This window comes from Limnohabitans sp. DM1, assembly GCF_001269385.1.
Lineage (GTDB): Bacteria > Pseudomonadota > Gammaproteobacteria > Burkholderiales > Burkholderiaceae_C > Limnohabitans_A.
On the sequence record NZ_CXOO01000011.1, the window covers coordinates 115,344 to 171,327 of the forward strand.

The window sequence follows — 55,984 nt, forward strand, 5'->3', positions numbered from 1 at the left end:
CTTGGCCAAACGGCCGTGGCCGATTTCGCGGCGCTTGGTGCTGCCCATGCGGCCCACTTCGCCAGTGGCAAAGGGAGGCATGTTGTAGTGGAACATGAAGCGGTCTTCGAACTCGCCGGCCAGCGCGTCGATGCGCTGCGCGTCGCGCTCGGTGCCCAAAGTGGTGATGACCAAAGCCTGGGTTTCGCCGCGTGTGAACAGGGCCGAGCCGTGGGTGCGGGGCAGCACGCTGTTGCGGATTTCGATGGGGCGCACGGTGCGTGTGTCGCGGCCGTCGATGCGGGGCTCACCGGCCAGGATCTGGCTGCGCACAATGCGCGCTTCGATTTCGAACATCAGGCCGTCGAGCTTGACGCTGTCAAAGGCCACGCCCTCTTCGGCCAAAGCCACTTTGACCGAAGCGTAAGCCTCGCGGCAAGCGTGTGTGCGGGCTTGCTTGTTGCGGATCTGGTAGGCGGCACGCAGCTTTTCTTCGGCCAAAGAGGCCAGCTTGCTTTCGAAAGCCGTGTCACGGGCAGGCGCTTGCCAGTCCCACACAGGCTTGCCGGCTTCGCGCACCAGCTCGTGGATCGCGTTGATGGCAATCGCCGACTGCTCGTGGCCATACACCACGCCGCCCAACATGATTTCTTCGGACAGTTGCTGGGCTTCGGATTCGACCATCAGCACAGCGGCTTCGGTACCGGCCACCACCAGATCCATCACGCTGTTTTTGCGCTGGGTCTGACCGGGGTTCAGGACATACTCGCCATTGATGTAACCCACGCGGGCCGCACCGATGGGGCCGTTGAACGGAATGCCCGAGATGGACAAGGCGGCAGACACGGCGATCATCGCAGCGATGTCGGCATCGACTTCAGGGTTCAAGGACACGGTGTGGATGACCACGTGCACGTCGTTGTAGAAACCTTCGGGGAACAGCGGACGGATTGGGCGGTCGATCAGACGGCTGGTCAGGGTCTCGTGCTCGCTGGGCTTGGCTTCACGCTTGAAGAAGCTGCCAGGAATCTTGCCTGCGGCGTAAGTCTTCTCGATGTAATCGACCGTTAGCGGAAAGAAGTCTTGACCGGCCTTGGCGATCTTGGAGCCCACTACGGTGGCCAGCACCACGGTGCCTTCCATGTCGAGCAGCACTGCGCCGCCAGCTTGGCGAGCAACTTCGCCGGTTTCCATCTTGACCGTGTGCTGGCCCCACTGGAATGTCTTGGTAACTTTGTTGAAAATGGACATGTTCAGAACTCCTGAAAACAAAAGTGCATGAGGCTGCACTGTGGGCCCGGAAGTTGACGCTCTGAACTCGATGCCATTCCACAAAACCTTGCAAAACTTTGCTGTAAAGCCTTGTGGAATGACACAGCGCGAGATCGCCCTGACAAATTCCGACTGAAAAAAGAATAAAGCGCCTGAGCTAGTGAACTAACTCAGGCGCTTTTCATCTGGACAGACGATTACTTACGCAGGCCAAGCTTGGCGATCAGCGCAACGTAACGGTCAGCATCACGGGACTTGAGGTAGTCCAGCAGTTTGCGGCGACGGCTCACCATGCGCAGCAGACCGCGGCGACCGTGATGGTCTTTGGCGTGTGTTTTGAAGTGAGGTGTCAGCTCGTTGATACGGGCTGTCAGCAAAGCCACTTGGACTTCTGGGGACCCAGTGTCGTTGGCTGCACGTGCGTTGGCCTTAACGACCTCTGCCTTGATTGAGGATGCAATCATGGGTTTTCCTTGTTTTTCGCCTGGATTCAAGAATGAATTTCAGCGGGTTAATGACTTGCGCCACCTGCCGGAAAAGCGGATGGCGTGCGTTTTGCAAATCGCAAAACAGTCGGATTATAGCCCGGAACCCACCCTATCGGGGCTGAAGCCACCCACCGACAAGGGAGAGGTATTTGTAGGTCGGCGGCTTCAGCCCCGACAAGTGCCAACGCCAGAACCACCCATGTCGGAGCTAAAGCTACCGACCTACAGGGGAGAGGCATCTGTAGGTCGGCGGCTTCAACCCCGACATGAAGCCTGCGCCAAAGCCTGCAAGGTCCGAACTACCGAACTATGAGGACAAAGGCCAACACACATGGGTGACAGTCAAAGGGTTTTCACCATCGGGGCTTGGCTTGCCAGCCCCTAAAGTGGCACAAAAGGAGCCTTTTTATGAAATTCCCGTTCGTTCACACCGTGTTCAGCACCCTGATCATCGGCCTCAGTGTCTTGCAAAGCACGGTGGCCATGGCTCAGACCTACCCCATCAAACCCATTCGCTTAGTCGTCACCTTCCCCGCAGGTGGCGCACCCGACATCCTGGCCCGACTCTTCAGCGAAAAAGCCCAACTCGGCCAACCCGTCGTCATTGACAACAAACCCGGCGCGGGCGGCAACATCGGTGCTGACATCGTGGCCAAATCCCCCCGGCGACGGCTACACCGTGGTCATGGGCACTGTGGGCACGCACTCCATCAACGGTGCGCTTTACGACAAGATGCCCTACGACATGGTGAAGAACTTCTCCCCCATTTCGCTGATCGCCTCGGCCCCCAACTTGCTGGTGGTCAACAACGACCTGCCCGTCAAAAGCGTGCCCGAGCTGATCTCCTACATGAAGGCCAACCCCAACAAACTGTCGTTTGGCTCACCGGGAACAGGCACCTCGGTGCATGTCTCGGGCGAATTGTTCAAATCCATGACCGGCACCAGCATGACGCATGTGCCCTACAAAGGCCGCCAGTTCGCCATCCCCGACCTGATGGGCGGCAGCATCCAACTCATGTTTGACAACATGCCATCGGCCCTGCCCATGGCACGCGAGGGCAAGATCCGCGCGCTGGCCCAAACCACGGCCAAACGCTCTCCCGCCGCCCCCGATGTGCCCACCATGGCCGAATTTGTGCCCGGTTTCGAGGCCACCACCTGGTTTGCCATGTTTGCACCGGCCAACGTGCCCAAACCCGTCATCGACAAGCTCAACGCCGAGGTTGTGCGCGTCTTCCGCCTGCCCGAAGTACAAGACCGCCTGAAAACCCTGGGCCTGGACCCGGTGTTGTCCACCCCCGAAGAACTGGCCCGATACCAAGCGGTTGAAATCACCAAATGGGCCAAAGTGGTCAAGGAATCGGGGGCCAAGGCCGAGTGAGCTGCGACATCAAAACGCTGTTTCTTGAGCAAAAAGCCCGATTCGTTTCGTATTCGGTCTTTTTTCTGGACCACTGCCGCCCATGTCTTCTGGCAAGGCAGCAAGTCTGTGCAACATCCATTCGCCATTTTCAGCCCAACAAACACGGCACGGCACGACATGACGACGGCCCTTTACATCAGGCCCTCAAGCCCAAAAACACCGTCATCCGTTGCAACTCTTCATCCAGGGCCACCCCAAAGGCTTTTTCGCGGGGTGCTGAGGCCACAAAGCCCACATTGGGTGTCAGCACATCGCCCTTGACACTCAGATTGGCCCAAGCAATCACCTGATCGCGCCACAACAAAGGCAGGGCATAGTGGCCACGCACGCGCTTGGCCGCTGGGGTGTAGGCCTCAAAGCGGTAAGGCCAGCCCCACAGCAGTTCAAAGCGACGCCTGTCCCATACCACCGGGTCAAACGGCGCCAGCAAACGCACTTGCTCATCCACCGCATAGCGCCCAGAAGCCGGGTTTTCGCCATCGGGCCAGAGCCATGTCACACCCTCAAGCACCGCAGTGCACAACCTGGCCCGCGCCCGCTGCAAGATCGCCTGGCGCTGACCACGACATTGCGGCACCCCACCACCCAGCAGCAACCCCACCAGCTGCCCCAGACTGGCCGCAGGCAGTGGCGCGTACTTGGCGACGATCACATCCACCAGCGCATCCACTGCCGCATCGGGGCTCAGTGCTGTGGGCTGGTGCTCGCGCACGGCATAAAGGCGCTGCCCGCCTTCGCGCCGCGCCACGCGCAAGAGGCCCCGGTAATGCATGCCGTCCAGCAGCTGGGTGCTGGCCCTGCTGCGGCCACCGAACCAATTGCTCACCGTGCCGTGATCAAAATGCGCATCCACCTCGGCAGGCCGCACCACGCCCCGCTCGCGCACAAAAGCCAAAACCTCGGCGGCCTGCTGCATGCGGTGGGCAGGCCACACAGAGCGGGCCGTGCGCGGGTGCATCAGGTGGTGAACATCGCGCGGAACAAAGCCATAGTTGACGAAGAAATCCTCTTCGACATCGAGCTGCGGGTAGCTCGCCAGCAGATCCCCTGCCCGATACCCGGCCACGCGGTGGCGCAATGTCAAATCCTGCGCAAACGCGGGCGCCCGCAAGGGATCGGCCTGCACAAAGCCCAGGCGTTGCAGCGCCTTGGGCAAGGTCGTGGGCGCAAACAGACTGCGGGCGACCGCATGGCGGCGCAAATGGTCCAGACTCATTGAAGATGCATACATGGGTGGATGATGCCGCACAAGCCATGGCCTGCCACTTGCTTTTCAAACATCAACGGCCTTCATCGCTGCAGACCCTGCGCAAGCGAGACTTGACCAGTGGTGCAAAGCCCTAAAATTGGCGCCGTTCTGCGCTCGCTGTTCGAGTCCACCCTCCACTGAAGCTTCACCATGTCCGAATCTGTGGGCCACAGCGCCACCCCACACTTGCCCCCCACCAGCGCATTGCTGGAGTTTGCCAACCACCAATGGCGCGTTCGCAGGCCCAAGCCCTTTGTGCTGGTCATTGAAGGCGAAGTCGGCCAAGAGACCGCAGCCCCCAGTGACTACCTGCACGACAAACTTCTGCTGCCCGAATGGCGCGAAGCCTTTTACCAATTGGTCGATGCCACCGGCTTGGTCGTCTGCCTGAATTCGCACACCCAACACCCCACCTACCGCGATGTGCGCGGGCGCTCCAGCAAAGGGCGCCTGAGCCAAGGCGAGTACTACCACCACGACGGCTGCACCGGGCCTGTGAAGCCGCGCTTTGTGGAAATTCGCTGCCCCATTCAGCCGCAAACTCGCGGCGTGGCCACGGCCGTGGCACCGCACCGCGATGTCGTCAAAGCCATGGTGCAAGTGCTGCCCGCCGAACTGGTCGCCACGTCGGCGCTGGCCACACAAGACATGCACCCCGAGGCCTTGGACCAGATGGACGCCGCCGCGCTCGACCACTTGCAAGGCCTCATCACGCGCACCGTGCGCAAAAAGCTCAACGCCGAAGGCGCACGCAGCTACTTTCGTCAGGTGGACGCCGCGGCCAACGCCTACTTTGAACCCTGGGCCTTGGGCGAAAGCCGCTTCATCGCCAACGCCAACAGCGGAGTGACCATGCAACACCGCCGCGCCTACCAAGCCCCCCACACCGGTGGCGTGGCCAATGGCCACTTGGTCAAGCGCTGGACGAATGAAGAGCTGCTGCTACCTGGCCAAGTGGTGGACCAAGCTTTGATTGCGGCGCTGTGCAGCGAAGAAGGTGATGAAACCGAAGGCGTTGAGGGGTGCTACCTCGGGGCGCATTGACTTGGCATTAAGCCACTTTCGAAGCTGAACCAGCCGCCTCTGTGCCCAGGGCCGTTCAGCCCTGAACCAGACGTGTGACGCTCAGCCGTACTTCAGCGCGGTCGCCTTGCCCCAAAACACGCGGTACATGAACACCGTGTAGCCGATGATCACCGGCAGCGTGATCGCCACGCCGAAAAAAATCACATTCAGCGACGCGGTGCTGATGGCAGCTTCCCACACCGTCATGCGGCCGATCACGATGTCGGGGAAGATGCTGTAGGCCAAGCCGAAAAAGGCCAGCACAAAAATCAGCACGGTATTGGCGAATACCAGCCAACCGTAACCCGCGTTGACCAAGTTCGGGCGCGTGAGCACCCAGCGCATGGCAAAAAAAGCCAAGGCGCACATGAGGGGCACGGGCAGCAAGGCAAACACCTGGGGCACACCGAACCATTTCTCCAGCACGCCCTCTTTGACCAGTGGCGTGGCCGCCGAGATAGCCAGCAAGGCAGCCGCCATGGGCCACAGCACAAGCCGCGCCCAGCGCACGGCCTTTTGCTGCAGATCGCCTTCGGTTTTCATGATCAACCAGCCCGAACCCAGCAGCACATAAGCGGCGGGCAAGGTGACGGCGATGCCCAAGCTAAATGCCCAGCCCAGCGGCCCACTGGCAAAACCGGTGATGTAGCTGCCCAGCATCCAGCCCTGCGACGCACTGGCCATGAGCGAGCCTGCGAAAAACGCGCGGTTCCAGAACGGCTTGTACTTCAGCGGTGCTTTCGCTCGGAAGTCAAATGCCACGCCTCGCAAGATCAAGCCAATCAGCATCATCGCCACGGGCAGGTACAAGGCCTGCAGCACCAGACCATGGGCCATCGGAAAAGCGATCAACAACACACCCACGCCCAGCACCAGCCAGGTCTCGTTGGCGTCCCAAAACGGTCCGATGCTGGCGATCATGGTGTCCTTTTCAGCGTCGGTCGCTTGCAAGAGCAACAAACCAACGCCCAGGTCGTAACCATCCAAAATCACGTAAGCCAGCAGGGACAGACCCATCACAGCCAGGAAAAACAATGGCAGAAATTCAGCCCAGGTCATGGTCGCCTTTCAGTATCAGATTCACAAAGACAAGCTTCATCACACCCCCGCTTTGCCCAACAGGGCACCCGTGGGCACATCCTGTCTGTGTTCTTTGGGGTTCTCGGCCATGTACTTCAACACGCCGACATAAGTCACCAACAGCAGGCCGTAGACCACCAGGTAGGCCGTCAAGGTGAGCGCAATGTAGGGCGGCGGCAAGGTGGTGGCGGCTTCGCTGGTACGCATCAAGCCATGCACCAGGAAGGGCTGGCGACCGATCTCGGTCACGTACCAACCCGCCAGCGTGGCAACCCAGCCGGAGAACGCCATGCCCGAGAGCACCCACAACAGGGGCTTGGGCAGTGTCACTTCTGGCTGCCTGCGCTGAAGCCACAAGCGCCAGGCGGTAAAGCCCGCCACCAGCAGCATCAACGAACCCACACCCACCATCACGCGAAAGGCATAAAACACGGGCGCCACCGGTGGATGCACCCCTTCAAATTCGTTGATGCCCTTGACTTCGCCGTCCAGCTCGTGGGTCAGGATCAAGCTGGCCACTTTGGGGATCTTCACCGCGTAGTGGGTGGTGCGAGCTTCTTGATCAGGAATGCCAAACAGCGTCAGCGGTGCGCCACGCTCGGTTTCCCAAATGCCCTCCATGGCAGCGACCTTGGCCGGTTGGTGCTCCAGGGTGTTCAGGCCATGCATGTCCCCCACCAGGAACTGCAGAGGCATCACGCAAGCAGCGGTGAAAACGGCTGCACGCATGGCTTTGTGGGTGCCGCGCGTGGCGCTGCCTTTGATCAGTTGCCAAGCGCACAGCCCAGCGATCAGGAACGAAGCTGTCAGTGCCGAAGCGAGCAACTTGTGCGAGAAACGGTAGGGAAACGAAGGGTTAAAAACCACCGCCAACCAATCGGTGGGGATGAACTGGCCGTTGACGATTTCGAAACCCGCCGGGGTGTGCATCCAGGAGTTCAGGCTCAAGATCCAGAAGGCCGACATGGTGGTGCCAAACGCCACCAAAAAAGTGGCGATCAGGTGCACCCGCTCGCTCACCCGGCCACGGCCAAACAGCATGATGCCCAGAAAGCTGGCCTCCAGAAAAAACGCTGTCAGCACCTCATAGCCCAGCAGCGGCCCTGAAATATTGCCCGTGCGTTCCATGAAGCCTGGCCAATTGGTGCCGAACTGAAAGCTCATCACAATGCCCGAGACCACACCCAGCGCAAAGGTGAGCGCGAACACCTTGGTCCAAAAATAGTAAGCCTCTTCCCACGCCTGGTCTTGGGTGCGGGCGAAACGCCAACGGAAGAACAGCAAGAACCAACACAGCGCGATGGTGATGGTGGGGAACAGGATGTGGAAGCTGATGTTCGCAGCAAACTGGATGCGCGAGAGGATGAGTGCGTCGATGTCCATGGTGGCTTTCTTTGGGTGTCAAGCGCTGTCGCGTGTCTGGCTGATGACCGGTGCTTTGTTACCGCGACCGGTCAGGCGGTCTTTGAATTCGAGCACTTTGGTCACCGTGGTGCCCATGCTCATGAGCTGCATGGCGGTCTCGGGCGCGAGCTTTTGCACGTCGTCAAACCAGGTCATGAGGCGGTCGATCAGGTCGTGCATTTCGCGCATGCGCTGCTGAGCATGTCGCTCTGCGTCGGTGCTGGGCGTCTCCAACAAGGCGGATCTCAGCATGCTCAAGGTGGGTTCGATTTCACGGCGGCGACGCTCCTCGGCCAGCACCCGAAAGATTTCCCACACATCTGCCGGCGCCTCAAAGTATTCGCGCCGGTCACCCGTTTGGTGACGCAAACGGACCAGCCGCCAGGCCTGCAACTCTTTGAGGCCCATGCTCACGTTGGAGCGCGAGAACGCCAGCGCCTCGGCAATCTCATCGGCGTTCAAGGCCTGCGGCGACACATAGAGCAGCGCGTAAATCTGACCCACGGTGCGGTTGATGCCCCACTTGCTGCCCATTTCACCGAAATGGGCGATGAACTCGCGGTTGAGGGCGGGAATTTGGTCTGAAATGGTCATACCGCAATTCTAGCCTCGCCTTTTGAATTTTCAGTAATGACTGAAATATCAGGAAACATCATAGGGTTATCCCTTGTGCATCGAACGAAGCCCGCGAGATGCGCAAGCGTAACCAAAGGCGCTGAAGATCGACGCCATCGAAACACGCTGGCCTTGCAATCGGCTGTTTGATCACCAATTAGCCACTCGGTAGCAATTTTTCTTACCGATCTTCAACCTTGATTCAAATAATTCCTATGCTGTTTAGCCCTCTTCAAATCGGCTCCGTTGCCCTCGCCAACCGCATGCTCATGGCACCGCTGACCCGAGCGCGTGCCAGTGCAGGGCATCTGCCCAATCCGCTCATGGCCGAGTACTATGCGCAGCGCGCCAGCGCCGGTCTGATCATCACCGAGTGCACCATGATTGCCGAGAACACCTCGGCCTTTGTCAACGAACCCGGTATTTACAACGCCGCACAAATCGAAGCCTGGAAAGAAACCACTGCCGCTGTTCATGCCAAGGGCGGCAAAATCTTCATGCAAATCTGGCACGCCGGCCGCGCCGCACACCCGGCCAACAATGACGGGGCTCCGATTGTTTCGTCCAGCAAACTGCCGCTCCAGGGCGATGCCCACACCGCGCAAGGCATGTTGCCCCAAGCCACACCCCACGCCTTGCTGGAAAGCGAAATTGCCACCATCGTGCAAGCCTTTGCGCAGGCCGCCAAAAACGCCATGGCTGCAGGTTTTGACGGCGTGGAAGTACACGGTGCCAACGGCTACTTGATTGATCAATTTCTGCGCGACAGCGCCAACCAACGCAGCGACAGCTACGGCGGCACATTGGAACAACGCGCACGCTTCCTGTTTGAGGTTTTGACCGCCGTGTGTGCGGCCATCGGCAGCGACCGGGTGGGCCTGCGCCTGTCGCCCCTGAACAGCTACAACGACATGAAAGACAGCGACCCGCTTGCCTGGACAGCCTACCTGGCCGAGCAACTCAACCGCTTTGATTTGGCCTACTTGCACATCATGCGGGCAGACTTTTTTGGCCTGCAAAAAGCCGATGTGATGCCCCTTGCACGCGCCCACTACAAAGGTGTGCTGATTGGCAACATGGGATACACCCCAGCCGAGGCCGAGGCGGCCACCACCGAAGGCAAGCTTGACGCCGTCGCCTTTGGCAACGGCTTCCTCGCCAACCCCGACTTCCCTGCCCGTGTGAAAGCGGGTGCGGCCATGAACGTACCCGACCAAAGCACCTTTTACACCCCCGGCGCCAAGGGCTACACCGATTACCCAACGCTGTAATCAACGCTGAAGAAAAAAAGCCCGAACTGGGAACGGTTCGGGCTTTAAGCGGATGTGGAGCGGGCTGAGGGGTGTTACCTCAGGGCGCATTGAGCGCCGTCTCAGTCGGGGATGTTCCCCGGCAACTCTGCAAACTTGGCCGCCATCGTGGGGTTGCCGCGCGTCAGCTTCTTGATCGTCAAGTCGTCGGCCTTGTCGTTGGCCAGGCGCAAATTGTTGGCTGACTTGTGCAGCGCTTCCTTGGTTTTTTCCAGGTCCTTGATGGCTTCGTCAATGCGTTTGACGGCTTCTTCAAAGCCCTCAGAGGCCAGACGCCAATTGCGGTCAAACGCCGTCTTGAATTCGTCCAGCTGGGATTCAAACTTGGTGATGTCCACGTTCTGCGAGCGCACCAGGGCCAGCTCGGACTTGTACTTCATCGCGTTCAAAGCGGCATTGCGCAGCAGCGTGATCAGGGGCACAAAGAACTGGGGCCGCACCACGTACATCTTGGGGTAGCGGTGCGACACATCGACGATGCCGCTGTTGTACAACTCGCTCTCCGGCTCCAGCAGGGACACCAGCACCGCGTACTCGCAGGCCTTTTCAGTGCGGTCTTTGTCCAGCTCTTTCAGAAAATCTTCGTTCCGCTTCTTGGTGGCCGTTTCGTCGCTTTCGTTCTTCATCTCAAACATGATGGAAACGATCTCGGCACCCGACTCGTCTGAGTCGCGAAAAATGTAGTCGCCCTTGCTGCCGTTGCGGGCGTCGTTGTCTTTCTCAAAATGCGCCCGTTGAAAAGCGGCTGCACGGATGCGGTTGAACTCGATCTCGCAGTGCTGCTCCAGGGTTTCACCCACCATCTTGGTCGACAGCCGCGCCTTCATGTCGCGCAGGCGCGCAATCTCGCCATCGCGGTCGCGCAGCTGCAAGGCGAATTGCTCCTTGATAGCTTTCTCTTCCAGCTGGTTTTTCACGGTGATGAGGCTCAGATCATTTTTGAGGCCATCGCGCTCGCGAGCGACCACACCCACGGCCTCGTTCACAGCCAATTGACGCGCTGTCTCGGTGGCCGCCAGCTTGGCTTGCAGCGCCTGAATTTCGGCGTCCTTTTTGGCGGCTTCGGCCTGCAGCGCATGGGCCAACTTGGCCTCGGCCAACTGGGCTGCCGCTTGGCTGCTGTTGCGCGCCCTCTCCTGTTCGGTCTTCAGCTCGTTGGCCAACTGATCGCGCTCTTTGCTCACCGTGCTCAAAGCCTCCGTCACCGCCAGCTTGCGCGTCACCTCGCCCGCGTCGAGCTGGGCTTTCAGCGCCTGAATCTCCGTGTCTTTGGCCGCCGCTGTTTTTTGCAGCGCATTGGTGACATTGGCCTCGGCCAAAGCAATCGCGTCGCGCTTTTCCCGCTCGGCCAGCTCCAGCCGCTCGTGCAACTGCTTTTCAAAGTCGCCGTCGCGCACCTGCTTGAGGATGTCGGCGTATCCCGCCTCGTCGATCTTGAAGGCTTTGCTGCAGTGGGGGCAGATGATTTCGTGCATGTTGGAGATGGTCTTATTGTTAGTTGAACTATGTATCTGACTGAGCATACCGGCCTGTAGTTTGAACCTGGCCCGCCCTTCGGGCACCAACCCAATGTCGATGAAGTCCTAACTGAATGCTGCAGTTAGAGTTTGCGCTTATCTAACGCGGAAAGAAGAAAATCAGCGCCTCCGCTGTAATTCGGTCAAACCCGCATCAAGAGCTGTTGCCGCCTCGACAATTCGTCGCACGGTTGCCCTATCAAACTCGTTGTCACGCTGAGCATCATGTGTCCCACTGTTGAGGTAGCCCCATTCAATCGAACTACCGTTGATCCCCAAGAGATCATCAAATGCAGCCAATACAGTGGGCATTGCCGCGTGTGGATTTGGTATGCGCCCCAAAGCGGAACGCAGCTTGGAGCACTTGTTGTTGAGCTCCCAATTTGCTCTTGGTCCTCCGAGTTTGAGTTCCAGTCTGCCATCCCCCTGCTTTCCCAGCCACGTCCACAGACGATCGGTAACGCTTTCGATGGCTGGCCTCGAATGGCGTAGAGCATCCCGTTTTTCTTCGGCAGCCAAAGCGGCTTGGGCTAGCAGGACGTAGTTTTTGGTGGGTGGATTGGTATCAACACATAGGTGGTGCCCCCCTTCATGAGGAAGGAACTTATAGACCTTGATAAGCTGAGCCCGCTGCACACCCAACTCTTGCTGGATTCGGTGCAAAAACTCCTCAGCATGCGAAGTCAGGATGACTTGCTTGTCGGTAAGCAGATTCTCTTCAAAAAAAGTTCGCCAAATACCATTTCGGTGTTCATCGTCAATGGCGTTCACTACATCATCGAAGATCACAACTGGGCAGCCTTGTTCGATGTTCTTCGCCAGCAATATGGCCAATCCCAAGCATTTAATATGGCCTTCGCTGAGAATGATCAACGCGTCATAGCGGACCCCAGGTTCTGCGGTAAATTCAATCTCGATCTTGCCGTTTTCCGCAAGCGGGAGCCATAAAGCGTGAAGCAGATCAGCTGGTGGATCGTCTCGATTAAACGCGTTGTACAGATCTCGAGCGCGTTGCCCAAGACCTTGCAGGAGTAGGGCTGGCAATCCATCCAAATAGAGCTTTAAAGTCATTAAAAATTCGTCGTAGCTATCCCTGATCACTCGGTGATGGGCAATAACATTTGCCTCTGCGGCAACTTCGGCCACTAACTCGCGATTTGCTTCTTCAAACTGCGCCACTGCCGCGTGAGCTTGCTGCAATGCTTGCTGACTCGTAGCACGGATGGTCCGACAGTGCTCAATCTCGGCACGATATCCGTTGAGTCGATCACGCTCTGTTGCAAGTTCTTGACGATGAGTCAGAATTTTTTGACTTTCGACATCGCGTTGCTCAACGATATTGACTAGCTCCAACAAGGTCTGCCATGCGCGGTGACTGTCATCCACCCAGGGCTGCAGCCACAAACCGTCGGCGGCGACTGGTAACGGCGGCAGATTCGCGAGGTTGAGTTTTTCTGGACAGACGGTAGCAATGGCGCGGATGGCCGCAGACATTGTTGCGAGCAACGTTTGCAGCGCGCTGTTCAAAGCCAATCGGTATTGTTGTTCTTGGCGCTGGATTGCCGCAAGCTCTGCGAGTTGCGCCAAACCAGCTCGCGCATTGTCAAATGGGTTGATGGAAACCTGACTCAGATCGGTTCCACAAGCAGGACATGCCGTGGCTCCTTCACTTAATTGCAGTACAGCGGTGTAAAGCTGTGTATACGAAACATCCCCGGCACGAGCGGCTAGTTGACTGGTTGCTGCTCGCAGAAGTGCGTCTATACGATACGTCTCTGCAAGTGCACTCTCGAGTTCTATTCGGGTAGTGCCGAATATCTGTGGCGATGCGGCGTCGAGTAACCCTTGAACATAAGGTAGGCGCCCCTGTGTCTGTGTATTTCCAAATAGCCAATCTGAAACCTCGTCAAATGATTTGCCCGGCCATATGCGTTGCGCCAGCGCGGACTCGTCGCGGTCCAGTTGCGCGAGTTTCTCAGCAGACGAGCTGATAAGTTGCTCTGAAGCCGCCAACTGAGTCCGGCGTGCTGCGAGTGTCAGGCTCTTGATCCCCGAAAGGTTGAGGTTCTCGTCAAGGGTTGGGTTGAAGCCTCGAACGAACTCGTTGAACTGATCCACCCCAAACAATGTGGCAATTAGTTGACGCTGGTCCCCGGGAGTCCTTGCTGCGATCCGAGCGAAGTCATCAAGACGATTTTTCTCGATGAAGCAGAATCGATACGCATCTTCATTGGCTGCAACTACAGCCGGTGATGCATCGCCTGTGCGTGATGTCAAGATTGGCATCGTATGACTGCGAAGGCGAGCGTTGTTGCAGTACACGCGATGGTCTATTCGTTTGACCTTTGCTTCGCTGATAGAGCCCAGCATCGCTGCTTCCAGTGCTTCGCAAAAACTACTCTTTCCTGTGCCATTGGCCCCGTAGACGAGTGTTGTGTCTCGGCTGAGATCAAAGGTCTCTTGGCGCATGAAACCGCGAAACGGGCCCACTGTAAGGCTATGCAAACGCCCCATTTGTCGCTCGTTCCCACCTGGCAACACGCTCTGCTGAATCTCCGCTGTGGTTGCAAGCAGATGGTTTATTGCGATTGGAGCCAGTCGCACAGAACGCGCACGTCGTGCTGTGCCGACTTCCGCGAGATGATCAAGATTAGCAAATACTAAATTTGCCATGCGCTTCACATTGTCCGAAATAGAAGATCCGGATAGTGATGTAAGAAACCGCTGATATTCAGAGCGAACTGATGCCATGAAAATCCTTATGAAATATCTCTATGCCCTGTGCCACAAAGGCCAGTTAAGCCTTCACTGTCTTCAACGATTCCCACCCTGCCCCTGCACCAGCAGATCAAACACAATCCGCGCAAAGTTAGCAGCTTTGTTTGGGTCGGCCAGTAGCTGCATCATCTGGTTTTGGTGGGCGTCGCTGCTGTCCATGATGGCGTCGTCAATGGCCTTCGAGAAGTCACCCAGCAAGGCCTGCTCGGGCGAGTTGTTCTCGATCTGCTTCATCACCTTGATGTTCTCGCCCACCTTGTCGCGGATCGTGTAGGCGTAGTTCACCATGTCTTTGTCGGTGAGCTGGTCGGTCACAAACACCTCGTTCAGGCGGTTGATGATCTGCGACAGAAACTCTTCTTGTCTGTCCTGCGGCTTGGCCGTACCCAGGCCTTCGCCGGGCACCAGCTTATGGTTCTCGCTATTTTCTTGAAGTACCAAATCCTGCTGTCGTATCTTGGCCACGCGGTAGTGGCTGAGCAGCACGTTGCCCAGGTCGATGTCGTCTTCATCCAGCAAGGTTTCGCGCAACATGGGCCGCAGGTTGCGGGCGTACAGGCTGAGCTTTTCAAGATCGGTGTCGTCGTAATCCACGATCTGCGACATGAACTCGTAAAAGCGCACAAAGGTGCCTAGGTCTTTCTTGAAGATTTCGAGCGCGTCTTTTTCCTTCTGGCATTCCTTCAGGCTTTTCTCGGCGTTCGCAATCAGCACCGCATCGCCCGTTTTCTGCGTGCGCTCAAACATCTCTTTGGCGATCTTGAAAGCCTCCACCGCCGATTTGTAGCGCAGCTGCCAGCGTTGCACCGCTGGCTTGCAGATGTTGGCAATCGCCGCATTGCTCTTGTTCTTCACATAAAACGCGGTGCAGAACTGCTCCACTTCCTGCCAAGTAAAAATGCCGGCGGCACGCAGCTTGTCTTGCAGCGCGAAGATCAGGTTCGGGTCGGACACATCCAGCAGCTCAGCGGTCTGGAAATACGGCTGAAACGCTTCCAGAATTTCGTCCGGCTCATTGAAGAAGTCCAGCACAAAGGTGCCCGTCTCGGCCTTGTTGGGGTAGGTGCGGTTCAGGCGCGACAGCGTTTGCACACACTCCACCCCGGCTAGCTTCTTGTCCACATACATGGCGCACAGCTTGGGCTGGTCAAACCCGGTCTGAAACTTGTTGGCGACGATCATCACCTGGTAGTCGTCCGAATCAAAAGCCTTGCGCATATCGCGGCCCTTGAGGTTCGGGTTCATATTGCTTTCGGTGAACTTCTCGCCGATCAGGCCCGCTCCACTCGGATCTTTGTCGGTGAACTCCACCTCCCCCGAAAACGCCACCATGGCGCGAATCTTGTGGTAGCCCTTGTCCGCGATGTACTTGTCAAAACACTGCTTGTAGCGCACCGCCTCCTTGCGCGAGCTGGTGACCACCATGGCCTTGGCCTGCCCACCCAGCAAGCCCATCACGTTGTCCTTGAAGTGCTCCACGATCACCATCACCTTCTGGGCAATGTTGTGGTCGTGCAGGCGCACCCATTGGTTCAGCTTCACCTTGGCCCGCTTGCTTTCCACTTCTGAGTCAGCGTCTTGCACCTTCAGGGCCAGCTTGTAGGCCACCTTGTAGTTGGTGTAGTTCTTCAGCACATCGAGGATGAAGCCCTCCTCAATCGCCTGGCGCATGCTGTACACATGAAACGCCTCTGGCTTGTTGGTGCTGGACGCCACCTCGTCCGGGCGCGGCAAGCGGCCAAACAGTTCCAGCGTCTTGGGCTTGGGTGTGGCGGTAAAGGCAAAGTAGCTCAAGTTGCCCGATGCACGGCGTGCAGCCACCGTGGCGGCGATGATGTCGTCGCTGTCCAGCTCCTCGGTGTCGTCCCCAGCTTCCTTCATCAGCACCTCTTTGAGCTGCCGCGCCGTCGATCCGCTTTGTGAGGAATGCGCCTCGTCGGCAATGATGGCGTAGCTGCGGTCTTTGAGGCTCACGCTGTTTTCAATCGCCTTCAACACATGGGGAAAGGTCTGGATGGTGACGATGATGATGGGCTGGGCCGACTCCAAGGCTTCAGCCAGTTTCTCTGACTTAGAGCCATCGCCTTCCTTGTTGTTGATGCGCCCCACCACGCCATCGGTGTGTTCAAACTGGTAGATCGTGTCTTGCAATTGCGCGTCCAGCACCGTGCGGTCAGTCACCACAATGACCGAGTCAAACTGCTTCTTGCCGTCAAACTTGTACAGCGACGAGAGCTGATGCGCCAGCCAGGCAATCGAGTTGGACTTGCCCGAGCCCGCGCTGTGCTGAATCAGGTACTTATGCCCCGGCCCCTCGATGCGCACCGCCGCCAGCAGATTGCCCACCACGTCCCACTGGTGGTAGCGCGGGAAGATCAGGCTTTCCTTCTTGTACTTGCGGCCTTCCCAGTCTTCCTTGTCCTCAATCTGCAAGTGCACAAAGCGGGCAAGGATGTTGAGCAGGTTGTCCGGCAGCAGCACCTCGTTCCACAGGTAATCCGTGGCGTAGCGGTTGATGTCGTACGGCACACTATTGCCCGCGCCGCCGTCGTGCGTGCCTTTGTTAAAGGGCAGAAAGTAGGTGCCCTCCCCCTCCAGTTTGGTGGCCATGTACACCTCATACTGGCTCACCGCAAAGTGCACCAGCGCTCCGCGCTTGAAGGTCAGCAGTGGCTCTGCTTTTTTGGCCACCGGGTCGACAGGCAGGCGCGTGGTCTTGTACTGCCGAATGGCGCGGTCCACCGCCTGTTTGAATTCACTCTTCAGCTCCAACGTGGCCACCGGCACGCCATTCACAAACAGCACCAGGTCAATGCGCCATGCCTTGGCCTTTTTTGCGTCACTGTTTCCTGCCTCAAGCAGGTGAGCATCCGTCGCCCACGGGCTGTACACCAGCTCTGGCACCACACGCAGGCGGTTTTTGGCATAGCGGGCCAGCGTGTCCGGGTTCAGGTCGTGCTCTGGCTTGAACTGGCACAGCGACAAGCGGGCATTGCGGTCGCGCAGCTCGTGGCGCAGCACGCCCAAAGTTCCAAAGGTGCGGCTGTCCTTGTGCGTGGCATTCGGGTCGGCTTTGCCCAGCTGTGCGGCAAGCAGTTGCAAAAACTTCTGCTCTGCATCCTTGGGGTGGTTGGCGCAAAACTTTTGCCACTGCGCGTCTTGCGTCTCTTGCACAAAGCCCAGCGCATCCTCGGGGTACAAGGCCAGTTCGCGGTTGTACTTGTCCGGCGAGCCGAGCAACCAGCCATTGGCCAACAACTGGCGAATGATGTCGTCTTGAAAGATGCGTTCGGTGGCTTGGTCGCTCATGGTCGAATTGAGATTTGGCTGTGTGGGTGAAGGCAGTCAGGCGGCAGCTTGCCAGTCGCGGACGTCGATCTTTCCGGTGACGGCGGCAGAGATCAGGGCGGTGCGGCGTTCTTGCATGAGCTCAATTTGTGCCTGAGCTTGCAGAATGATTTTGTCGAACTTAGCGTTTTTTTCTTGCAGATATTTGGCGATTTCGATTGCTTCTGATAGCGGAGGTCTGGTTATTGGGAGGTTCTCGATAACCTTCATTCCAATGTTCTGCTGTGTTCCGAAGCTCCAACTGATTGCGATTGCATCAGAAAAATTCCGCGAACGCATAAAGTTCAAAACAAAATACGGATAGTTCAACTCATTGCATCTAATGGCAGCGAGTGGCGACCAAATGTTGAAGACATCATCCGTCTCGACAATTGCTGTCACACCTGTTGTCGCACCAGACTTGACCATATAAATATCGAATTTTTTTGGCGAGTACTTCTTCGAAAAACGTTGATTGTCTGCGTCAGAAATATGCGCGCGAATTTTTTCAAAATCAATTTGACCGGACGAAACAGCTTCTGCTGACACAAAGGGGATACCGGCATCAAAAAACTCGGGCGTTTCGTGCGGGCCATCGGTTATCGGTGTTGAAACAATGTGCTTGATTGCATGCACATCCCAATGTGCAGGGACTTCACCCAGCCACTCCACGCCGGAGTCTTTCATCGGGGCGTTGGGGTTGAGGCCTTTGGTGACGGCGTGGCTGATGACGGCTTGCCGCTTTTCCTTGAGCAAGTCAATCAGCCGCTGCTGCTTCTCAATCAAGGCATCAATCTTTGCCGTTTCGTGGTCAAGGAAGGCTGCAATTTTTTCCGATTCAAAACTTGGAATAGGAACATTCAAAAGACCAATAAAGTCCCAGCTTGCCCGTGGCATTTTTGAGCCATAGGTAGAAGAGTCAACCTGCTTAATGAACTCTTCTGTCAACGTGAAGTAATGCAAAAACTTGGAATCTACTTTTCTGCTGGTCATAACCAGGAATTCGGAAGAGCAAATTCCTGAAAAATCGGCCAACCATGATTTGGCAAGATACGGCCTTAATTTCCCGAACAGGACGTCGCCAATTGAAAATACGTTTGATATTCCTTCAGGGGTAACTTCTTCGGTGGCAATGAACTTCCCGCTATTTGATTGAACGTTTTCCAGCCCAACATATCTTTCTTCGTTACGCGGGGCCACTTTTTTACCAGCGAGCTCGCTGGCAAATTTCAGACGAACACAATCCCAATCACAAGGAATATTGCCCAACCACTCCACACCAGAATCCTTGTACCCCGGATAAGCCTTGTACAAACTCATTCCGCGTCCCCCTCGCCCACGTTCGCCAGATAAAACTCATGCAGTTTGGCCTGCAGCAGTTTCTTGTCCGGCCACAGGGTCTGGCGGCAATCCACCGAACTTAAGATATAATTATTGACGCAACTCATTGATTTAATTGAAGTTTTTCTTATTTTCTCTCGCCGCAACATGACAACCACCATGGTAAGAAAATATAGGGTTAACCCTTGGGTCATCGCCTCTTGATGACCTGACCTCTGTCTTTGCCAAGCTGGGTCAGTTCATACACAGCACCGCCTTTGCAGATTTGGCCCGAGGTGCCCAGTCCACCGCCTTTGTTCGCCAACGCAAACTGCCCCTGCCTTGTCTCGTGGGCGCTTTGCTCAGCCAACGCTCTCAATCTCAGCAGCTGATGCTGGACTCGTTTTTCGCCAGCTTGGCCGGTCACCCAGGCCTGCAGCGCGGCGCCTCTGATCGCGCCTTTGCCCAAGCACGCAACAAACTCAAGCCCGCAGCCCTGACCGCTTTGAATGCTCAATTGCTGGACCTGGCTCAAGCCAGAGACTGGATGCCGCTTTGGCATGGCTTGCGTGTGGTGGCCGCAGACGCCTCTGTGTTCATGCCCGCCACCCGTGCGTGTCACCGAACGCGCCTTGCGGCACATCCCGATCAGCGCTTGTTTGGCCTGTATCTGCCCGGCCCTGAGCTGTGTCTGCATGCCCAGCTCTACGGCCCTGAGACTGGCGAGCGTCAGATGCTTTTTGAGAGTCTGCACCACCTGCAAGCCAATGATGTTCTGGTGCTTGACCGGGGCTATCCGGCCGCTTGGTTGATCGCCCTGTTGCAGCAGCAAAGCATCCGCTTTTGTATGCGCTGCGACAGTGACAGCGGCTTCAAGGCGGTGCGCGAGTTCTTGCGCAGCGGCACCAGCGAGGCGATGGTCACCCTGAACATGCCCAGCACTGAAGATGCCAAGGATTACGAGTTCATTCGCCAAGCCCCGCGCGTGCGACTGGTGCGTTGTGTCAGCTCCAGCGGCAAGGTGCGCGTGCTGCTCACCAACATGGATGCACGGGCGTTTCCTGCTGAGGTTTTTGGGCAGCTGTACCACCAACGCTGGCGCATCGAAGAAGCCTTCAAACGCCTTAAGCACCGCCTGAAAATCGAAAGCGTCAGCGGCCTGAGCCAGCAAGCCTGTGTCATTGATATCGCCGCCAAAGTGTTGGCCGACAACCTGGGCGCTTTGCTCAGTTACTGTGCCCGTGGCATGCAAGAGCGCACTGATCGAATCTGCAACCGCAGCTACGCGGCCAGCCTGATGCAACGCATGCTGCCCCGTTTGCTGTTGCTGCCTAGCGCCCTTGCGACGTGCATCGCCCAGAGCATCGAACTGCTCAAGGGCAATCTGGTGCGAAGGGTTGAAGGCCGATCTCGGCCACGACCTGCGAGCAAAACAAAGCCGCATCCGCATTTGGCTTACAAGGCGTAGAGGCTTATGTTCGGTGGATTGGTGCGTGAGTGGGTTGGTGTACGTGAGCTTGATTTGCCTCTTGAGTGTGCAGGCAATAATCCCCACTGCAATGGCCAGTTGTCTAATTTCAGTTCAACTACAACTGGTATCGGGATACGCGTTAATTTTGATAATGACAAATCATTTTTTCTGACTTCCCTCCCTGTAACTTTCTATAAAATTCGCTGACGCATTTATATGAAGGAAATGACAAAAGTCATGAATTATTAATATTTATAAAAATGCAGAAAAATTTTTATACATTTATTTTTCAAGACTTTTTCAGCTTCTAAAATAAAGAAACCATAGGGATAAATTTTTTAAAATAATTATGATGGCTTTACCCTCTTTCAACAACACAAATCGTGCGAAGCAAAGCGTTAAGCCGCGAATCCTAGTACTTGAAATCAGAGACAAGAATCAACCTGAAGCTAAGGTGTTGGGCTTGCTGGTTGTCGAGAGGGAGGAAATATACCGCCGTGACCCTCGTGACGGGGAAATCTATGAGGCGTCGATTCGGCTGTTTTATCAACGTATTACCGGCAGATTTTCACAAGGCCTTAGTGGAAGAGGTCGGTTCGATGGCAGCTACTCGCGCAGTTTCAATTCAGTTTCAGTAACGTCATCTTCAATGTCAAAAGGGGCTTTGTTTTTAGATTTACCGGGACTGTATGGCCAGCGGGTCGGAACTTACCTCATGAATGAAATTGTCCAATGGGTGCAACAGTGGCCGGATGCATCAGTCAACAGCATTGAGTTGCTTGCTGGCCAAGCCCATGAAAAAAATAAAACCCGACGTAATCGTTTCTATGAGCAGTTCGGTTTTGTATTTGACTACACCGACCCTGAGCAGCGAGAAGGTCGGTCTCGCAGCACATCAGCGAGTGCTCTGGTTCAAATCGAGACGTGGAAACAGAATATCGTTGAACATCGAATGCTCGATTATTTAACAGATGTGCTTAACGCTCAAGAACACGCCAGCTCGAAATTAGAGGGTTGTAAACGTGCTTACGCACAACGGATCGCTGAGGAAAGACAGGCAATGGCCAAACCCATTCGTTGGGCATTAAGACAGTTATACTACCAATACGCCAGTACCATTTACGTTGTGCTTATCTTGATAGTTTTTGTTGTCATCTTATTTCTGAATAAATAATCACTTGGCAATACCCAAAAAGACCGCCAGACACCGCTCAATCTCCACCATCGTATCTGTGTCAATGTGACCGAATGCTGGCCCTACCTTGTCCAACTTCACAGTCACAGTCTTGTCAATCATTACCTGTGACGGCTTCTGCAAACCGTTCCCGTCGCTTGGCTGAACAGTAATGCGCAGGAGTGGAGCGGCAACAAGCGTGCTCGACACGGGCAGAACTGTAACTGTGGCGTGTTCGCCGAATTGGTCGGCCTGAATGACCAAGGCTGGCCGAGGTTTTCCGAAATCGCCTTGCATAGCGATGGTCACAAAATCACCACGCATCATTCATTCCAACCATCCATGTCAGCTAGAGCCTCATCCATGAAGTGCTGCATATCAGCGTCGACCAGGTCGGCCTGCGCGGCAAGATGGCACTGGCGGCGGCATTCCTCTGCAAATTCTGGCCGCCGCGTATCCGGCACCCAAATTTGAACTGGTCGCAACCCGGCCATGCGCAGGGCGTCGCGGTGCCTTTGAACTCGTGAATTAACGTGTTCCATGATGGCCTCCTTGGCGTTACATGCAACATTTTATGCGTCACTGCTGTTACATGCAACTTCGCTTGAAGGCTGGCAGCGTAACCGATGCTGACACTGCAAGATTTTTTGCTGCAGATATGCCATAGTTCTCACCGCTGATAAAAAAGGAAACCAGCTAATGAATGTTATTCAAATTACCGATGGTCTCTGGTGGGTCGTTGACAATAGCGGTACCGAATTGGCGGGTCCCTTTAATAGCCAGGCGCTGGCTTTGAAATGGATCGAGGACCAAACTGACACTGACACGCAAAATTATCCCAGCGAACGGGGCTAACTGGGCAATGTCCAGCCGCCGCGTAGCCAATAGCACTTGAAATCGTGGAGCTGCGGTTGTTGGATGCTTCAGTATCTGGCCAACACGCTTGCCATCCGTTTGCAACCCATCTGATTGAAGTGGACCCCATCGTCCTGCATCTGCTCAACGGGACGCTCATAGACCACATCACCGAACTCCCTGGCCACCCCCAATATTTGGCTGCGTGCCGGGTACTTCGGGGCAGGAGCAATCCAAATCACCGTCTTAGCCTGGGCAACAATATTGCGAGCCTGTAGCAAACTTGCAGCATTTGCGTTTCGTCCATCGTTTGAGCCCAAACTGATCAACACCACTTCAAAGGTGTGGGCATCACGCTCAACAGAAACACCAAATCGACGCACCCAGTCTTGCGTTGTGATGCCTTTCTCGGCCATCACCCTGCAGTGGGGCGCATGGGCACCAGCACCCTGGGCAATCGAGTCGCCCATGACCAAACATCTTGCAAAGCCAGGCCCCGCAATCGACAGGCCTGCCAGCCATAACAAGCCCATCCGACCCCAAACGAACATCATGGTTTGCCAGGCATGATGTTTTTGCACGCAGGATAGCCACTACACCCATAAAAAGGCCCCCGTGCGCTTTGCCTGAGCAGTGTTGGCTTGCCACACGCAGTGCATTTCGGTGTGGTTGACTGCATCACAGGCGCTTTTGCTCCACCCTGAGGAGCGGGCGAAGTTTTGGCTCCAGGCTTGCCTCCAGCATCTGGCAAGGTGGTTTTGCAATCGGGGTATCCCGTGCACCCCCAAAAGGCCCCAGAAGCGCCTTGACGTTGTCGCATGGCCTTGCCGCATGATGGGCATGCATGTGTCGTCTTTGAGGCCTCCATGGGCTTTTGCGTGCTGTTCTTTGCCACCGCACTCGACCGCTCTCCCTGGAGAGCTGAGGGCTTTGGGTTACTGGCCCCCAGCTGCTTGATTTTTTCAATCTGCCCTTTGAGCCAGGTGCCCAGCTGAGATTCGAACGTGGCCAACGGCAAGGAGCCGTCCTCCACCTTGGACAAATGGTCCTCCCACAAAGCTGTGAGCACCGGGTCGACCATGTGAGGTACGGCCTGCTCCACCACCTCGATGAGCTGTTCACCACGATCAGTGGGCACTATGAATTTTCCGGCCTTGTCGAAGTACCCCCGCTTAAAAAGACCGTCCAAAGTCGCTCCACGGGTTGCATCGGTGCCGATCCCCGCTTTCTCCTTGTTTTGCATGACTTTTTTCAGACGTGGATCGTCGATCTCCCTGTCGACAGACTCCATCGCCGCAATCAAAGTGCCTTCGGTGTAACGCTTGGGGGGCTGCGTCTGTGTCTTACTCACTTCCGCCTTGCGATTGATCATCTGCTGGCCCACTTTCACATCCGGCAACGCCTGGTCCTTGGGTGTATCTTCACCATCGTCCGTGGATTTGGCTTTGCTTTTTGCTTTGGCCGCTGCTGCAGCTTCTTGCAGATCCACATAGGCCAGCTTCCAGCCCTGCACCAAAGGCACCCGTCCAGTCGCAGCAAACAGCTCGTTTTCACAGCTGCCCTGTATGCGTGTTTCTTGGTACTTGTAAACACCCAAAAACTGAGCCAGGTAGCGACGACGAATCAAGTCATACAGCAACCGCTCGTTGGCGCTCATGTCAGCCAGTCGGACTGCAGTGTTTGTGGTCGGAATGATTGCGTGGTGGGCCGTGATTTTTTGATCATTGAAGGCCCTGGAGGGCTTCGATAGATCGGCTTTGGCCACCAGGCTGGTCATCTTGGGATCGGCTTGCTTGATGGCTTCGCACACTTGCGAGGCCTCAGCCAGCATGCTCATTGGCAGGTGTTCACAATCGCTTCGGGGGTAGGTAGTGGCCTTGTGCTTTTCATACAAGGCCTGCGCCAGATCCAGAACAGCCTTCGCACCCATGCCATAACGCGCAGAGGCCTCCTTTTGCAGCGACCCCAGCGAGTAGAGCAAGGGAGCAAGCTCGTGCTTGTCATCACGCTCAACTGAAACCAATCGCCCCATCTTGCCGTTGATTTTCTGGGCGACTGAACGGATGTAGGCTTCATCAACACAGTGCCCATCTTTGTCGAGCTTGTCAGCCTGCGTTTGCCAGCTCATAGGCACTGGCGAGCCTGATATCTCCCAAATGGTCTTGAGCACAAAATAGGGTTTGGGCACAAAATTTCTGATGGCTCGTTCACGCCGAACAACCAAGCCCAAAACCGGTGTCTGCACGCGGCCGCAATGCACCACACCACCTTTTCCACCGGCACCGAATGTCTTGGTCAGCGCCATGGTGAGGTTCATGCCCGCCAACCAGTCAGCGCGAGCCCGACCTAAACCAGAGTCGTACAAGGGCCTTGTCTTTTCGCCTGGCAGCATCTTGGCCAAGGCCTTGCGGATGGAGGCGTCATCAAGCGCCCCAAGCCACAAACGCTTGACCGGGCCACGGTAGCCGCAAAGCTGCATGACCTCCCGGGCAATAACTTCACCTTCCCGGTCGGCATCGGTGGCGATCACGACTTCTGACGCACTCTTGAGCAGCTTGCTGACCACTTGAAACTGGGATTGTGTTTTCGGTTTGACATCCATGTGCCAAGTTGCCGGCAACACCGGCAGGTGATCCATTGACCAGACCTTGAGCTCAGGGTTGTAGTGCTCGGGCGGGGACTGCTCCAGGAGGTGGCCAATGCACCAGGTCACGGTGACGCCATCACCCGTCCTGCAGCCATTGCCGGATTGACGAGCACCCACGTGCTTGGCAATGTCGGCTGCCTGAGATGGTTTTTCGCAGATAAAAAGTCTCATGATGTTTGGGCTCCCTTGAGGGTTTGAACAGACAGTAAGTCAATGGCTCGCTGCCTCTGTGACAGATCGGCCTTGACGTAGATGCCCGTGGTGGAAATGGACTTGTGGCCAAGCAGGAGCTGTGTGACAGCCAGATCCCCTTGGGTGGCATTGAGTACCCGATGCGCAAAGGTATGTCGCATGAAATGCGGTGTCGCACGTCGAAAGTTCTCAGCTAAATCAGGAGATGGACAGGCCATGGCCACCTCCTGAAAAAAGTCCTTGAGCACAATCCTCAATCGGGCTGTGCTCAGTGCGCCATTGCTGACTTGATCAGGATTGACCGGCTCTCCAATGCAGCCAATCAGGGGCCATTCGCTGGGCTGCAGTCCACTGGTGCCCAGCTGATCAATCGCATGGTCATGCAATGCCTCCAACACCTCTTCCTTGAGTGGCAAAAGTCGCTCACGAGCGCCCTTGCCAATGACACGCAGACAAGTGACCGTGCCTGCCTCTGCATCAAAGGGCTTGACCACAGCAGCCCAGCTGCTCGGGATCTCGCCAATGCGTAGCCCCGTGCTTTCCAGTAAAGCAAAAATGGCCACCATGCGCCGCTGCCGGGGGCCGCTGGGCATCGCCATCAAAACTTGCTGAATCAGCTCCAAGTGGGCATTGCTGAAACAACGCTGAACATCCATTTGCACGCCTCTTTCATGAGGGGTGCGAACCCTGGAAAATGGATTGGCCTTCAGGTACTGCGTCTCGACCAGAAAACCATACAAATGCCCGATTGCGGCGAATGCTCTGGCAGTGCTTGTTGGTGACAACGGGCCGCGCATCGTCATGTGATTATTTGCCGAACGGGGTCTGCACCATTGCGCAGGCGGGTTTTGCAAAAATTTGGCATGCGCGGTGGCATCCACCACGGTCAGATCGGACAGACCCTTGTTCAGCTCCCTCTGTGCCCATAACAGAAGCCTGGCCACATCCCGCGAGTACGCTTTACGAGTGTGAGGAGACAGAAAATCCAGCGTGCCCATCCATGCCTGCAGGGCTTGCTGATCGCTCTGCGCCCCCAGGGCATTGGTCCCAGTTGCACGTAGCAGCGCGCCAGCCGTAGGGCTCTCCCATCCAGACAGAGCCGTAGTAGAACTCGCAACTGGACCGGCCATAACCGGCTCCAAAAAATTCACATGGTCCTGCAGCCACTGGACCAGTCTCACACCACGGTCTTTGCCGATACCGGGCACCAAGCGATACCAGTGCTTGCCCCGTAAACGCACCAGGGCGGTCAAGTCCGACAACGCTGATACGCCCACAGACCGAAGATGACGAACAAGTCCAGTGCCCAGCCAAGCCTCAATGTCATCGGATAAGCAGGGGAGTCGAACGCCAGTGGTTTGAATCAAAGTTAAACCGTGAAGACAGGCATCTACATCAACACAGGATGAAGCAGGGGAGGCATTTACCTGGTCAATCTCAGGACCATAACGATCACGGTACAACCCAAGTAACTCAGCCTCGCTCCAAGCATCAGGATCATCCAGCTCTTCGGAAAACTCTGCCAAAGAAGGCAGTCGGGGTTTCGCGGGTGCTTGCGGTTTCAGCAACGCTGACTTCAGCGTCACCGCAAGAGTGTGATGCCCCAGGCCCTGCAATATGAGCTGAGCTTGTTGTGCCACGTCACACAGGTAAGTCCGAATCACCCGCAAATCCGAATGCACCTCGGGCAGAAACCGGCCCCCAGCGGACTCTAAATTCATGCCCTGCAAAACGGCACGCATGAAAGCCAGGTCATGCAGACACAGACCGCTCGATCTTGAAATGCAGGATTTTCCTGCCGGACGACCGCGTCGGCGGGAATTAATTTTGAAATCCGCTAGGAAGATAACTTCCATTATCTTCCTAGCGGAAAAAATGCCCTAAATCGGGGGTCTCAAAAATACGAGAGTCTCTGAACATAAAAATCCCCAATGAAATCAACAAGTTATAAGGGTGGAAGATCTTTCCGTTGGATATGATGGTGATGGGCGCGAAGTTTCGCAGCCAAGCTCCCACCACCCGACCTACAAACCAAACTTTAAGGAAAGACCTTCCATGAAAACGAAACCTACTGAAACTCAAGAACTCACCAGTGCCATGCTCCACGTTGCAGCAGCGCAAATAGCCAGTAACTGGATTTCAGAAAATTCAATAAATCAAGTGGATGCTGAAAAACAATTTCAGCTTGCTTTCAAACTGATTCAAAGCAGTCACCTCAATCACTTGGATCAGCTCACTTCTGGGCCGCTGAATTCATAACAAGCTGCTTTTGCTTTTCCGAAAGTTCGTCAACTTTTTGTTGACGAGCCTTCAAGTAGGCTCTGGCATCCAACATCAATTGCGTGGAACGCGGGGTCTGCGGCAACATATTGAGGAAACTTACAACCTCCGTCTGGCTCCCCTCAAGACCAAGGCTTTCGAGCACTTTGACAATGCCATCAATCAACGTATAAATCGGTTGACGGTGGACTTCAGAGACGGGCCACTCAGAAAAACTCGGAGTCAAGAAAATGTGGGTTTGATTCAGTTTCATTTGATGTTTACCTCGTTTAAAAAACTTTGAAATTAATAACCTGATTCAGTGAATATGGAATTCCCGAATTCTGAAAATATATGCCCACGTTGCGGCACACACATGCAACGCTACGGTCAAGATCATTGGACATGCTATGACTGTTGGCTGGCATTCACAAAACCCAGTGAATCTAAAAAATCCATGTTTTCACGTTCATGCAAATTGGTAAATGCTTGGCTTAAGAGCGTCATTGCGTGGTTGAGATAAGACAGTGATGCTTGTCCTGAGGGCAAACCATCCAAGCTCAAAAGGTATCTCAAATCCCCCGGCTTACGCAAACTCGATACACGATTCATTGTTGGATGAAACGGAGGAAAAAATGCCATTAAATTCCAGCTAAATGCAAATTTGTGTTTTGACACGATACACGCCCGGTATAAATCGTATGCTTTATATTTATCAGAGGAGTGTAGATATTGAAAATACTCTGAATTTTCAAATCCAAAATTCTCGGAAATCATTCCTGTTGTTAAGTAGATTTTTGCAAGCTCTTGATAACCGCTCATCTCAGCTATCATGGTTAGTGGTTTATATGATGAAATTCTCACAAAATACTCCTTTCATCGCCCGTTTTTTTCCAGCCACCAAGATGTGCAAGTTTTTCAATCACAGCAATTCCGAGTCCAATAATTACCAATATGATAACAACCCCAATTATTCCAAGAATAATTGATAATCCATCCACTTCATGAATAAATGGACGGTTCTTGATGCTTAACAAAAACCACCCCACTGGGTAGCCTGCGGCAATTACAGAAATTAAAAATGCAATTCTTTTCAAAACAACAAACAAACCAATAAATACTGCCGATATTTTTTTCATATTGGAATCCCTTAAAAAAGACTTTGATTGAGTAATTGCTCCAGAATGACTGTTTCTTCCTGGGCAGTGAGATGGATGCCTGAGGCGTTGACCATGGACTTAAATCCGCGAATCAAACGAGGAACCTCAGCGTTTTTCCGAGGTCGACCACGACCGCGCTTTGCGAAGTGGGAAAACAGTAATCCCTGCATCATCTTGATGGTGATCGCACCGATGGCTACTTGCTCGCCATCAGTCAAGACTAAGCCAGGTGATTTCACAGGGTGATCAACCGCGCTCATTTGGACACCACGGACAAAAAGAGTGCCGCCACGGCGATGGCCACGGTGACTGTAAAAACCACAATAGCCCCAAACATCGCCCATTGGCCATGCTTGGATAATTTGGATAAAACCATGCTCATGCGCTCCTTTTTAGGGTGCTCAAACTGACTTGGGCACGATGCGTCAGACATGCTTGACCAACGTAGTGACCACGCTCCAGGACACGCTCAGCGGTAAACCTGATAAGGCTTTGACGCTGAAGCTGAGTGACGATTGCACGTATCTCTTCAATGCTCCAGGTGGGCCTCCAATGGCGCTCTAAACCCGAAATCGTCATCGGTTGCTGCTCCAGTGTCTTGAGCACCATTCGGGCCTCCAAGCTGATCAATTCAGCAGGCAGGCCAAGAGTTTGAAGTCGTTGAACCATTTCCATGACCTCTTAATCGTCTGGACCAGACCCACAGCCTGCAGGGCAAGAGCCAAGCTCGATGCCGTGCGAGCAATATCCATGTTCAGCATTCCAATTCTGCGATTCAGCTCTCTCTTGAGCCGTGGCGTAGTCAAATGCCCGTGCCATCTCTAAAACCCGTTGACTCCAAGGTTCTGGCAACCGAGCAGTGAGACCATCCACAGAAGCTGAAAAATTCTCGACATACAAGTCATGCGACTGGCTGCATGTGCGCCCAGCCTCATTCGCCAATTCTGTCAATTGCTCACGCAAAGCAACTTCATTCACATTCGCTTGAGCCGTCGCATGACTTGTTTCCACCAGACACCCGTCGACCAACATCAGCCCAGATTGGGTGATCTCAATCGTGATCGTGTCGCCCAAAATCACCCACGGAACCTGTTGCACCACAGGGTCCAATGGGTTGGCATACCGCTTTGAAGACATGACGCATCCCTTTCTTCATTGACGTTACGGTGGTGCTCCATGAGGTTCTGGTGCCTCATCGTTGGAGCCCCTCGCTATTTAGGCCTGATCCGAGTTGCCAGCCTGCTCTTGAGTCCGTCTAGCTTTCATGACGATTTGCTCAACACGGTTGAGTGCCAGAGAAACGCTTGTTGCATCGACCCGGATCTCGAAAGAATCCGACTTGCCCTGGGCGCGGTCAGCATCGGACACGCGATAAATGTGCGGGTATGACTGGCCCATCACGACCACTCGCATCCCTTTACGCAGAAGGTTGCCGCAACCTTCTGCCAGGCGCTCATTCCAAACAGTGATTTGTGCTGGCTGGGATTTATCTGGGTCCTGAACCAGGTTGCCCTCATGGTCTTCGCGCCAAACATCGCTCATGATCCGCATCTCACAAATCACGCGATCTTCACCACGGACTTTGATCTGCTTGACAGCGGGGTCAGCCAAAAGATTGCCCGTCAAAATGCTCTCTGTTGCCATGAAAAAAACTCCCTGACCGAAAATTTCAGGCGATGGACTCGGCCACTCGCATTGCCTGTTTGGGCAAACCGCCCACATTCAAATCTTCATTGCTCAGCCAAAGCATTTGAGGCTTTGCGATTTTTCAGATGCGCCTGCAGCCGCTTGATCGATTGCTGGTACATCAGAGACAACACATTCAGTTCACCCATGCGGCGATTGACTGATTCAAAGTGCCGCTTCACAGGTGCTGTCAGCAATTTCATTTCTGGCAGGATGTCCTCCCAGTTGCGATTGCGGCCAAAGGCATACCAGCGCAAGAACCGTGCACCATCCTTGCGGTTTTCGACCCTGGCGCGGATGCTTGTTCCGTCGACCACTGATGACTCAGCCAAAAGCTCCATCTCAATCAAAATCTGCTTGAGGCACGCTTGCTGAGAACGGATCAGGTTCATGAAGGCCGGACGACCGGTGAGTTGGGCCAACACAAAGCCCTCGGTCCCTGGCTGCAACAATTTCTCTTTTACGCCTGTCATTTCGGCTCACTTTCAAATTGCCAAAAGGTCGGGGCGTTGCCCCTTACCCTTAAAGGCCTTTAGGAACACAAAGTTGTGTATTCCGGTCAGTTCCATCAAATCGATAAGAAGGAGGAGAGAGAACAGGGGGCGGACAGCTGCGTGGCTTACAGCTGGGGAAGTCGTAAAAGCCACAGGTGGCCTCACGTCAGCCATCGAATCACCAAGGCATACCCGAGTCGTGGCATGTGAGCGAAAAGTGAAAACAGCAACACCATGTCCAAGGCTCAGCGGCGAAAGTCGCACCAGTTCGTCGCCCGATTCACGACGACGATTTCCCCCAACGCCCCCTGTCTCTCTCCAAAACTTCAAATCAGACACCACTCACCTCCAACTGATAGCGAACCGACAAACCTGTCCAGTGAGCGGTCAGTTCCATCGAATCGGTAAGATGGAGGAGAGAGAACGGGGGTCGGACAGCTGCGTGGCTTACAGCTGGGGAAGTCGCAGAAGCCACTGGTGGCCACACGCCTGCCATCGAATCACAAAGGCGTACCCGAGCCAAGACATGTCTGCGAACCATTGAAAATGCACCATGTCCAAGACTCAGCGGCGTGAGCCGTACCCGTTCGTCGCCTGATTCACGACGACGACTGCCCCTAACGACCCCCGTCTCTCTCCAAAACATCAGCTTAGGCATCATTCCCCCCGATACCGTCCAGCCCTGGTAACTGACTGTCTTTGAGCCCTTGCAGCCGCAAGCTCAGCTCAACCCAGTCAACCCGAAACTTCTGTCCAATCGTGCGTGATCGTGGCCACAAGATGATCAAACCAGCGTCAGCAAGGTCGGTAAATGCACGTCTGCAAGACCGTTCAGACAAGAACGTGGTTGAGTAGCGTGAGATGTAATAGCGACCGGAACGTTCTTGGAATTGCTTGAGACCATCCTGAAAATGCAAGCGCAGCCCATCCCACATGACCGTGGCTTCGGCCAAAGAGCCCTCACAAACTGCGATCAGAGAAACAAACAAGCTCGGGGTTAACCCTGAAATGCGCAATGCATCCCATGCCTGAGCTGCCGAATCCAATTGTTCTTCCGTGTAAGAACGAGGCTCAATGGCGAACCTTGAAAACAACTCATCGTCAGCTGCTGTTGGAAACGGATAGCTCATGAACATGACTCCAAAAAAAGGGTGGGAGAGCCTCTCAGGTAAGATTCAAGCGGGGTAGTTCCATGGGACTCGACCCCCATGGGACGGAACCGACCCCGTTTGTTCATCAACTTCACCCATGAAAGAGAGGCCCTCCCATGACCACAAAAGCGACTGATTCTGCGAATCAACCAGTCACGCTTGACCAGCTCCAAGACATTCAATTCCGGATCGAAAGCGCCATGCATGCATTGCTTGGCGGTCAGGAAACGCTGGGACTTGATCCCAATACAGTTCTCGAAATCGATCAACAGATCAGGGCTGTTTCGCTGAATTGATTCCAGCTTTATTGCCTTAGGCTGCTGCCTTTGGATAGCAGCCTTCCTTGAGCAACAGGGTTTACGCATCACATCCTGAATGGATTGCTGAACCAGTTTGAGTGTGGTGATGTGCCGCATTCAAACAAGCCCCGCAGAAGTCACTTCTTCGTCAACATGCTCAACCATGGTCAAGGCCACATCATCAAGAACACGTTGCTCAGCCGCAGAAAGCCGTTCCTTGCGCATCGTGTGGCGTGGTGCTTTCTTGCCTGTGAAAACCTCGTCGTCCATGGGACCAAAGATTTTTTGTGCCGCCTCAACCCGCTTGGCTGCATCTGGCTGGGTGTTGTTGGGCAAAAAGTCTGCACGGCTCAGTGGCTTCATTTCATCAGACAGCAAAATTCGCTGAGCTCGAATGGCGCTTTCAAACATGCTCCTGATTTCATGCTTGAGTGCATAGAGGGCGTTGTGCTGATCCTGTTTGGTCAGCAGGTCTCGACGCTCAGCAGACTTCAGAACACGCACGCACTCATCAAACATGACGATCACCGTGCTCATCATGTAGCCATAGGGGGAGTGGTAGCCCAGAGAAACCGATTGGGTTTGCTGAGCCCGGATGATGGTGTACGACAGCCCCATGGACTTGTGCTCATCCATTTTCTTGATTTGTGGATCGCGAGCCGCTTTGATCATCCGCTTGATTCGCTCAACACGGCTGTCAATGTCGATGAGCGTGGCATCGGCATATGGGTTGTCCTTGGAAGTCAAACCAAATAGCTGCCGCAGGGCACTTGCCGCATGTCGCGCACCAGGCACACCGAAGCGGTACTGCTCACCAGGTGCACGGCCCAAATACAGCAACATGGCTTCACGTGTGTGCAACTCCATCGTGTCCTCTTCAGCAACCAAACGGCTCACCGGCTCATTTTTGGTTGCGCCAGGCTTGGAGCCCTGAGGTGATTGCGTCACCTCTTGAGAGGCTTGGACGGTTGTGACAGCTTCTTTTTTGCTCATGGTGTTGCCTAGTTATGGTTTGACTGGAAGGGGGAGTGAGGTGACCAATTGACACTGGCTCACCTGGACAAGGGCTGGATTTCGCTGCAGCACATCGACCATGACCTGATCAATCTTGGCTGCGTAGGCCGACTTGATGTGGTCGATCTTGAAACGGCTGGCGCACAGTAAAAGCTTTTGACACTGCTGATCCAGCCCGACAGAGATCGGTTTAAGCCACACCTCAATCTGCTGTTCGGGCATGCATTGAGGTAGCTGCTCCAAGATTGCAGCCCACAAAGCCACAGCCCGAGGATCCCGAGCTGGTGCAGGCCTGGAGGCTAAAGCGGGCAGGGCAGACTTGATCGGCGAAGGTGTTTGCTGCACAACCTGATGCTTTGGCTCTACAGCACGGTTGCGGGCCTCCTGCAGCTCATAGGCCCCCGACAACAGCAAGACGCCTTTTTGCTCTTTGAGCAAAAGCGATCCGAGATAGGTCACTATGCTTCGGACCTGTCCATTTGCGTCAGCGTGAGCCACCTCATCGAGGATCAGCTGCAAACGGTCGTGTGGCAAGGACTTGGCCACAGGGTGATCAACCACCAATCGCTTGATTGCCGTTGAGGCTGAGCCAGTAGGCCAGATCAGTTGATCAAAAGAAACACCACCGCCACCACCATCCTGAGTCGATTGCTTTTGTGCGCTTGTGGTTGATTCAGAGGTAATGGTTGAAGAAGGAGGAGGTGTAGTCTTATTTGTAATCAAAAACCGCGCGCCCGCATGTAGGGCTGTGTTTTTCATCCCTAGCGACTGTGAAAAGCCGCCAACTGGATTGAGATTTCCAGCCGACTGAAAGGATGGATTTGACTGCTCAAATTGATGTTGAGCCTCATCGGGGTGTAAAACGACCTGTGATTTCCCACCATCAAGATTGACGGAATTCGCCAAACTGGAGGAAGAGGGGGGATTTACGGTGCTTGTTGCACCAGATGGCCATGACCTAACCTGTTTCTTGTTTTGGTCGGCCAATTTGGCCGACTGTCCGCAATACGGACGATCGGCCAATTTGGCCGATGTATTCCCGGGTGACTGGTCAGCCAATTTGGCAGACTGTCCGCAATACGGACGATCCGCCAAATTGGCGGAGATGTTCCCAGGTAACGCACTCGCCAAATTGGCGGACTTAGCATTCCCCCCCGCTGCTTGCAATCTTGACTTGCCCAGCAAGCCCAGGATGCTTTGCGCGGTATTGCCATGATTGATACCCCCTAAACGAATCGCAATTAGTTGCTTGCTCAGTTCACTGATGTTCACCTTGATGAAATACCGACGACGTGGGTACTCCATCAAGGCTTGTTCCAGAAGGTTGAGTTGGCATAATTTTTGCTTGCATGTCCTGATTTGTGATTCCGACAATCCTGTTTCAGCTGTCCATTCAGCCAGGCCGATGGAAAACCATTCGCTGTGTTTTCCACCGATCAAGGCACGCTGGGTGGCAAGTGCTCGGCTCAGAAACACGGCAGACGTGATGGATTGAGTGAGCTGGCCGTAAACCCTGTAGAACGCCAAGCTCTTGCCCAATAGGGCTTTCACCTGCTGGGCATTGGACCGCACATCAAAGAGTGACCATTGAACAGGTTCACTGCGAAGTAAGCGGGCCAGGGCTTGGCTCACGTCTGGCAGGCGAACTCGGAAAGCCAGACGGGCAGGGGTGCCAGAACGTGATTCGTCGATCAGTCCAGCCTTTTTGAGATAAACCCGCGCAGATTCTTGTTCGTAGCGGGACAGCCCTGTTTCAAGAGCCCATTGATCCCTCGTTTTGCTGATCCAGCCGCCGTTGGCGACAACATCAACACCCACACGAGTCCAGTACAGCAATTGACTGAGCATCAGGCCAGCCTTCGGGTCACCAGCGATCCGTGCCAAGTTGGCTGAGTATCCAATTGGACGCTCTGACGCTAGGCTTGCCAGCAAGGCCCCAATGGGATCAGCTGGAGGCTCCCCGCTTGTGGGCGGGGGAGGCTTCCTAGCGATCAATCCAAATGATTGCATGACCGGTGTTCCTCAATGCAAGGCAGTCGGCCCATTGGCCTGCACATGGGCCTGACTGGGGAGGCGACTGAGGGATACCAGCATTGTTTTGAGTTTGTCGAAATTGATGCTGTATTGAGTTCGAGAAGGAAACCCGATCCGTCGCTCATGCAGCAGATCCAGATCCCGCAGACGTTGCCTGGCACCCTTGAGTTCACCATTGGTCAAGCGAGTGGTTCGTTTGATTTTTTCTTGGTCCAGGTCTACCCAGTCACCGTGTGCTTCTTCAAGTGCCGTGGACAGAAACAAGCCTGCGGTCAGGCTTTGAGTGATGTCCACCAACACGGGGTTGAAAGAGATCGGCTGCTGCAGCGCGATGAACAACAATTCCGGATTGGTGGACAGTTCATCGAGCAAATCCACCTCGGGTGCCTTGAAGTTGGTATTTGTATTCATGAGTGGCTCCATATAGTTTTCAGCACTTGGTTCAACACAGAAAAATCCCTGTCTATGCGGTTTCTGCGAAATCCCAGCGCCCAAAATGAATGCCAGACTGACTGAGACAGTCGATCTAACAAAGGTGCATGGAGTTGGAACGTCAAATCAAACTGTTCGTTAAATTGAGCGCTAATGACCCAATCAAAGTTTGAATCTGACTTCTCAGACCAGCAGACAGAACGAATATTTCGCTCAATCATCTGAGCGACCTTTGCAGAAGATTTGAAATAGATGTAAGGTGCTCTGCCACCCCACCAGTGACCTTCGCACGAAGCGACTGTTTCGATGTCACCCGTGCCGTTCATCGTGTCCACAAGGGTCTTGATCTTGGCTTCAATGATGGCCATCATGACCTCCTACTTCATTATTGAAATGGGAGGAGACAATGGCTGACGTCGAATTGCAAAAACAGCTGACCGAATTGCAAAATGAACTGGACAGTTTGAAGAAGAGGGTGTCCGAGGATGAGGCTGTCATAGCTTCACTCCAAGCCTGGACGCAATATGGTTTTGGCATGCTGTTAAAACATCTTGCCTGTCCGAACGACGTAGATCGAGCAAATGTGTCTGGTCTGCTTGAAAAGGTGTTTCTGGACATGTACCGCACACTAAAACAGGGATTCCGTGGCGACGCTGAGATGACAACTTCCACGGATGGGTTTGATCGCCTGTATATATGTGCGCAAGAAACTGCCGATATTTGGCAATCAATGCGTGATCACAATTTTGATGAGTCGCCTGATCAAGATGGTTACAAGCTGATAAATGTTGCGCTAGACATGATGTACCGCATAGACCCACTGACTCAGAGGCATAGTCCATTTGAAACACCTGAGGAAAAGCGTCTTCGAAAATTTGCACGAGATGCGGTGTTTCAGGCAAAGAACCGTCGAACCTGATAGATTGCAGTGCTTTATCAGAACAAAAGCGATAAAGAGAATGCACATCAAACAGTCGATGGCGATGCAGTAATTGACGGCCCGGATTGAAAAAACACTGATTGGCCAGCTCTTGATAGTGTGCTTTGATGATGTCTTGCATCATCATTCGGTCACGACTGACGGCCGCAGCCAACAGGCGTGCCCAATGCTTTTCCAAAAGCGTTTCAAGCGATGGCCTCCAAACGTTCAGGAATTCTTGGAGCAGAGCGCCTTTCATGTTGAAGCTCCTGGGATGTAAATCAGGGGATAGAGACCGGCCAAAGGCAGATATGGAAATTGCTGCGCCAGTACCACCCAGCGGTCGATTTCGTTGTCGTACTCTTTGATCAGCTTGGACCAGCTCGCATAGATGTCATCGACCGTATGACCTGCAGGCTGGGGCACTGACTTGGGCGCCGGGGGCGCGTTCAACTCTTTGCGCAGTTCAATCCAGCGATCCCGTGACAGATTGAAAAGTCGCCTTATCAGCGGAAAATTTGCCTGGCGCAGAATCAATATGCGTAAAGCTGCGTCACGTCTTTCTTTTTCTTGAAGACCTTGTGCGATCCAACTGACACCATCAAGTTGGACCCATAGACGTAGAGGGACTTCTTGTGGCTGTTCCAGCGTCAGCTTCGTCAATGTCTGGCGCATGTCGTCAGATAAATTGAGGGCTTGGTCGGACAGCAGCTCGATGGCCGCAATGCGGCTCAGCGTCGTAGAGCGTAAGCAAACCCACCCCGAGGTGCCGGGTGGTGGCTGAGAGACGACGGCGCTCATCACTGCTGCTCCTGTTGGCTCAGCAGCCTAAAAGTGCCAACTGCTTTGACAAGCTCACGGGCGTATTCGCCCACGGGGTTAGACAAATCGGTCAACAGTTCCAGGGTGTAGTAGCCGTCAGCCTGATAGGTTCCCCCCAGATGCGTTTGTACAAATTGCATCCAGCCGTCCTGATCTTCTGCCCGCGCCCTGAATCCGGCGGGGCCAGTATCGAACAGCGCAAAACCCCTTACACCCTGCTCGTTGGTGACTTGATGATGAAACCAGTCGACGGTCAGCTGACCTGACATGGTGGCCAAAAGCCACCATGCCTGCGCGGCAAAGTCAGTGGCACTGACACCCAGCGAGCTGGCTGGTGCATCCATGAAATAACCCAGCGGCATTCCAGGCGCATTGCGCAAGAGGGGAGTCAACGATGCATAGTCAGTCAAATCCATGATGCAGCTGCGCATGCTTTCAACAGCCATTTCCAGGCTGGTGGTACCGGGCAGCTGGCCCTGTTCACCAATCGGGTCTGCGCCACCTTCAAATGGGGCTGTACCAGTGTTGTTTTGCCCATCTACAGTGCCAGGATTAGGAATCCTCTTGAGGAGATGCTCTGGGGCTGTTTTGACGCCATTCAGGGCTGAGGGCACTCGGCCTGTTGGTACAACGTAATCAGAGTCAGCGACTTCATCTTGTTCACCTGACGGTGTATGAGTGCTGGTGTCGTAATCACCGCTGTTGTCTTGACCACCACCCACAATGTCAGACTGGTCTGAGCCTGTACCAGCGCCAAGTAAGTCGGTATCAGCGACACCAGACTCAACGCCGTAATTTCCAGGAGTGGTGCTGGCAGCAGAAGTCGCTTGGGGAGAACGCAATTGATCCAAGGTACTTTGCAATTGGGCGACCGTGATCGTGCGATCAGCTGAGATGGCTTGCATGCATGCGCTCAGCTCTGCTTCAGTTAGGCCGAACCATGCGGATGCCATTCTGGCCAAGTGCGCTTCGAGATCGCGGGCCAATGAAGTTGGCTTTGCGTCATCGAGTTCATACTCACTTGTTGCATTCATCAGACCTTGATCATCTTGATCGGCAGCAAACGATTGAAGCCATTCTGAATAGGCTGCGTCAAGGGAATTAGCTGATTTGCTGCTTTCGAATAATTTGGATCGAATAGATTGAAGCCCAGTGTATTGAGGGCGTAACTTACTTGGCACATCAGCACTACCCAATTTCTTGGCCAAATCACCTAATTGCGACAACTTTGTGATCGTAAATTCATAATCACTCAGGGCCGTTTTTTCCAGGGAAAGGCCTTGCTTCTTGAGTTCAGCAGCGAAGTCTCGCAGCGAAATATCACGCCCAAGCTCCTGAGAGCGGAGCTTTCGTAACTCAAGATAGCTGTTGGCGGTATCCCAAAAGCACATGGCAGAACGAGTTAAGTTCTCAGACATGTGCCCCACCAGCAAGTGCGATTCGGCCTTGAAATTCACCAGATCGAAGTCAAGACTTGTGAACCGTTCTGGATATTCTTCAGCCAGTTCCCAGAGGATGGACAACCGTGTATTTCCGCCCTTGGCCAGGATGTATCGGTCGCTTCCTGGTCGTTTGGTCACGGCAAGGTTTTGATCCAGTCCCCGATCAAGGATGGATTCTTTGATTTCTTCGCGCTTTTCGTTTGGCCGTGTGCGGGGGTTGCGCTCATAGGTGCCGACATCACGGACTTTCAGACGAATGATGGCGCGACCGTCAAAGTCGCCTGGTTTGGAGGTGGGCATGGGGTTGCCTGTGCCAGTGCTGGTTTTCAATTGTTCTTGCTGATCCATTTGCTCTTTCAGCGCCTGACGCATGTCGTTTGCACTCAGTCGCTTACTCATTTGGCGTCTCCAATTGGCTGATGCCCAGGGAGCCACAGACCTTTTAGGTTTGGCATGACTTCGTGCAAAAGTGCATGCATGACCTGCGACGGCGTGACATTCGCATCGCTGTCCAGCTCATGTACTGGGCGCCGCAATGAGCGGCACTGCTCATAGACGGTGGAGTAGGGGACTTTTGTGTCAAGCAGCCTGATGGTTGGATGGCTGCGAAACTGGTCACGAATGGCCTCTTCAACCATTCGTGCGTTAGTGGTTCGCGGCATCGCGTTGACAAAAATCGCCAGCTGGCCTGCTCGCATTTCCGGAATCATGTCGCTCATGACGTTGAGCTGTGACAGCATCTCCAGCGTGCCGGTGATGAACTCGCTGAAATTGAGCATGTCCGGTTTGATGGGGGTGAGCATCAAATCGGCAGCCATGGCCGCAGTGCGTTGAAGCTCGCCTTTGGCGCCCTGGGTGTCGATGATCACCAGGTCAAAGTTTTCTCGGATGATGGGCTGACGGACTGCGCGTTTGAGCAGCAGCAGCCGATCTTCACGCTCCTTGAGCCAGGCCTGGATGTGGTCTTCCATGTTGGAAGGCAACAGCCAGAGGTTTTGAACATTGGTTTCGACAATGTCACCATCAAGGATGACACCACCACGAGAAATCACCTGGTTCATGCCTGGTGACTCTTTGGTCAGTGGCGTCTGTGTGCCGAAGAATTTCGACAGCGCCGGTTGCATGTCTGCATCGATGAGCAGCACGCGCTGACCAAGCGCTGCAGCGAGGCCACCCAAGTTGGCCGCAGTGGTTGTTTTACCAGCGCCGCCCTTGGTGTTGACGACTGATATGACCGTTGTACTTTTCACAAAATGCTCCTGTTGTTCGTGTTTGGACACAACAAGAAAAGCATCTACAGACCTTTACCCCTGAGACTATGCTTGGCAACTGGACAACTACATCATCCAGTGACTTAACATAATATGCATCGTACGAAATTTAAGTGCATGAGATGAGGGATAAAACACCAGATCCATCAAACGAAAACGTCAGTCAGTTCAACCGAGTCAGTCCTTGATCACCGGTGGAAAAACGTACAAACGTGCCAGCCCTTGACGCATCAAGGACTCAGCATCCGGGCGACGACCCTGGACGGCAAAATCGAAGGCAGTCAAGCCTTGCTGGTTTTGTTTGAGCAAATCAGAGCCCGGCGCCTGGATCAGCGACTTGACGGACAAAGCACTGCCGTAGCGTGCGGCCATCATCAGCGGCGTGGTGCCGTTGGGTGATTCAGCATTGACCTGCGCGCCATGCTTGAGGAGCAGATTCACGATGGCCGTGTGTCCGCCGGCGGCCGCGTAATGCAAAGCTGTCCAGCCAGGCTTGTTGACTTCGGCCCCACGTTCGAGCAAGCGTTCGACCAGCGTCAGATGGCCGCGCAAGGCTGCCATCATCAATGGGCTTTCGCCAGCGGTATTGAAGATGTCGATTCGTGTCTGTGGCCAGCGGATCAGCAGTTCGGCGACTTTGGGCGATGGCTCCTGGATGGCCAAAACAAGCGCTGGCGCCGCATTGACGTTCACAGAATTGGGGTCAAAACCCCGTTCCAGCAAAACCTGCACGGTGCGCGCATCATCAAAAGTCACAGCTCTGAAAAAGTCTTCGTAGGCGCCTGCAAAGGACAGGCTAGATATAAAAACTCCAGCCAAAACAACAGGCTTTTTCAAACTTTTAAAGTAAAACATGAATATCAACCGGTGGCCACGCGCAGGAAAAGTTGGTCAAAATTGGTGCTGGTCAGCGCCCCAATCGCTTCAGAAGTCGTGCCGCGCAACTCGGCCAGCTGTTTGGCCACAAAGGGCACATAAGAGGGATTGTTGGTCTTTCCGCGGTAAGGCACGGGGGCCAAATAAGGGCTGTCTGTCTCGATGAGCAAGCGGTCATCGGGTACAAATTTGGCCACTTCGCGCAAATCAGCTGCTGTTTTGAAGGTCAGGATGCCCGAAAAGGAGATGTAAAAACCCAGGTCCAAAGCGGCCCGGGCCACTTGCTGGCTTTCGGTGAAGCAATGGAATACGCCGCCCGCACACCCTGCCCCACCCATTTCGCCCTCTTCTTTCAAGATGGCAATGGTGTCGTCTGAAGCCTGACGGGTGTGGATGACCAAAGGCAAGGCCGTCTGACGAGCTGCGCGGATGTGCGTGCGAAAACGCTCACGCTGCCATTCCATGTCGGCCACGGTGCGTCCACCTTTGCGCTCGTCCATTTGGTAATAATCCAGCCCGGTCTCGCCAATCGCCACCACTCTGGGGCGAGCGGCGCCATCCAGCAGATCCTGCAGGCTGGGCTCACGCACACCTTCGTTATCAGGATGTACGCCCACCGTGGCCCACATGTTGTCGTTGGCCATGGCCAGGCCGTGCACTTCGTCAAATTTCTCCATCGTGGTGCAGATCACCAGGGCGCGGGTCACTTGGGCGGCTTGCATGGCTTGCTGGATGCTGTCCAGCTCGTTCATCAGTTCGGGGAAATTCAGGTGGCAATGGGAATCGGTGTACATGGTTCAGCCCTTGGACATCAGGGTTTGTTGGGCGTCGGCGGTCAGGGCCTCGAGCATCAGACCAGCATTAAAAGGGTGTTCGGCCGTGCGGGCAGATTGCATCAGACGCTTGAACCAGTCGGTCAGCACCGCCAAAGACGCACCACTGGGGGGTAATTGGCTTGTGTCAAAAAAGCGTGGCGCAGCGCCTGTTTGGCGCAGCACCAAGTCGTGGCAAAGCTTTTGCAAGGCGTCAATGGCTTGGGCGGGGCTCAATTCGGCCAAGTGCCGGGCATCGCCCTGGCGCATGGCTTTGGGCAAATGGGCCCACCAGTCGGGCGACAAACCCGATTCGGCCTGTCGCAGCACATCGGTGGGACGCCCGCCAGCACTGCGCAGCAAGTCGTACGCAATCGCAGCGGGCACGCCCTGCCCCGTGAGCCACGGCAGTGCCTCGTCGGCTTCGGGCCATTTCATGGTGTGGGCCAAGCAGCGGCTGCGGATGGTGGGCAGCAGCATGTGGCTGGCCTCGGTGGCCAGCACAAAGCGCACATCTCCCGGTGGCTCTTCCAGGGTTTTGAGCAGCGCGTTGGCCGTGATGGTGTTCATGCGCTCGGCCGGAAACACCAGCACCGCCTTGCCTCGCCCGCGTGCGTCGGTGCGCTGCGAAAACTCCACCGCGTCACGCATCGCGTCCACGCGGATCTCTTTGCTGGGCTTGCGGGTTTTCTTGTCGATCTCGTCCTGGGCTTTTTCAGACAAAGGCCAGCCCAGCTCGATCATCACCGTCTCGGGCATCAGCACTTCAAGGTCGGCGTGGGTGTGCACAGCAATCGCGTGGCAGCTGGGGCAATCGCCGCAGGCGCCCTGAGCGGTGGGTTTTTCGCACAGCCAGGCCGAAGCCAAGGCCAGAGCCAGTTCGTACTGGCCCAGGCCCGACGGGCCTTGCAGCAGCCAGGCGTGGCCGCGCTGGGCGAGTAAATCGGTGGCTTGCCGGGCGATCCAGGGGGCGTTCAAGACGGCGCTCATGCGGCGGCTCCTCGCAGCCAATCACGCACGACGCGTGACACATCCGCGCCCACGGCATCGATGGTCTGCGCCGCATCGATGCGTGCAAAACGGCTGGGCATCTCCGCTTGGCGGCGGGCGTAACCGGCCCGTACAGCGGCAAAAAAGTCAGCCGGTTGGGATTCAAACTTGTCCGGCACCCGGGCCGAAGCCAGACGTTCGGCCGCAATCAAGGGGTCCAGGTCGAACCAAACAGTCAGGTCAGGTTGGCGCAAAGTGCCATCAGGCAGACCTTGCACCATGCCCTCGAGTTGGGCCAACACCTGCCAATCAAAGCCCCGGCCACCGCCTTGGTAGGCAAAGGTGGCGTCGGTGAACCGGTCGCACAGCACCACGTCGCCGCGACTGAGCGCGGGCTCGATCACCTGCACGAGATGCTCACGGCGTGCCGCGAACATCAACAACGCCTCTGTCAGCGGGTCCATGGGCTCGTGCAGCACCAGCTCGCGCAGCTTTTCAGAAAGAGGTGTGCCGCCTGGCTCGCGGGTCAGCACCACCGCCCTGCCCGTTTGGCGAAACAGTTCGGCCACGCGGGCGATGTGCGTGGACTTGCCCGCACCGTCGATGCCTTCAAAACTGATGAATGTGCCGCTGCTCATAAAGATGTGAAATCAATCCTTGATTGTCGCCGAAGCCGCAGGCCGGGCTGAACGCCGATCACTGCCCGCGCTGGTAGCGGTTCACAGCCCGGTTGTGTTCGTCCAACGTGGCACTGAAATGGCTGCTGCCATCGCCCTTGGCCACAAAGTAAATGGCGGACGTTTTGGCCGGTTGCACCGCAGCCAGCAAGGATGCCTTGCCCGGCATGGCAATGGGCGTGGGCGGCAGACCGGCCCGGGTGTAGGTGTTCCAGGGGTTGTCGGTCGTCAGGTGCACCCGGCGCAAATTGCCGTCAAAAGCTTCACCCAAGCCATAAATCACCGTCGGGTCGGTTTGCAGGCGCATGCCAATGCGCAAGCGGTTGTTGAACACCCCCGAAATCTGCGCCCGGTCTTGCGCCTTGCCGGTTTCCTTTTCGACGATGCTCGCCAAAATCAGCGCCTGCTCGGGCGACTGCAAGGCAGCGCCGGGTTGCCGAGCTTCCCAGGCTTGTTGAAGCTGTTTGTCCATGGCTTTCATGGCCCGCTGCAACACCGCCAGGTCGCTGGTGCCTTTGGCGTACGAATAGGTGTCCGGGTAAAAACGCCCTTCCGGGGCCACGCCGGGGCGGCCCAGTTGGGCCATCAAGGCCTCGTCAGACAGGGCGCGGCTGTCTGGGCGCAGGTTTTCGGCTTTGGCCAAAGCCTGGCGCACTTGTCGCCAGTTCCAGCCTTCCACCACCGTCACGGTGCGCAGGCTTTCCTCGCCCCTAACCAGCATGCTCAACAAACGTTGGGGCGAAGTGCCCGGTGCAATTTCATAGCTGCCCGCACGCATCTGGCGCGACTGGCCCGACAAGCGAAACCACGCGAACAAGAGCGTGGGCGAAGTTTGGGCCCCCGCATCGGCCACGGCTTGCGCGATGCCTTTGGCCGAAGTACCCGGTTCGATGGACAAATCCAGCGTGGCCTGGCGGGTGTCGATGGGTTGGTGCAGCCACCAGAAAGCGCCACCCAGCAGGCCCAAGGCCACAAGCAACAGGCTGGCCAACCACTTCATCAAGCCTTTGAGCACGGCCATGTCCTTGTTCGGGTGTTGAAAACGTGGGGGGATGATAATTCACGTCCTTGCCAGACGACCGAGCCGCGACATGAACACCCCTGCAGATTTCAGCCCTCAGCTTCAAACCCTCTTGAACGGCATCAGCCCCCTGCCCCACTTGGGCGTGATCCAGGCCCAGGGCGAGGACGCGGCAAACTTTTTGCACAACCAGCTGAGCAACGATGTGCTGCTTTTGCCCGTGGGCCAATCGCGCCTGGCGGCCTTTTGCTCGGCCAAAGGCCGCATGCAGGCCAGCTTCATCCTGGTCAAAACCGCGTCCGACACCGCCCTGCTGGTCTTGAGCCAAGACTTGCTGGCCCAGACCCTCAAGCGCCTGTCCATGTTTGTGTTGCGGGCCAAAGTCAAGATGAGCGACGCTAGCGGCCAGTGGCAACTGCGCGGCTTGCTGGGCGACAGCGCCCGGGCCGCAGTGGGCGCAGCCGCCCCTTGGCAGACCCAGGTCCTGGACGGGGCGCACGCGGTGGCGCTTTATCCTGCCGTGCTGGGCGAGTCCCCAATTCCCCGCGCTTTGTGGATCGCCCCGGCTGGCCATTCGCTGCCTGCAGGTGTAGACGTGCCCAGCGACGTATGGACCTGGGCCGAAGCGATGAGCGGCGTGACCCTGGTCAGCCAGCCCGTGTTCGAGGCTTTTGTGCCGCAAATGCTCAATTACGAGTCCGTAGGCGGCGTGAACTTCAAAAAAGGCTGCTACCCCGGGCAGGAAGTGGTCGCCCGCAGCCAGTTTCGCGGCACGCTCAAGCGCCGCACGGCGCGGGTGCACAGCCCTGTGGCCTTGAAGGCCGGGCAAGACATTTTCACGCCCACCGACCCCGAGCAGCCCTGCGCCACCGTGGTGCTGTGTGCTGCGCGTCCGGACGGTCAGGGCTTTGATGCGCTGGTGAGCGGCACGACCGAGAGCATGCAAACAGGCTGGCGTGTGGGCGGTTCAGAGGGCGAAGCTTTGGAGATTTTGGTCCTGCCCTACGCCCTGCTGGCCGACATTTGAGTCTTTGAAGGTGCTTGCCGCGCAGTCTCAAAGCTTGCGCACCATCTCGATGTGCGCAATCCCCGCATCTTCAAAAATCGCCCCATGCGGCTCATAACCTGAACGTTTGTAGAAGCCTTCGGCGCTGCATTGGGCGTGCAAGATCACCTCTTTGTCGCCCCGGTGCTGCGCCGCGTCCATCAGGGCGTGCAGCACGCGGCGGCCCAGATCGCTGCCGCGCATCTGCTTTTTGACGGCCATGCGGCCAATGCGGGATACACCGGGCGCGTGCTGAATCAAGCGGCCTGTGGCCAGGCATAGGCCCATGCGGTTCAGGGCCACGGCGTGCAAGGCGGTGTCGTCTTCGTGGTCCAACTCCAATTCGACAGGCACTTTTTGCTCCACCACAAACACCTCGTGGCGCAGCGGGCTGGCGTGTTTCTGGAAATCGTGCCACGAGCCCACATGCACCTGCACCATGTCTTCGCCGCGCTCAAAGCCTTCGAGCATGTCGCGCAAGGGTGCTGGGATGGGCTGGCTCTTTTTGGCCACCGGGTCGGCATACACATAGACCATCTCGCTGCTGATCAGCAGTTCATCGCCCCGGAAAATCGCCCCCGCAAACGTCATGGACGAGTTGCCCACCCGGTCGCAGCGCATGCACACGTCCAGAAAATCGTCCATCTCGGCGCTGGCGTGGTACTCCAGGCTGGCTTTTTTGACGAACAAATCGCCGCCCAGTTGGTGCATGGTTTCGGCGTAAGGCATGGCCAGTTGCCGCCAGTATTCGGTGACGGCGGTGTCGAAATACATGAGGTAGTGACCGTTGAAGACGATCTTTTGCATGTCCACCTCCACCCAGCGCACGCGCATGCGGTGAGACAAACGGAAATCTTGGCGTTTCATGGTTTCAACTTTCAAAAGCGTGTTGCAAAGCCCGGCCCGCATCGGCATGCGCTTGCAGGGCATCGGGAATGGCGCGGCCCATGGTGATGAAACCGTGGACCACACCTTTGTAAATCTCCAGATCGACCGGCACACCCGCCATGCGAAGGGTGTCGGCGTACTGCACGCCCTCGTCCACAAGCGGGTCGCATTCGGCCAGGCCTATCCAGGCGGAGGCCAGACCTGCATGGTCGGGTGCGTTCATCGGGGCAAAGCGCCAATCGTCGCGGTCGGCTTCGTCGATGTAGTTGGCAAAAAACCAGTCCACCGTGGTCTTGTCGAGCATGAAGCCTTCTGCAAAGGTGTGGTGCGAAGCGGTGTCTTGATGGGCGATGCAGCCGGGGTAAAACAGCAGCTGCAGGCGCAGGGGCAGGCCCGCATCACGGGCCATCAGGGCGCACACGGCGGCCAAGGTGCCGCCTGCACTGTCGCCGCCCACGGCCAATCGGGTCGTGTCCAGCCCCAGGGTCTGGCCGTGTTGATGCAACCAGTTCAGGGCGTCCCAGCTGTCGTGCACCGCCATTGGAAAGCGGTGCTCGGGCGCCAGCCGGTAGTCCAGCGACACCACGGCGCAGTGCCCTTGGCGCGAGAGTTGGCGGCAGAGCACGTCGTGGGTGGTGAGGCTGCCCACGCTGAAGCCCCCGCCATGGATGTACAGCAGCACGGGCAAGGCGAGCTCGCTGCGCGGGGCATACAGTCGGGCCGGCATGCTGTGGCCATCGCGGGCTGGCAAGGTGATGTCTTCCACCCGGTCCACCTGTGGGGCGGGCTGCAGGTCGAGCATGGGCCCGCCAATGTCGTAAAACTCACGCGCCTGTAGTGGTGTCATGACCGCCATCGGGGGGCGGCCTGCGCGTTCAACGCGCTCGATCAGGCTGCGTGTGGCGGCATTCAACAACGATCTGGGGTTGGTATGGTGGCTGCTCATGGGTGTGTGGTTGTCGATGCCCTCAGGGCTGGGCGGCAGGGGCCTATTTAAACAAGGGGCTAACAAGGGTGACAGCCTCGGCGTGTCACCAATGCCTTCCTGCATCAAAATGGGCTTTGATCGTACAACGCCCTGCCCCGCTGTTCTGTCACTTCCGAACCGGGGCACCAGATTGGAGTCTTCGCATGTCCTTTATCAACTACGTCACCCAAATCCAGATCGACTTTGGCGCCGTGAAGCTGCTCCAGGCCGAGTGCGAGCGCGTGGGCATCCACAAACCCCTGATCGTGACCGACGCAGGCGTCAAAGCCGCTGGCGTGTTGCAAAAAGCGCTCGACGCCCTGCCGGGCCTGCCCGTCACCGTGTTTGACCAAACCCCCTCCAACCCGACCGAGGCGGCGGTTCGCGCCGCAGCGGCCATGTACAAGGCCAGCGGCTGCGACGGCCTGATCGCGGTGGGCGGCGGCTCGGCCATCGACTGCGCCAAAGGCGTGGCGATTGCCGTGAGCCACGAAGGCCCGCTCAAAACCTATGCCACCATCGAAGGCGGCTCGCTCAAGATCACCGACCGCGTGGCCCCCATCATCGCCGTGCCCACCACCAGCGGCACCGGCAGCGAAGTGGCCAGGGGCGCGATTTTGATTCTGGACGACGGGCGCAAAGTCGGTTTCCACTCCTGGTTCATCGTGCCCAAAGCGGCCATTTGCGACCCCGAACTGACTTTAGGCCTCCCGCCCATCCTGACGGCTGCGACCGGCATGGACGCGGTCGCGCACTGCATGGAAACCTTCATGGCAGCGCCCTTCAACCCGCCCGCAGACGGCATCGCGCTCGACGGCCTGGGCCGTGGTTGGGCCCACATCGAACGCGCCACGGTCAACGGCCAAGACCGCGAAGCCCGTCTGAACATGATGAGCGCCAGCATGCAAGGCGCCATGGCTTTTCAAAAAGGCTTGGGCTGCGTGCACTCGCTCAGCCACAGCCTGGGCGGCGTGAACCCGCGTCTGCACCACGGCACTTTGAACGCCATGTTTTTGCCCGCGGTGGTGAAGTTCAACGCGGCGGCTGAAAGCGTGCAAAAAGAAAACCGCCTGAACCGCATGGCCCAGGCCATGGGTCTGCAAAGCGGCTCAGACATCCCCGATGCCATCCGGGACATGTGCGCCCGCTTGGGGCTGCCCACGGGCTTGGGCGCCATGGGCGTGACCGAGGGTCTGTTTGACGCCGTCATCACCGGGGCGCTGGCCGACCATTGCCACAAAACCAACCCGCGCATCGCCTCGGCGGATGAATACCGGGACATGTTGTTGAGCAGTTTGTGAACTCCCCCCTCTCTAACTTTCGACAGTCATTGATCTGGTAAAGTTCCTTCATGCAACGAATCACAGGCCCATACAACGGTTACTTTATCGTGGCGAAGGCATTCCGCATTGGCAATGCGTGGATGGGTGAGGCACAAATTTTCCCAAATCGTCCGGAGAGCTTTGACGACACCAATTGGGTCGCGAAGCTCGGAGGCGATTGGAGTAACGCCCTCTCTGAACTAGACGCTATTGAGAACGCAGAGAGGGTCAGCCGAGAGAGAATTGAGCAGTTTCCACCAACCTAGTTATTTTTCGATCAAGCCACTGGCACTAAATCCAGTGCGTTCTGCTCTGATGTGATTTATTGAAGTAACCAGATAGGCCCGTGAGAGTCAAAACAGGCATTGCGCACCGCTTCGGCTCTGAGGTTGCTCATCAGTTGCAACTCGCCCCACTTATTTATCTGAAATACTGCGGTAGTGTCTAAGACTTTCGTTGAGGTGTGCACGGAGTCTGTTATCCGAACCTCTCCCTCGCGCTCTTTAACAGTTGTCTCAATCCACGCGTTATCCTTGTCTGCTGTGGCCAATCGCGCATACAACAGATTAATCAGTGGTAAGTGATGTCCATTTTTTTTGGGTGCGTTGCAATCGATACTAAAGCTGCGAACCATCCGCTCTGCTTTTGCCGACTCAAAATGGACGCGCTTTCGGTAGTCCTTTTCCAACCTTGCGATATACATCAAATTAGATGGGTTAATCCATTCGACCGCCTCTTTGCGACTTTGTGGGACGCCGCGACCTCGGTTATACATGGCCCCAATCACTTCTTGTGCTTTTGTATTTCCCTGCATAGCGGCGCGCCTTAACCACTTAACCCCCTCTTTGTCATCTTGATTGGTGCCGCGCCCATTAATATATGCGAATCCCAAATTAGTTTGAGCCCATGCAGTTCCCTGCTCTGCAGCTGATCTATACCATTTAAAGGCTTCAAAAAAATCTTTATTGACGCCTTGTCCGAGTTCATACATCAGTCCCAGGTTAGCTTGAGCCTCAGAATTTCCCTGCTCAGCAAGCGGTTTTAACAAACTGAAGGCCGAGACGTAGTCTTTTTCGCTGAGTTTTTTCTCGGCGGCAGAAAGCGATTCGGTCGAGGTTGTGCTTTGCCCAAAAACTGGAAAGCAAAGGCAAAGCGCAATCACTATTGCGGCGGATGCCAAGGATGTCGTTCTTAGTGGTGAGTTCATGGCAATGTTTGAAGTTGATCTTGACCCCGTATCACAGATGGGTAAGCGTCGTGTACCCGAATCTTAAACGCTGCAATCAGACGCAGGCGTTTGCGAATCCGGCAAAATTCCTTCAACAAAGAGCATCTGACAAAAAAGCTAGAGGAAACTCCCCCTCCTCTGGACTGTTGCAATGAACCAATGGTTTTTTTGATTTGGTCGCCTGGGACGGAATCGAACCATCGACACGCGGATTTTCAACCCGACTTGCGTTCCGCGTCCAAATCGAACGGGGTGTCGAATCCACCCAACACCAGTTGGTCATCACCCGCCTTGACGATCGTCTTGGCGGCATTGGCCCCACCCGTGCGTGTGTCGGTGAATCTCTTTTTTTGACGTGACTTGGCCTTTTCTCTCGCCTGCACCTTGGCCAAATGTGCGCGCAAAGCAGCGTCCCAAGACGAACGTGACCACCGCACCGCCTCTTGTGGGTCGTCAAACACCGCATCCGGCGCGGCCCAATACGACAGCGCCACGTCTTTGCCCTTCATCGGGTAAGTGAAGGACGTGAGGCCCAGGGCTTCAAAGTCGGGGCGATTTTGGTCGTCCACCTTCAAGTAAAGCTGCTGGTTCATCACGATGGCGAACATCATGCCCTCGTGGTACAGGCCGTGGCCGCCAAACATGCGGCGGGCCGACACGGTGCCCCAGCCTTCGAGCAACTCCTGCACAAAGGGGATGAAGTCGCTCATGACAGCGGCGGTTTCAAGGTGCGTCGTGGCCGGGCATCTTGGCGCCCACATGCAACTCGCCCCGGGCCTCGGCCAGCTCCACCTGGCGCTGGCGTTCGGCCAGTTTGACCTTTTGCTCGGGTGTGCGCTGGTCGTGGCAGTGGTCACAGCTCACGCCCAGCACGTAGTTTGGCGACTGCTTGTCCTGCTCGCTCAAGGGCCAGCGGCAGGAACGGCACAGCTCATGGCTGCCGACGCCAAGGCCGTGGCCCACGCTCACGCGCTCGTCAAACACAAAGCACTCGCCTTCCCAAGTACTTTGCTCGGGCGGGATTTCTTCTAGGTATTTAAGAATGCCGCCTTCGAGGTGGTAGACCTCGTCAAAGCCGCGCATCTTCATCAACGCGGTGGATTTTTCACAGCGGATGCCACCTGTGCAGAACATGGCCACTTTGGTCTTTTTGGCGGCATCGCCCTGCAAATGGGGCTGCGCATCCAGCCAGGCGGGCAGCTGCACAAAATTCTTGAGGTTCGGGTTGACCGCGCCCTTGAAGGTGCCAATGGCCACCTCGTAGTCGTTGCGCGTGTCGATCACGACCACATCCGGGTCGGCCAGCAAGGCGTTCCAGTCAGCGGGTTTGACGTACTGGCCCACAGTCTTGTTCGGGTCCAACTCGGGCACGCGCAAAGTCACAATCTCTTTTTTGAGCTTGACCTTCATGCGGGTGAAAGGCGGCTTGGGGCTCCAGGACTCTTTGTGCACCAAGCTGGCCAGGCGCGGATCGGCCCGCAAAAACGCCAGCACGGCACGGATGCCGTTTTCAGGTCCGGCAATCGTGCCGTTGATGCCCTCGTGGGCCAAGAGCAAGGTGCCCTTGACTTCGTTGTCTTCGCAACAGGCTTGCAAAGGGGCTTGGAGAGCCTCGAAGTCGGGCAAATCGACAAATTTGTAGAGGGCGGCGGTGAGAAAAAGGGGTTCGGTTGACATGCCGTGATTATCCACTTTGTTAAAAGGGTCATGCCGCATAAGTGGTCAAAACCACATCAGCAGCATCTTGGCGCAGCGGAATAAGCGCTTGGTAGGCGGCAGACGCGTGCCAGCCTTGTGCATCATCCAAAAAAGGGAAACGGATCACCACGATGTCAGGGTGCGGGTTAACGCCCGAAAACGATTGAACCTGTTCACCCCGAAACAAGAGCTCTCCGCCAAAAGGCAGCAAGGTCGCCAAGACCTGCGATCGGTATTGGGCCCATTTTTCGGGATTCTTAACGGTCATTTGACCGACGACATAGGCTTGAGACATGCGCAATCCTTACAAAGGCTGAACGATTGAAGAAGTTGGATTTTGCAACCAGTCGCTGAACTCATCCGCCATCTGCTGCGCCGCGCTGGCAGCAGCATTCCACACCTTCACCCGCCCCGCCAAATCGCGATCGTAGGTCATGAAGTCCTTGCGGTCGGGCAATTTGCCGTTCGGCAGGGTTTTGACCCATTCAGGATTGGGGGCCAACACGATGGTGCTGTCCAGAAACGGCGTTGCGCCGTGTCGCCACTTGAGGGCTTTGTCGAGCCAGCCGGGCACCACGTTTTGCTGAAAGTGTGGGTACAGCACGATGGCGCGTTCGGGGCCTTTGCCTGCAACCTCATCCGGCGCAGTCCAGTTCAGGTGCAGGTGATAGTCGGTGATGCCGCCGTCCCAGTACGCGCCAGTGGGTGCGCCGGGGATGTCGTGCACAGCTTTCAGCGCAAACGGGATGGAGCAGCTGGCTTGCAGCGCGGGCATGAAGTTGCCTTCGGTCAGGCCCACGGCGCGGGTGCGAAAGTCTTGGGCGTCAAACGGCAAAGCCGCGCCCAGCCCTGAAAACACCACCCGCTCCAGCCAGCCGCCCAAGGCCCTGCGGTGCACGGCGTTGCTCAAAAATGCTCCCGCATAGCCCAGTGGCGTGCCCAAAGGGTGTTCGCGGTGCAGGATATGCCGCCCGCGTGAGGTGACGATGTGCAGACGGTAACGGGGATGGTTCAATACCTCAGGTATGCGGCTGCCGTAAAAGGCCTGCAGGCTTTGGCCAAACGCATCGCTCACCTGCTCGGCGCTCACGCGCTTTTTGCCCGGCAGCGGTTCGTAGTGCTGGTGGATGTAATCGTGCTCCAGCCGCTCAAACGCCGCCACCGAACCATTCAGGCAAGCGGTAGCCATGCGCCAGGCACCAATCGATGCACCCACCAGGTCCACAGGCTGCGTGCTTTGGCTCAACCACTCGCCAAAAATGAAGCGATCGAGCGGCCCCAGGATCAGGCCTTTGGGGCCACCGGCAGCGCCCGGAATCACGCCAATGTGCTCGGGCCGCAGACCATTTTCTCGGATGTGGGCCAGGGCCTTGGGGCCGGCGTGGATGTGAAGGGCTTGCATGGTGGGGTCAGTGGCTCACGGTGGTGTTCAGTGCACGGGGCTGCGGTAGGCGCGGCCCAAGCGCTCAGCCAGAGCATCGAGGCGGTGGTCAAGCGACCACAGCTCAGCACCCTCGCTCAGGCAGGTGGCGGCCAAGAGTTGCAAGTCAATCCAGCCGCAACCGCGCCCAAAAAGCTGTTCGCGCTCCATGAAATCCAGCATCTCCGGCAAGCTGGCTTGTTGAGCAGCTTGCAGCGATGCCAGATCTGCCAGCGTTTGAGCACGCCGGGGCGGCGTGCCGCAAGCGATTTCGCCCAGGATGCAGGGATGGATCAACACACGATCCTGCACCAGCAACTGCACCAAGGCCTCATTGCCGCGCCTGAAATGGTCCACCCACACTGAGGTGTCCACCAAAACTGGCGTCATGCGGGCAAGTCCTGCGCACGTCGAGGAATGTCGGGCATATCGACTTGGGTACCGCCCAGTGCGGCCAGACGTTTGGCCGCTTGCGTGCGGACAAAGGCCTTGATGGCCTCGCGAAACAAATCGGCCTTGTCCATGGACGGGTCGGCCACTTCCAAAGCCCTTTGGTAGAGCTGGTCGTCAATGGTCACGGTGGTTCGCATCACAGGCTCCAATCATCAAATAAGGTGCAATTATGCATCTCGGTGGATGACTTGGAGGGGTCAGAGTGAAGGCGCTTATTTCTTCAAGCCCTGCAGCTTGGCAAATGCGCTGGCCATGGCAGAGCCTGCTCCGGCTGCGGGGGGCGAGGTGTAACCACCGCCGCCGCCACGCTGGCGGTTGTCCCGCCCTGCCCCTTCAAACTTGTTGTCACGGGGGCCATCGCGTCTGGCAGGCGCGGCGTCGAGTTTCATGGTCAAGCTGATGCGCTTGCGGGCCACGTCGACTTCGAGCACCTTCACTTTGACAATGTCGCCGGTCTTGACCACCTCGCGGGCATCGGTCACGAATTTGTTGGCAAGCTGGCTCACATGGACCAATCCGTCCTGGTGTACGCCCAAATCAACAAAAGCGCCAAACTGGGCCACGTTGCTCACGGTGCCCTCCAAGGTCATGCCCTCTTTCAGGTCTTTGATGTCTTCCACGCCGTCCGCCAGACGCGCCACTTTGAAGTCGGGTCGCGGGTCGCGGCCGGGTTTTTCCAACTCGCCCAAGATGTCTTTGATGGTGATGGCACCAAATTTGTCGTTCGCAAACAGCTCTGGCTTGAGGGTTTTGAGCACATCGCTGCGGCCCATGATTTCTTGAATGGGCTTGGCGGTTTTGACAATGATCTGCTCAACCACCGGGTAGGTTTCGGGGTGCACGCCCGTCATGTCCAGCGGGTTGTCACCGCCACGAATGCGCAAAAAGCCCGCACTTTGCTCGAAAGTCTTGGCCCCCAAGCCGGTCACTTTGAGCAAATCCTGGCGGGTCTTGAACACGCCATTGGCATCACGCCAGCGCACCACCGACTTGGCCACGCTGGCCGACAAACCCGACACGCGGGTGAGCAGCGGCACACTGGCCGTGTTCAGGTCCACGCCCACCGAGTTCACGCAGTCTTCCACGACCGCGTCCAGCGTTTTGGCCAGCTCGCTCTGGTTCACGTCGTGCTGGTACTGGCCCACACCAATCGCTTTGGGGTCGATCTTGACCAGCTCAGACAGCGGGTCTTGCAGGCGGCGGGCAATGGATGCCGCGCCGCGCAGGCTCACGTCCACATCGGGCATTTCTTGACTGGCGAATTCGCTGGCCGAGTACACCGAAGCGCCCGCCTCACTGACCACCACTTTCTGAATCTCGACGCCATCGCGCAGGCGAGCCAGTTGCTTGATCAGATCCCCCGCCAATTTGTCCGTCTCGCGGCTGGCCGTGCCGTTGCCAATCGCGATCAGGTTGACGTTGTGCTTTTCGCAGAGCTTGGCCAGGGTGAAGAGCGAGCCTTCCCAGTCCTTGCGGGGCTCGTGTGGGTACACCGTGGAGGTGTCGACCAATTTGCCGGTGGCATCCACCACGGCCACTTTCACGCCCGTGCGGATGCCCGGGTCCAGGCCCATGACCACGCGCGGGCCTGCGGGCGCGGCCAGCAACAGGTCGCGCAGGTTGTCGCTGAAGACTTTGATGGCGACTTTTTCGGCCTCTTCGCGCAGGCGTGCAAACAAATCACGCTCGGTGGACAGGCTCAATTTCACACGCCAAGTCCAGGCCACACATTTGCGGATCAGGTCATCCGAGGGGCGGGCCGCATGGCTCCAGCCCAGGTGCATGGCAATCTTGCCTTCGGCGATGCTGGGTTTGCCGGGTTCAGGCTCCACGGGCAGCACCAGTTTGGCGTCGAGTATTTCCAAAGCGCGACCGCGAAACACAGCCAAAGCGCGGTGCGAAGGCACGCGGCCAATCGGCTCGTCGTAATCAAAGTAATCGCGGAACTTGGACACATCGGCGTTGTTCTCGTCTTTGCCGTCGGCCAGTTTGCTTTTGAACAGGCCCTCGTTCCAGAGCCATTCGCGCAGGGCTTGCACCAGCGAAGCGTCTTCGGCCCAGCGCTCGCTCAGCAAATCGCGCACGCCGTCGAGCACGGCTGCCGTGGTGGTGAAGTCGGCCCCTTCAATCGCGCCTGCAGGCAGCACAAAGGCAGCGGCTTCGGCATGCGGGTCAAGGCGTGGGTCGGCAAACAGCTTGTCGGCCAGCGGCTCCAGCCCGGCCTCGCGGGCGATCATGCCCTTGGTGCGGCGCTTGGGCTTGAAGGGTAGATACAGGTCTTCCAGCTCTTGTTTGGTGGGTGCCGCGTCGATGGCGGCCAGCAACTCGGGCGTCATCTTGCCCTGCTCGGTGATGCTCTTGATCACGGCTGCGCGACGGTCTTCCAGCTCGCGCAAATAGCCCAAACGCGACTCCAGCTCGCGCAGCTGGATGTC

General features: G+C 56.2%; 58 protein-coding genes and 1 pseudogene (2 of these 59 only partly in view). 10 read left to right on the forward strand and 49 right to left on the reverse strand.

What is annotated here, in order from left to right; all coding sequences use genetic code 11:
* Together pnp and rpsO are read right to left on the reverse strand one after the other, a co-directional pair.
* On the reverse strand, positions 1 to 1,230 hold the 5' portion of the coding sequence (gene pnp / locus AMM33_RS03765) for a polyribonucleotide nucleotidyltransferase (protein WP_090138958.1). 876 nt of this gene lie to the left of the window's left edge; 1,230 of the gene's 2,106 nt are visible here — the first part of the coding sequence; it begins with the start codon at positions 1,228 to 1,230; its stop codon lies off the left edge, out of view.
* A gap of 218 nt (positions 1,231 to 1,448) precedes the next feature.
* On the reverse strand, positions 1,449 to 1,715 hold the full coding sequence (gene rpsO / locus AMM33_RS03770) for a 30S ribosomal protein S15 (protein WP_019428565.1): 267 nt from the start codon (positions 1,713 to 1,715) through the stop codon (positions 1,449 to 1,451).
* A 507-nt stretch (positions 1,716 to 2,222) separates the two neighbouring features.
* Between rpsO and AMM33_RS03775 the strand changes: the two are divergent.
* Positions 2,223 to 3,123 (forward strand): annotated as a pseudogene (locus tag AMM33_RS03775) (Bug family tripartite tricarboxylate transporter substrate binding protein).
* A 178-nt stretch (positions 3,124 to 3,301) separates the two neighbouring features.
* On the opposite strand, the gene AMM33_RS03780 reads toward AMM33_RS03775, so the two are convergent.
* A complete protein-coding gene (locus tag AMM33_RS03780; protein WP_194945212.1) occupies positions 3,302 to 4,396 on the reverse strand; it encodes a DNA glycosylase AlkZ-like family protein in 1,095 nt (364 codons plus the stop codon).
* A 168-nt stretch (positions 4,397 to 4,564) separates the two neighbouring features.
* On the opposite strand from AMM33_RS03780, the gene AMM33_RS03785 reads away from it, so the two are divergent.
* Entirely contained in the window at positions 4,565 to 5,458 is an 894-nt protein-coding gene (locus tag AMM33_RS03785) for a hypothetical protein (protein WP_090138963.1), read from the forward strand.
* A gap of 81 nt (positions 5,459 to 5,539) precedes the next feature.
* Here AMM33_RS03785 and AMM33_RS03790 read toward each other — a convergent pair whose 3' ends face one another.
* Genes AMM33_RS03790 through AMM33_RS03800 form a run of 3 tightly spaced genes read right to left on the reverse strand, consistent with a single transcriptional unit; the run spans position 5,540 to position 8,557 of the window.
* The gene (locus AMM33_RS03790) at positions 5,540 to 6,538 is read right to left on the reverse strand and encodes a cytochrome d ubiquinol oxidase subunit II (protein ID WP_090138965.1); all 999 of its coding nucleotides are present in this window, start codon (positions 6,536 to 6,538) and stop codon (positions 5,540 to 5,542) included.
* 39 nt (positions 6,539 to 6,577) lie between these two features.
* Complete coding sequence (locus AMM33_RS03795) at positions 6,578 to 7,936, reverse strand: cytochrome ubiquinol oxidase subunit I (protein WP_228767962.1); 1,359 nt, start codon at positions 7,934 to 7,936, stop codon at positions 6,578 to 6,580.
* 24 nt (positions 7,937 to 7,960) lie between these two features.
* The gene (locus AMM33_RS03800) at positions 7,961 to 8,557 is read right to left on the reverse strand and encodes a GbsR/MarR family transcriptional regulator (RefSeq protein ID WP_090138969.1); all 597 of its coding nucleotides are present in this window, start codon (positions 8,555 to 8,557) and stop codon (positions 7,961 to 7,963) included.
* Between the two features lie 236 nt (positions 8,558 to 8,793).
* On the opposite strand from AMM33_RS03800, the gene AMM33_RS03805 reads away from it, so the two are divergent.
* Positions 8,794 to 9,849, forward strand: coding sequence for an alkene reductase (locus AMM33_RS03805; RefSeq protein WP_090138970.1), 1,056 nt, complete (start codon positions 8,794 to 8,796; stop codon positions 9,847 to 9,849).
* A 101-nt stretch (positions 9,850 to 9,950) separates the two neighbouring features.
* Here AMM33_RS03805 and AMM33_RS03810 read toward each other — a convergent pair whose 3' ends face one another.
* From AMM33_RS03810 to AMM33_RS03830, 5 genes are all read right to left on the reverse strand, one after another.
* The gene (locus AMM33_RS03810) at positions 9,951 to 11,363 is read right to left on the reverse strand and encodes a DUF2130 domain-containing protein (RefSeq protein ID WP_090138973.1); all 1,413 of its coding nucleotides are present in this window, start codon (positions 11,361 to 11,363) and stop codon (positions 9,951 to 9,953) included.
* Between the two features lie 162 nt (positions 11,364 to 11,525).
* Entirely contained in the window at positions 11,526 to 14,156 is a 2,631-nt protein-coding gene (locus AMM33_RS03815; protein WP_090138975.1) for an AAA family ATPase, read from the reverse strand.
* A gap of 63 nt (positions 14,157 to 14,219) precedes the next feature.
* Positions 14,220 to 17,492, reverse strand: coding sequence for a type I restriction endonuclease subunit R (locus AMM33_RS03820; protein ID WP_090138977.1), 3,273 nt, complete (start codon positions 17,490 to 17,492; stop codon positions 14,220 to 14,222).
* 36 nt (positions 17,493 to 17,528) lie between these two features.
* Complete coding sequence (locus AMM33_RS03825) at positions 17,529 to 18,830, reverse strand: restriction endonuclease subunit S (protein WP_090138979.1); 1,302 nt, start codon at positions 18,828 to 18,830, stop codon at positions 17,529 to 17,531.
* Complete coding sequence (locus AMM33_RS03830) at positions 18,827 to 19,045, reverse strand: hypothetical protein (RefSeq protein WP_194945213.1); 219 nt, start codon at positions 19,043 to 19,045, stop codon at positions 18,827 to 18,829. The genes AMM33_RS03825 and AMM33_RS03830 overlap by 4 nt, the downstream gene beginning before the upstream one ends.
* Before the next feature lie 47 nt (positions 19,046 to 19,092).
* Between AMM33_RS03830 and AMM33_RS03835 the strand changes: the two genes are divergently transcribed.
* Together AMM33_RS03835 and AMM33_RS03840 are read left to right on the forward strand one after the other, a co-directional pair.
* Positions 19,093 to 20,298, forward strand: a complete 1,206-nt coding sequence (locus AMM33_RS03835) for an IS4 family transposase (RefSeq protein ID WP_255350670.1) — start codon at positions 19,093 to 19,095, stop codon at positions 20,296 to 20,298.
* Positions 20,299 to 20,650: 352 nt separating this feature from the next.
* Positions 20,651 to 21,475, forward strand: coding sequence for a hypothetical protein (locus tag AMM33_RS03840; protein ID WP_228767944.1), 825 nt, complete (start codon positions 20,651 to 20,653; stop codon positions 21,473 to 21,475).
* Here AMM33_RS03840 and AMM33_RS03845 read toward each other — a convergent pair whose 3' ends face one another.
* From AMM33_RS03845 to AMM33_RS03865, 5 genes are all read right to left on the reverse strand, one after another.
* On the reverse strand, positions 21,476 to 21,802 hold the full coding sequence (locus AMM33_RS03845; protein WP_194945214.1) for a type II toxin-antitoxin system PemK/MazF family toxin: 327 nt from the start codon (positions 21,800 to 21,802) through the stop codon (positions 21,476 to 21,478).
* Positions 21,799 to 22,017: an antitoxin MazE family protein gene (locus AMM33_RS03850; protein ID WP_090138983.1), complete on the reverse strand. Its 219-nt coding sequence runs from the start codon at positions 22,015 to 22,017 to the stop codon at positions 21,799 to 21,801. The genes AMM33_RS03845 and AMM33_RS03850 overlap by 4 nt, the downstream gene beginning before the upstream one ends.
* A gap of 381 nt (positions 22,018 to 22,398) precedes the next feature.
* Positions 22,399 to 22,884 carry an SGNH/GDSL hydrolase family protein gene (locus tag AMM33_RS03855; protein ID WP_090138985.1) on the reverse strand — a complete coding sequence of 162 codons (486 nt, stop codon included), beginning with the start codon at positions 22,882 to 22,884 and terminating at the stop codon, positions 22,399 to 22,401.
* Entirely contained in the window at positions 22,881 to 25,148 is a 2,268-nt protein-coding gene (locus tag AMM33_RS03860) for a DNA topoisomerase III (protein WP_090139204.1), read from the reverse strand. The genes AMM33_RS03855 and AMM33_RS03860 overlap by 4 nt, the downstream gene beginning before the upstream one ends.
* Positions 25,145 to 26,911, reverse strand: a complete 1,767-nt coding sequence (locus tag AMM33_RS03865; protein ID WP_194945215.1) for a phage integrase family protein — start codon at positions 26,909 to 26,911, stop codon at positions 25,145 to 25,147. Before AMM33_RS03865 ends, AMM33_RS03860 begins: the two co-directional genes overlap by 4 nt.
* 211 nt (positions 26,912 to 27,122) lie before the next feature.
* Here AMM33_RS03865 and AMM33_RS21730 point away from each other — a divergent pair, with 211 nt between their 5' ends.
* A complete protein-coding gene (locus tag AMM33_RS21730) occupies positions 27,123 to 27,428 on the forward strand; it encodes a hypothetical protein (protein WP_228767945.1) in 306 nt (101 codons plus the stop codon).
* Here AMM33_RS21730 and AMM33_RS03870 read toward each other — a convergent pair.
* From AMM33_RS03870 to AMM33_RS03900, 10 genes are all read right to left on the reverse strand, one after another.
* Complete coding sequence (locus AMM33_RS03870; RefSeq protein WP_090138988.1) at positions 27,403 to 27,702, reverse strand: hypothetical protein; 300 nt, start codon at positions 27,700 to 27,702, stop codon at positions 27,403 to 27,405. The genes AMM33_RS21730 and AMM33_RS03870 overlap by 26 nt on opposite strands.
* Positions 27,703 to 27,836: 134 nt before the next feature.
* The gene (locus AMM33_RS21735; protein ID WP_194945217.1) at positions 27,837 to 28,292 is read right to left on the reverse strand and encodes a hypothetical protein; all 456 of its coding nucleotides are present in this window, start codon (positions 28,290 to 28,292) and stop codon (positions 27,837 to 27,839) included.
* On the reverse strand, positions 28,289 to 28,567 hold the full coding sequence (locus AMM33_RS03875; RefSeq protein WP_090138990.1) for a hypothetical protein: 279 nt from the start codon (positions 28,565 to 28,567) through the stop codon (positions 28,289 to 28,291). The genes AMM33_RS21735 and AMM33_RS03875 overlap by 4 nt, the downstream gene beginning before the upstream one ends.
* Before the next feature lie 11 nt (positions 28,568 to 28,578).
* Entirely contained in the window at positions 28,579 to 28,848 is a 270-nt protein-coding gene (locus AMM33_RS03880; RefSeq protein ID WP_090138992.1) for a hypothetical protein, read from the reverse strand.
* Complete coding sequence (locus AMM33_RS22640) at positions 28,845 to 28,970, reverse strand: hypothetical protein (protein ID WP_255350667.1); 126 nt, start codon at positions 28,968 to 28,970, stop codon at positions 28,845 to 28,847. The genes AMM33_RS03880 and AMM33_RS22640 overlap by 4 nt, the downstream gene beginning before the upstream one ends.
* Positions 28,967 to 29,263, reverse strand: a complete 297-nt coding sequence (locus AMM33_RS03885) for a hypothetical protein (RefSeq protein WP_194945218.1) — start codon at positions 29,261 to 29,263, stop codon at positions 28,967 to 28,969. The genes AMM33_RS22640 and AMM33_RS03885 overlap by 4 nt, the downstream gene beginning before the upstream one ends.
* Positions 29,264 to 29,269: 6 nt before the next feature.
* Positions 29,270 to 29,725 carry a hypothetical protein gene (locus AMM33_RS21740; protein ID WP_194945219.1) on the reverse strand — a complete coding sequence of 152 codons (456 nt, stop codon included), beginning with the start codon at positions 29,723 to 29,725 and terminating at the stop codon, positions 29,270 to 29,272.
* 78 nt (positions 29,726 to 29,803) lie between these two features.
* Complete coding sequence (locus AMM33_RS03890; RefSeq protein ID WP_194945220.1) at positions 29,804 to 30,232, reverse strand: single-stranded DNA-binding protein; 429 nt, start codon at positions 30,230 to 30,232, stop codon at positions 29,804 to 29,806.
* An 86-nt stretch (positions 30,233 to 30,318) separates the two neighbouring features.
* Positions 30,319 to 30,696: a hypothetical protein gene (locus AMM33_RS03895; RefSeq protein ID WP_194945221.1), complete on the reverse strand. Its 378-nt coding sequence runs from the start codon at positions 30,694 to 30,696 to the stop codon at positions 30,319 to 30,321.
* A 722-nt stretch (positions 30,697 to 31,418) separates the two neighbouring features.
* On the reverse strand, positions 31,419 to 31,898 hold the full coding sequence (locus AMM33_RS03900; protein ID WP_194945222.1) for a hypothetical protein: 480 nt from the start codon (positions 31,896 to 31,898) through the stop codon (positions 31,419 to 31,421).
* Between the two features lie 137 nt (positions 31,899 to 32,035).
* Between AMM33_RS03900 and AMM33_RS21745 the strand changes: the two genes are divergently transcribed.
* Entirely contained in the window at positions 32,036 to 32,215 is a 180-nt protein-coding gene (locus tag AMM33_RS21745) for a hypothetical protein (protein WP_194945223.1), read from the forward strand.
* Positions 32,216 to 32,335: 120 nt separating this feature from the next.
* Here the strand turns inward: AMM33_RS21745 and AMM33_RS03910 are convergent, their stop codons facing one another.
* The 13 genes from AMM33_RS03910 to mltG all read right to left on the reverse strand — a co-directional run bounded on the left by AMM33_RS03910 (position 32,336) and on the right by mltG (position 44,528).
* Positions 32,336 to 33,211: an AcaB family transcriptional regulator gene (locus AMM33_RS03910; protein WP_090139002.1), complete on the reverse strand. Its 876-nt coding sequence runs from the start codon at positions 33,209 to 33,211 to the stop codon at positions 32,336 to 32,338.
* A gap of 12 nt (positions 33,212 to 33,223) precedes the next feature.
* Entirely contained in the window at positions 33,224 to 35,116 is a 1,893-nt protein-coding gene (locus AMM33_RS03915; protein ID WP_194945224.1) for a DnaA N-terminal domain-containing protein, read from the reverse strand.
* Between the two features lie 138 nt (positions 35,117 to 35,254).
* Positions 35,255 to 35,677: a hypothetical protein gene (locus AMM33_RS03920; RefSeq protein ID WP_090139006.1), complete on the reverse strand. Its 423-nt coding sequence runs from the start codon at positions 35,675 to 35,677 to the stop codon at positions 35,255 to 35,257.
* Positions 35,674 to 36,066, reverse strand: a complete 393-nt coding sequence (locus AMM33_RS03925) for a hypothetical protein (protein WP_194945225.1) — start codon at positions 36,064 to 36,066, stop codon at positions 35,674 to 35,676. Before AMM33_RS03925 ends, AMM33_RS03920 begins: the two co-directional genes overlap by 4 nt.
* A gap of 126 nt (positions 36,067 to 36,192) precedes the next feature.
* The gene (locus tag AMM33_RS21750) at positions 36,193 to 36,876 is read right to left on the reverse strand and encodes a hypothetical protein (protein WP_194945226.1); all 684 of its coding nucleotides are present in this window, start codon (positions 36,874 to 36,876) and stop codon (positions 36,193 to 36,195) included.
* Positions 36,873 to 37,418: a hypothetical protein gene (locus AMM33_RS03935; RefSeq protein ID WP_090139012.1), complete on the reverse strand. Its 546-nt coding sequence runs from the start codon at positions 37,416 to 37,418 to the stop codon at positions 36,873 to 36,875. The genes AMM33_RS21750 and AMM33_RS03935 overlap by 4 nt, the downstream gene beginning before the upstream one ends.
* Complete coding sequence (locus tag AMM33_RS03940) at positions 37,418 to 39,280, reverse strand: hypothetical protein (protein ID WP_090139014.1); 1,863 nt, start codon at positions 39,278 to 39,280, stop codon at positions 37,418 to 37,420. The genes AMM33_RS03935 and AMM33_RS03940 overlap by 1 nt, the downstream gene beginning before the upstream one ends.
* Positions 39,277 to 40,131, reverse strand: a complete 855-nt coding sequence (locus AMM33_RS03945; RefSeq protein WP_228767946.1) for a ParA family protein — start codon at positions 40,129 to 40,131, stop codon at positions 39,277 to 39,279. The genes AMM33_RS03940 and AMM33_RS03945 overlap by 4 nt, the downstream gene beginning before the upstream one ends.
* A 198-nt stretch (positions 40,132 to 40,329) precedes the next feature.
* A complete protein-coding gene (locus AMM33_RS03950; RefSeq protein WP_090139018.1) occupies positions 40,330 to 41,007 on the reverse strand; it encodes an ankyrin repeat domain-containing protein in 678 nt (225 codons plus the stop codon).
* A 5-nt stretch (positions 41,008 to 41,012) separates the two neighbouring features.
* Positions 41,013 to 41,822, reverse strand: coding sequence for a TatD family hydrolase (locus AMM33_RS03955; RefSeq protein ID WP_090139024.1), 810 nt, complete (start codon positions 41,820 to 41,822; stop codon positions 41,013 to 41,015).
* A gap of 3 nt (positions 41,823 to 41,825) precedes the next feature.
* Positions 41,826 to 42,830, reverse strand: a complete 1,005-nt coding sequence (locus AMM33_RS03960; RefSeq protein WP_090139035.1) for a DNA polymerase III subunit delta' — start codon at positions 42,828 to 42,830, stop codon at positions 41,826 to 41,828.
* Positions 42,827 to 43,468: a dTMP kinase gene (gene tmk, locus AMM33_RS03965; protein ID WP_090139036.1), complete on the reverse strand. Its 642-nt coding sequence runs from the start codon at positions 43,466 to 43,468 to the stop codon at positions 42,827 to 42,829. The genes AMM33_RS03960 and tmk overlap by 4 nt, the downstream gene beginning before the upstream one ends.
* A gap of 58 nt (positions 43,469 to 43,526) precedes the next feature.
* Positions 43,527 to 44,528: an endolytic transglycosylase MltG gene (gene mltG / locus AMM33_RS03970; protein ID WP_194945227.1), complete on the reverse strand. Its 1,002-nt coding sequence runs from the start codon at positions 44,526 to 44,528 to the stop codon at positions 43,527 to 43,529.
* A gap of 70 nt (positions 44,529 to 44,598) precedes the next feature.
* Here mltG and AMM33_RS03975 point away from each other — a divergent pair, with 70 nt between their 5' ends.
* Positions 44,599 to 45,555: a CAF17-like 4Fe-4S cluster assembly/insertion protein YgfZ gene (locus AMM33_RS03975; RefSeq protein WP_090139038.1), complete on the forward strand. Its 957-nt coding sequence runs from the start codon at positions 44,599 to 44,601 to the stop codon at positions 45,553 to 45,555.
* A gap of 27 nt (positions 45,556 to 45,582) precedes the next feature.
* Here AMM33_RS03975 and AMM33_RS03980 read toward each other — a convergent pair whose 3' ends face one another.
* Positions 45,583 to 46,440 (reverse strand): YbgC/FadM family acyl-CoA thioesterase, encoded by an 858-nt coding sequence (locus AMM33_RS03980; protein WP_090139040.1) that lies wholly within the window; start codon positions 46,438 to 46,440, stop codon positions 45,583 to 45,585.
* A gap of 4 nt (positions 46,441 to 46,444) precedes the next feature.
* Positions 46,445 to 47,407: an alpha/beta hydrolase gene (locus tag AMM33_RS03985; RefSeq protein WP_090139042.1), complete on the reverse strand. Its 963-nt coding sequence runs from the start codon at positions 47,405 to 47,407 to the stop codon at positions 46,445 to 46,447.
* A 185-nt stretch (positions 47,408 to 47,592) separates the two neighbouring features.
* Between AMM33_RS03985 and AMM33_RS03990 the strand changes: the two genes are divergently transcribed.
* Positions 47,593 to 48,729 carry an iron-containing alcohol dehydrogenase gene (locus AMM33_RS03990; protein ID WP_090139044.1) on the forward strand — a complete coding sequence of 379 codons (1,137 nt, stop codon included), beginning with the start codon at positions 47,593 to 47,595 and terminating at the stop codon, positions 48,727 to 48,729.
* A 50-nt stretch (positions 48,730 to 48,779) separates the two neighbouring features.
* Positions 48,780 to 49,016 carry a hypothetical protein gene (locus AMM33_RS22345; protein ID WP_090139045.1) on the forward strand — a complete coding sequence of 79 codons (237 nt, stop codon included), beginning with the start codon at positions 48,780 to 48,782 and terminating at the stop codon, positions 49,014 to 49,016.
* 56 nt (positions 49,017 to 49,072) lie between these two features.
* Here AMM33_RS22345 and AMM33_RS04000 read toward each other — a convergent pair whose 3' ends face one another.
* The 8 genes from AMM33_RS04000 to AMM33_RS04035 all read right to left on the reverse strand — a co-directional run.
* Positions 49,073 to 49,930: a tetratricopeptide repeat protein gene (locus tag AMM33_RS04000; RefSeq protein ID WP_228767947.1), complete on the reverse strand. Its 858-nt coding sequence runs from the start codon at positions 49,928 to 49,930 to the stop codon at positions 49,073 to 49,075.
* Between the two features lie 263 nt (positions 49,931 to 50,193).
* Positions 50,194 to 50,688, reverse strand: a complete 495-nt coding sequence (locus AMM33_RS04005) for a TfoX/Sxy family protein (RefSeq protein WP_090139049.1) — start codon at positions 50,686 to 50,688, stop codon at positions 50,194 to 50,196.
* Between the two features lie 13 nt (positions 50,689 to 50,701).
* Positions 50,702 to 51,655, reverse strand: a complete 954-nt coding sequence (locus AMM33_RS04010) for an oxygen-dependent tRNA uridine(34) hydroxylase TrhO (RefSeq protein ID WP_228767948.1) — start codon at positions 51,653 to 51,655, stop codon at positions 50,702 to 50,704.
* A gap of 28 nt (positions 51,656 to 51,683) precedes the next feature.
* The gene (locus AMM33_RS04015) at positions 51,684 to 51,971 is read right to left on the reverse strand and encodes a DUF1330 domain-containing protein (RefSeq protein ID WP_090139053.1); all 288 of its coding nucleotides are present in this window, start codon (positions 51,969 to 51,971) and stop codon (positions 51,684 to 51,686) included.
* A 9-nt stretch (positions 51,972 to 51,980) separates the two neighbouring features.
* The gene (locus AMM33_RS04020; RefSeq protein ID WP_090139055.1) at positions 51,981 to 53,078 is read right to left on the reverse strand and encodes a patatin-like phospholipase domain-containing protein; all 1,098 of its coding nucleotides are present in this window, start codon (positions 53,076 to 53,078) and stop codon (positions 51,981 to 51,983) included.
* Between the two features lie 27 nt (positions 53,079 to 53,105).
* A complete protein-coding gene (locus AMM33_RS04025; RefSeq protein WP_090139058.1) occupies positions 53,106 to 53,486 on the reverse strand; it encodes a type II toxin-antitoxin system VapC family toxin in 381 nt (126 codons plus the stop codon).
* Positions 53,483 to 53,686, reverse strand: coding sequence for a type II toxin-antitoxin system VapB family antitoxin (locus AMM33_RS04030; protein ID WP_053176160.1), 204 nt, complete (start codon positions 53,684 to 53,686; stop codon positions 53,483 to 53,485). Before AMM33_RS04030 ends, AMM33_RS04025 begins: the two co-directional genes overlap by 4 nt.
* A 75-nt stretch (positions 53,687 to 53,761) precedes the next feature.
* Positions 53,762 to 55,984: the 3' portion of a Tex family protein gene (locus AMM33_RS04035; protein ID WP_090139060.1), read on the reverse strand. The gene runs 141 nt beyond the window's last position; 2,223 of the gene's 2,364 nt are visible here — the last part of the coding sequence; its start codon lies beyond the right edge, outside the window; the stop codon is at positions 53,762 to 53,764.

Coding starts and splice junctions, on each gene's coding strand:
- AMM33_RS03980 (WP_090139040.1), bottom strand. CDS start 46,440: ATGAAACGCCAAGATTTCCGTTTGTCTCACCGCATGCGCGTGCGCTGG.
- AMM33_RS03925 (WP_194945225.1), bottom strand. CDS start 36,066: ATGGCCATCATTGAAGCCAAGATCAAGACCCTTGTGGACACGATGAAC.
- AMM33_RS22640 (WP_255350667.1), bottom strand. CDS start 28,970: ATGAGCATGGTTTTATCCAAATTATCCAAGCATGGCCAATGGGCGATG.
- AMM33_RS03785 (WP_090138963.1), top strand. CDS start 4,565: ATGTCCGAATCTGTGGGCCACAGCGCCACCCCACACTTGCCCCCCACC.
- AMM33_RS03850 (WP_090138983.1), bottom strand. CDS start 22,017: ATGGAACACGTTAATTCACGAGTTCAAAGGCACCGCGACGCCCTGCGC.
- AMM33_RS03780 (WP_194945212.1), bottom strand. CDS start 4,396: ATGTATGCATCTTCAATGAGTCTGGACCATTTGCGCCGCCATGCGGTC.
- AMM33_RS03900 (WP_194945222.1), bottom strand. CDS start 31,898: ATGAGCTATCCGTTTCCAACAGCAGCTGACGATGAGTTGTTTTCAAGG.
- AMM33_RS03865 (WP_194945215.1), bottom strand. CDS start 26,911: ATGCGTGCCGTTTTGCAGGGCATGAATTTAGAGTCCGCTGGGGGCCGG.
- AMM33_RS03860 (WP_090139204.1), bottom strand. CDS start 25,148: ATGAGACTTTTTATCTGCGAAAAACCATCTCAGGCAGCCGACATTGCC.
- rpsO (WP_019428565.1), bottom strand. CDS start 1,715: ATGATTGCATCCTCAATCAAGGCAGAGGTCGTTAAGGCCAACGCACGT.
- AMM33_RS03810 (WP_090138973.1), bottom strand. CDS start 11,363: ATGCACGAAATCATCTGCCCCCACTGCAGCAAAGCCTTCAAGATCGAC.
- AMM33_RS22345 (WP_090139045.1), top strand. CDS start 48,780: ATGCAACGAATCACAGGCCCATACAACGGTTACTTTATCGTGGCGAAG.
- AMM33_RS21740 (WP_194945219.1), bottom strand. CDS start 29,725: ATGTCTTCAAAGCGGTATGCCAACCCATTGGACCCTGTGGTGCAACAG.
- AMM33_RS03990 (WP_090139044.1), top strand. CDS start 47,593: ATGTCCTTTATCAACTACGTCACCCAAATCCAGATCGACTTTGGCGCC.
- AMM33_RS03940 (WP_090139014.1), bottom strand. CDS start 39,280: ATGAGTAAGCGACTGAGTGCAAACGACATGCGTCAGGCGCTGAAAGAG.
- AMM33_RS04030 (WP_053176160.1), bottom strand. CDS start 53,686: ATGCGAACCACCGTGACCATTGACGACCAGCTCTACCAAAGGGCTTTG.
- AMM33_RS21745 (WP_194945223.1), top strand. CDS start 32,036: ATGACCACAAAAGCGACTGATTCTGCGAATCAACCAGTCACGCTTGAC.
- AMM33_RS03820 (WP_090138977.1), bottom strand. CDS start 17,492: ATGAGCGACCAAGCCACCGAACGCATCTTTCAAGACGACATCATTCGC.
- AMM33_RS03955 (WP_090139024.1), bottom strand. CDS start 41,822: ATGTACACCGATTCCCATTGCCACCTGAATTTCCCCGAACTGATGAAC.
- AMM33_RS03870 (WP_090138988.1), bottom strand. CDS start 27,702: ATGAAACTGAATCAAACCCACATTTTCTTGACTCCGAGTTTTTCTGAG.
- AMM33_RS04025 (WP_090139058.1), bottom strand. CDS start 53,486: ATGACGCCAGTTTTGGTGGACACCTCAGTGTGGGTGGACCATTTCAGG.
- AMM33_RS03815 (WP_090138975.1), bottom strand. CDS start 14,156: ATGGCATCAGTTCGCTCTGAATATCAGCGGTTTCTTACATCACTATCC.
- tmk (WP_090139036.1), bottom strand. CDS start 43,468: ATGAGCAGCGGCACATTCATCAGTTTTGAAGGCATCGACGGTGCGGGC.
- AMM33_RS03910 (WP_090139002.1), bottom strand. CDS start 33,211: ATGAGCAAAAAAGAAGCTGTCACAACCGTCCAAGCCTCTCAAGAGGTG.
- AMM33_RS03890 (WP_194945220.1), bottom strand. CDS start 30,232: ATGGCAACAGAGAGCATTTTGACGGGCAATCTTTTGGCTGACCCCGCT.
- AMM33_RS03840 (WP_228767944.1), top strand. CDS start 20,651: ATGATGGCTTTACCCTCTTTCAACAACACAAATCGTGCGAAGCAAAGC.
- AMM33_RS04015 (WP_090139053.1), bottom strand. CDS start 51,971: ATGTCTCAAGCCTATGTCGTCGGTCAAATGACCGTTAAGAATCCCGAA.
- AMM33_RS03790 (WP_090138965.1), bottom strand. CDS start 6,538: ATGACCTGGGCTGAATTTCTGCCATTGTTTTTCCTGGCTGTGATGGGT.
- AMM33_RS03960 (WP_090139035.1), bottom strand. CDS start 42,830: ATGAGCGCCGTCTTGAACGCCCCCTGGATCGCCCGGCAAGCCACCGAT.
- AMM33_RS03920 (WP_090139006.1), bottom strand. CDS start 35,677: ATGAATACAAATACCAACTTCAAGGCACCCGAGGTGGATTTGCTCGAT.
- AMM33_RS03935 (WP_090139012.1), bottom strand. CDS start 37,418: ATGAGCGCCGTCGTCTCTCAGCCACCACCCGGCACCTCGGGGTGGGTT.
- AMM33_RS03950 (WP_090139018.1), bottom strand. CDS start 41,007: ATGTTTTACTTTAAAAGTTTGAAAAAGCCTGTTGTTTTGGCTGGAGTT.
- AMM33_RS04005 (WP_090139049.1), bottom strand. CDS start 50,688: ATGAGCGACTTCATCCCCTTTGTGCAGGAGTTGCTCGAAGGCTGGGGC.
- AMM33_RS21750 (WP_194945226.1), bottom strand. CDS start 36,876: ATGAAAGGCGCTCTGCTCCAAGAATTCCTGAACGTTTGGAGGCCATCG.
- AMM33_RS03845 (WP_194945214.1), bottom strand. CDS start 21,802: ATGATGCGTGGTGATTTTGTGACCATCGCTATGCAAGGCGATTTCGGA.
- AMM33_RS03805 (WP_090138970.1), top strand. CDS start 8,794: ATGCTGTTTAGCCCTCTTCAAATCGGCTCCGTTGCCCTCGCCAACCGC.
- AMM33_RS03855 (WP_090138985.1), bottom strand. CDS start 22,884: ATGATGTTCGTTTGGGGTCGGATGGGCTTGTTATGGCTGGCAGGCCTG.
- AMM33_RS03800 (WP_090138969.1), bottom strand. CDS start 8,557: ATGACCATTTCAGACCAAATTCCCGCCCTCAACCGCGAGTTCATCGCC.
- AMM33_RS03875 (WP_090138990.1), bottom strand. CDS start 28,567: ATGAAAAAAATATCGGCAGTATTTATTGGTTTGTTTGTTGTTTTGAAA.
- AMM33_RS03885 (WP_194945218.1), bottom strand. CDS start 29,263: ATGGAAATGGTTCAACGACTTCAAACTCTTGGCCTGCCTGCTGAATTG.
- AMM33_RS03825 (WP_090138979.1), bottom strand. CDS start 18,830: ATGAGTTTGTACAAGGCTTATCCGGGGTACAAGGATTCTGGTGTGGAG.
- AMM33_RS03975 (WP_090139038.1), top strand. CDS start 44,599: ATGAACACCCCTGCAGATTTCAGCCCTCAGCTTCAAACCCTCTTGAAC.
- AMM33_RS04020 (WP_090139055.1), bottom strand. CDS start 53,078: ATGCAAGCCCTTCACATCCACGCCGGCCCCAAGGCCCTGGCCCACATC.
- AMM33_RS04010 (WP_228767948.1), bottom strand. CDS start 51,655: ATGTCAACCGAACCCCTTTTTCTCACCGCCGCCCTCTACAAATTTGTC.
- AMM33_RS03880 (WP_090138992.1), bottom strand. CDS start 28,848: ATGAGCGCGGTTGATCACCCTGTGAAATCACCTGGCTTAGTCTTGACT.
- AMM33_RS03830 (WP_194945213.1), bottom strand. CDS start 19,045: ATGACCCAAGGGTTAACCCTATATTTTCTTACCATGGTGGTTGTCATG.
- AMM33_RS03985 (WP_090139042.1), bottom strand. CDS start 47,407: ATGAGCAGCCACCATACCAACCCCAGATCGTTGTTGAATGCCGCCACA.
- mltG (WP_194945227.1), bottom strand. CDS start 44,528: ATGGCCGTGCTCAAAGGCTTGATGAAGTGGTTGGCCAGCCTGTTGCTT.